We start from the raw sequence: 56890 nt of genomic DNA, 5'->3' as shown, positions 1-56890 counted from the left end.
CATGATCGTCGCCGTACGCGACTTCAACTTCGGGGCGATGGAGAACAAGGGGCTGAACATCTTCAACTCCTCCCTGCTGCTGGCCGACCCGGCGACCGCCACGGATCTCGACTATGAGCGCATCGAAAGCGTCGTGGCCCACGAGTACTTCCACAATTGGACCGGCGACCGCATCACCTGCCGCGACTGGTTCCAGCTGTGCCTGAAGGAGGGCCTGACGGTCTTCCGCGACCAGAGCTTCTCCGCCGACATGCGCGGCGAGGCGGTCCAGCGCATCAAGGACGTGAAGACCTTGCGCGCCCGCCAGTTCTCCGAGGACCAGGGCCCGCTGGCGCACCCGGTGCGCCCCGGCAGCTACCTGAAGATCGACAACTTCTACACCGCGACCATCTACGAGAAGGGCGCCGAAGTGATCCGGATGCTCAAAACCCTGATCGGTGATGAGAAATTCCGGGAGGGCATGGACCTCTATTTCGACCGTTGGGACGGCCATGCCACCACGGTGGAGGAATTCATCCGCTGCTTCGCCGACGTCACTGGTGAGGACCTCACCGAGTTCTTCGCCTGGTACGAGCAGGCTGGCACGCCGGAGGTAAGTTTGAAGCACAGCTATGACGCCGACGCCCGCACCCTGAAGATCGACCTGACCCAGGCCACCGCGCCCACGCCCGGCCAACCCACCAAACGTCCCCTGCCGCTGCCGGTCCGCATCGGCCTGCTGGACGGCGAGGGCCGCACCCAGGCCTTCGTGCGCGACGGGACGGCCCTGGACGAGACGGTGGTGGTGCTCAACGGCGCCTCCACCAGCGTCACCTTCACTGGCGTTGATTCCCCGCCCGTGGTCTCGGCCCTGCGCGGCTTCTCGGCGCCCGTGACCCTGGAGACCGACGCCCAGCCCAAGGACCGCTACGTCCAACTCGCCGGCGACCCGGACCTGTTCAACCGCTGGGAGGCCGGTCAGGATCTGGCCCGCGCCCTGATCTCCAGCCGCGCGGCCGGCCGGCCCGACGAGGTGGGCGAGGAACGCTATGCCGAGGCCCTGGGCCGCGGCCTGGCCGACCAGGCCGCCGATCCGGCCTTCAAGGCGCTGCTGCTCGCCTTGCCGTCCGAGGCGGACCTGGCCATGGCCATGAAGCCCGCCGACCCCGCCGCCATTCATGAGGCGCGCGAGGCCCTGCGCACACGGCTGGCCCTACACCTGGAAGACGACCTGAAGCGCCTGCATATCGGCCTACAGGAACTGGGAGAGTTCTCACCGGACGCCGCGAGCGCCGGGCGTCGCGCCCTGCGCAACGCCGCCCTGGACCTGCTCGCCGCCAATCCCCGCGCCGAGATCACCACCCTGGCTGACGGACACTACCGGGCCGCGATCAACATGACTGACACCATGGGGGGCCTGAACGCCCTCATGCAGTTGGGCGGCGAAGCCTTCGACTCAGCCTTGGCGGACTTCTACGAACGCTGGAAGAACGAGCCCCTGGTCATCGACAAGTGGTTCTCTCTGCAGGGCCGCGACCCTTCTGAGGAGGCTCTTGGTCGGGTCATGGGGCTCACCGCCCACCCCGCCTTCGACCAGAAGAACCCCAATCGCCTGCGGGCCCTGGTCTCCGGCTTCGCCACCGGCAATCCGGCCCGCTTCCACGACCCCAGCGGCGCCGGCTACCGCTTCCTGGCCGACATCATCCTGGCGGTGGATGGGTTCAACCCCATGACCGCCGCGCGGTTCGTGGAGCCGCTGGGCGGCTGGCGTCGCTATGCCCCCGAATTGGGGGCATTGATGAAGGCGGAGCTCCAGCGTATCGCCGCGACCGAAGGTCTATCCAAGAACGTCTATGAGCTGGCGACCAAGGCCCTCGCGGAGTAGGCCCGGTATCGGCGATTGCCGCCGACCCGAATCTTGTTGAAAATCAGCCCTGTGGACGATGCTGGCGCAGACCGGCGCCCACCCGCCTGACCTAGGGAAACTGCCGTAGATGTCCATCTCGCTCAGCCGCATCAATTTCCTGGTCGTTGACGACAACATCCACGCCATCGACTTGGTCAAGACGATGCTGCGGGGGTTCGGCGTGGACTCCGTCGTGGAAGCCAAGACCATCGCCGAGGCGAGGGCCAAGATCAAAGCCAGCACCCTGCCGGGCGCGGCGATGATCGACATCATCATTCTCGACTACATGATGGGCGAGGAAGAAGGCGTCACTCTGGCCCGGTGGCTGCGTAAGGAAGACACCAGCCCGACGCCCTATGTTCCGATCATCATGCTCACCGGCCATGCCGATCGCCAGCGGGTCTACGCCGCCCGCGACTCCGGGGTGAACGAGTTCTGCGTGAAGCCCTTCACACCCGCCGATTTGATGAAGCGGATCATGGCGGTGATCGATCATCCGCGCGCCTATGTGCGGTCGAGCTCGGGCTATTTCGGTCCCGACCGGCGGCGGGTGGACGACCCGAAGTACAAGGGTCCCGAGCGCCGCAAGGATCGCAGGCGTAAATAGCGACGCTCGACAGCGATGTGACCCTATGACTCTCGTGACGCGGGGGGAGCGCTCGCCTAGACTCGCATATTGGGTGACTCGGGTTTAGGAGCGACGGGCGTTGGCCAGACGCGGGGGTGAGGACGCCGAGGCCATTCGGCCTCAGGGGCGCGACAACGCGCCCGGCGTCCGAGCGCTGCCGACCCAGACCTTCGCCCGCATCGCCATCCTCTCCACCCTGCTGCTGCTGGCCGTCTACACGGCCTTTGCGGTGGCCCGCATCCAGCGGGAACCGCAGATCACCACCGCCGCCAACGCCGCCTTGCCCAGCCGGGCCGAGGCCGTGGCCGCTCACCTTGACGCCGAGGCGGCGGCTCTACGCGGCGGGCTGCTGGCGGCGCGCGAGGCGCTCCAGCGGGACGGCGACCAACCCATGGCCGCCGCCGAGAGCGGCCTGCGCGCCTCCGCCGGCGCCGCCGTGGCCATCGCGGTGATCTCCGAGGATGAGATCGTGGCGGTCGCCGGCCCGCCGGGTGGCCTGAACTGGCAGGAAATGGCCAAGGGCGCGGAGGGCTCCAGGCGTGAAGTCTGGCAGGGCGTCACCAGCCAAAGCGCCCCCGCCCTGGCCGCCGCCACCTCGGCCGCCACCACCAAGGGCCAGCGCTGGATCGTGGCGGCTGGAGATCCGACACATCTGGGCGCCTGGCTTTCCAAGACCAGGCCCGAGGCCGTCTCCACCCCGGAGGGGCGGATCCTCGTCGCCAGCCCGGCCAACGGCGTGGGCGCGGCCGACACCGTCAACGCCGCCTTCGCCACCACGCCGGAAGAGCTGAAGCTGGACGGCGGCCTGAGCCGGGCCCAGGGGCCGGACGGCGCCTCGCTGGACCTCGCCGCTCGCCCCGCCCTCGGCGGAAGCCTCTATGTGCTAGCCGCCGCGAGCTCGGCGCCCATGGAGATCCAGACCTCCACCGAGCAACTGGCCTGGCTGCTGACCCCGCTGGCCGCGGCCTTCCTGCTGGGCCTCCTGCTGCTCAACCAGAGCAACCGGGTGGAGAGCGCCCAGAAGGCCTTCGTCGATTCCGAGCAACGGTTCCGGCTGGCGGTGGAGGCGGCGCGCTGCGGCATCTGGGAGTGGGACCTCTCCAACGACAGGATGTTCATGTCTGACGTCACCGGCGCCATTTTCGGCTGGGGCGGCGGCGGCATCGTGGATGGCCAGGCGGTGCTGGAACGCGTGTCGGCCGACCATCGCGACCGCCTGCGCCAGGCGCTGTCCACCGCCGCGGTCTATGGCGGCTTCGACGTCTCGTTCCGCGTGCCGTCGATGCAGGGAGGTAGGCCCACCTGGATCGACGCCCGTGGCCAGGCCTTTGGCGACAAGGACCGCGATGGTTATTCTCGGATCATCGGTGTCGCCCTGGACGTCACCGAGGAGCGCATGGCCCAGGCCCGCGCCCAGGCCGCCGAGAACCGCCTGCGCGACGCCATCGAGAGCGTATCGGAGGCCTTCGTCCTCTGGGACCGCAACGGCCGCCTGCTGATGTGCAACAAGAACTACCGGACCTTCTTCTCGCTGGAGCCGCGGCTGCTGAAGCCCGGCGCGTCGCGCGAGCAGGTGAACCGCTTCGCCCAGCTGGCCATCAGGCAGGAGATGGACGCGTCCGACGGCCGCAAGGGCGTGCGCGAGGCCGAGCTCAATGACGGCCGCTGGATCCAGATCTCCGAGCGCCGCACCGCCGAGGGCGGCCTGGTGATGAGCGCCGCTGACATCACCGCCATCAAGACCCAGGAAGAGGCGCGGCGCCTAAACGAAGAGGCGCTGCAGAAGGCCGTCGTCGGTCTGGAACGCAGCCAGGAACAGCTCTCCGAACTGGCCCGCAAGTACGAGATGGAGAAGGTCCGGGCCGAGGGGGCCAACAAGGCCAAGTCCGAGTTCCTGGCCAATATGAGCCACGAGCTGCGCACCCCGCTGAACGCCATCAACGGCTTCTCCGAGATCATGGTCCAGGAGATGTTCGGGCCGCTCGGCGACCAGCGCTACAAGGGCTATTCGCAAGACATCCTGTCCTCGGGCCAGCACCTGCTAGCCCTGATCAACGACATCCTCGACATGTCGAAGATCGAGGCGGGCAAGATGAGCCTGAAGTTCGAGCCTATCGCCCTTGAGGAAGTGGCGGAGGACGCTGTGAGGCTGGTGCGCAACCGCGCCGAGGCGACGGGCCTGGCCCTGGCCATCGACTTCCCGCAGCACCTGCCGGAGATCGAGGCCGACTACCGGGCCGTCAAGCAGATCCTGCTGAACCTTCTCTCCAACGCCATCAAGTTCACCCCGCGCGGCGGCCGGGTGACCATCCGCGCCGAGGGCCGCCACGACCCCCTGGGTGAGCGCATCCGCATCAGCGTGCAGGACACGGGCATCGGCATCGCCGAGGACGACCTGGCCCGCCTGGCGCGGCCCTTTGAGCAGGTGGAGAACCAGCACTCCAAGACCACCCAGGGCACAGGCCTGGGCCTGGCGCTGACGAAATCCCTGGTGGAGATGCACGGCGGATCGCTGGATATGCAGAGCGCCCCCGGCGAGGGCACCATGGTCAGCTTTTCCCTGCCCATCCGCCAGACGGGCGCAGCCCTGGCCGGGGTCGCCGCCGCCTAGAGGCTAGGGCTGCCGGCGTTCGCGCGGGCCGCGGCCGCCCGGTCCGCTGCGCGCCAGGCCCTTGGCCAGCTCCGCGCGTTCGGCTGGCGGCAGGGTGGCGGCGAAGGCGACGATGCGATCTTCCACACCGCCGCGCGCGGTCATCTCGAGCGCCCGCGCCTCGGCCAGGCGTCTGGAGATCGCAGGGCCGTCCACAGGCTGGGCGCCGAGATCGGTCCAGGCTTCCCGCCGCGCTTGACGCGCTTCACGCATCTGGCCGCCCACTCCACCGGCCTCGGCCCGCAGCAGCTGGCGATAGGCTCGCTGACGCTCGGGAGACAGGGCGTCAGCGGCCCTCCACAGCGGCTGGCGCGGTCGCTCGGGACCCTGCGCCACTTCCCGCACCCGGTGGCCGACGACGACACCGCCCACCACCGCGCCGATGACGAAGAGGTTGAGGGCGACCGACGCCACCAGGGCCACGGTGAGGGTGCGTTGGCTGGGCATCAGACGCCTTCGCTTGTCTCAGGGAGATCGTCATAGCCGATCATGGCCGCGCTCAGCGCCTCGGGCGCGTCGGTGGCGGAGGAGAGGTTCACCGACAGCGCCACCCCAAACACCAGGCCCGCCACGCAGGCGCCCGCCAGCCCCGCGCCCACACCGGCGCCCAGGAGCCAGGTCCGCGGGCTCCAGCGCGCCCGCACGGTCGGCGCTGCCGCGATCACGGCCTCGCGCATCCCATACGGGACGCTGAGCGGCGCCCAGGTGTCCAGAACCGCGTCGAGGCGATCTGCGCCGGCGAGAGCCTGGCGGGCGAAATCGGGCGCGGCCGCCATAAGCGCCGCGGCCGCGTCACGCTCGGCGGCCGGCCAGCGCGCCGTCGACCCGCCATGGGCCTCCGCCAGTTCCAGGAACCGCTCCCGCGTCATGCCTGCTCCCTCAAGGCGTCATCATATCCGAAAGCGCTGACCGCAGGGCCCGCCGCCCCCGAGACAGCAGGCTTTCCAAGGCCTCGACGCTGACCCCCATGACCGCGGCGGCCTCGATATTTGTCATCTCCTGATAGTGGCAGAGCGCGACCGCCTCCCGCTGCCGGTCGGGCAGGACCGCCATAGCCGCAGCCACCCGTCGGCCAACATCGGAGGCCTCCAGCCCCCGGTCGGGCGCCGGCCCCTCGTCGAGCTGCTCGGGTGGCGTCTCGGTGGGGATTTCCCGGCGGCGACGCAGCTTGTCGTAGCAGAGGTTGAGGGTCACCCGGTGCAGCCAGGTGTCGAAACGCGCGGCGCCCGGCGCCCAGGTCGGCGCCTGACGCCACGCACGGATCATCGCCTCTTGCGCCACGTCTTCGGCCTCCGACGCTTCGCCGAGCATCCGCCCGGCCAAGGCGAGCAGGCGCGGCAGCTTGCGGGCGGCGAGCGCCCGCACCGCGGCGGGATCTCCCCGCGCCACGCGCGCCAGCAGCTCTTCGTCCGGATCTAAGTCCAAACCCGACCTCGCCCCGGGCGGTGGTGATGGGCGGGCTATCCAGCACGGCCCCGGTTCTGGCGCATGGTGGCCAGTTCGTCCTTGCTTAGCCAGCCATCACGATTGGCGTCGACCTGATCGAAGCGGCGCTTCGAGCCGGCGTCCAGTTCGGCGCGCGACAGGGCGCCGTCCTTGTTGGCGTCGCCCTTGCTCCACATCTCGGCGATGCGGGTGGTCGCCTTCGCCCCGCCAAAGCGTGCGGCCAGGGCCTCCATCGACTTGCTTTCCGCCTTGGTGATCCTGCCGTCCTTGTCGCCGTCCAGCCGACCCAGCATGGAGTCGGCCTGGACCTTCTTGAACTCGGCCAAGGTGACCTTGCCGTCGTTGTCCAGGTCGAGGTCAGGCCCCCGGCCCATCTGGGCGTGGGCTGAGCTGGCCATGGCCAGGAAGGCGGCGGTGATCAGGAGGCGTTTCATAGGGTCCTTTCGACGAGCTTGCGGACCGTCACAAGTTCAACGGTCCGTCAGCCCATATCCGTCGCTCAAGTTTGCACAATGATGTCGTACGCATGCCGCGCGGCGGCGCGGGCGCGGGCGAGCTTGGCGCGCAGGCCCTTGAAGTCCTTCACGCCTCCGGCCCGGGCCAGCAGGGCCTTGAAAGCCTTGGGTTCCTCGCCGGGGTCCTCGCCGTCGGGCAGGGCCACCTTCAGGAGCTGGGTCAGGTTCTGCTGCAGCCGCCAGGCCTCCTGCAGGTCGGCGAGGGGCCCCTTCGGCGTCAGGCCGGCCGCCAGGACCAGGCCAAGGGCCTCGGCGGTGTTGGGCGCAAGCGGGCCCCCGGCCGGGGCGTGCACCAGCTGCAGGAACTGGGCGGCGAACTCGATGTCCACCAGCCCGCCGGGCGAGAGTTTCAGGTCCCAGTCGCCCTTCGGCGGCCGCTCCTGTTCCAGCAACTGGCGCATCTCGCGGACCTCTGCGGCGGTCTTGCCGGCCTCACGGGGGCGACGCAACGCCGTGTCGATGGCCTGGGTCGCGGCCTGGGCGAACTCAGCCGAACTGGCCCAGACCACCCGGGCGCGGGTCAGGGCCAGCAGCTCCCAGGTCTCGGCCTCGCGGTCGTAATAGTCCTCAAAGGCGGCGAAGCTCACCGCCACCGGCCCCTTGGTGCCCGAGGGTCGCAACTGCATGTCCACCTCGTAGAGCTCCCCCTCCCCGGTGGGCGTTGAGAGGGCCGCGATCAGGCGCTGGGTGAAGCGGCCGTAGAAGACGTCGGCGCTCCACTCCTTCACCGACGAGGCGGCGGCGGGTTCGTCGGCGCGGTAGACGGTCATCAGATCCAGGTCCGAGCCGGCGCTCATCTCCCGCGACCCGCACTTGCCCAGGGCCACGACGGCGACCTGGCCGGGGAAGGTCCCGCCCAGGCGCTCGGCCTCAGCCAGGGACACCGGCGCCAGGGTGTCGATGCAGAGGTCTGCGAGGTCGGCGAAGGCGCGGCCGGCGATCTCGGCGGTGGCCGAGCCGCTCATCACCTGGACGCCGATCCGGAAGGCCTGCTCGCGATGCACCCGGCGCACGGCGTCCATGGCGCCTTCGAAGCCGTCGGACTGGGACACGGCCGCGGCCATGACCCGGCGGTCTTCCTCAATGGCGATGTCGGAGAAGAAGTCGCCGTCCAGCATGGCGTCCAGCGCCGCGGGCCTGCGAGCCAGGGTGTTGGCCAGGCGCGGGGCGTAGGCCATCACCTGGACGATCAACTCAAACAGCTGCGGCTGGGCCAGGAACAGCGACTGCAGCTGCACGCCGGAGGACAGCTTGCCGAAGAAGTCGCTGAAGCGGTGGAAGGCGATATCCGGCGCGCCGGTGGCGTTGGCCGCTTCCAGCAGGCGCGGGGCCAGGCGGGTGAAGAGCTCCCGGCCCCGCTCGGTGCGGGTCGCCGAGATGTGGCCGTGGTGCCAGCCGCGGATGGTCTGGGACACCTTGGCCGGCTGCGAGAACCCCATGCGGGCAAGGGTCGCCAGGGTCTCCGGATCGTCGTCGACCCCGGTGAAGATCAGGCTGCCGAAGCGGGATGAGAGCTGCTCCTCGTCGGGGAAGAGCTCGCCGTAGCGGCGGTTGACGGCCTTCAGGGTCTTCTCGATGTCGGCGTCGAAGGCCTTGAGCTTGGCGAAGCCGGCCAGGGCCGCGACCCGGGCGCGCTCGGTGTCGGAGTCGGGGAGCTTGTGGGTCTGCTCGTCGGCCAGCATCTGGATACGGTGCTCGATGGCCCGTAGCACCCCATAGGCCTCCGTCATCTCCTGCGCGGCCTTGGGGGCGACATGGCCGGCGGCCAGGAGGGCGGCCAGGGCGGCCAGGGTGCGGGGCGAGCGCAGGTCGGGGTGGCGCCCGCCCAGGATCAGCTGTTGGGTCTGGACGTAGAACTCGATCTCGCGGATGCCGCCGCGCCCCAGCTTGAGGTCCATCCCCTTGGCCTGCAGGCGGTCGTCGACCTTGTGGACATGGATCTGGCGCTTGATGGAGTGGATGTCGGCGATGGCCGCGAAGTCGAGGTTCTTGCGCCAGATGAAGGGGGTCAGCTCGGTGAGGAAGGCCTCGCCCAAGGGGATGTCGCCGGCGCAGGCGCGGGCCTTGATGAAGGCCGCCCGCTCCCAGTTCTGGCCGACGCTTTCGTAGTAGTCCATGGCCGCGGCGACGGGCACGGCCAGCGGCGTCGAAGAGGGGTCCGGACGCAGGCGCAGGTCGGTGCGGAAGACGTAGCCGTCGCCGGTCTTGTCCTGCATCAGCTCGGCCAGCTTGTTGGTCAGGCGGACCGCGAAGCCTTGGGATTCAACGCCTTCGACAAGGGGGAGGGCCTCGGGCTCGTAGAAGACCGAGATGTCTATGTCGCTGGAATAGTTGAGTTCGTAGGCGCCGTGCTTGCCCATGGCGATGCAGAAGTAGCCGGGGACCGGGCCGGCGGCGCCCTCCCCCACGGCGATCTGGCGGCCGGCCTCGACCTCGCTCTGGGCCGCCACGGTGAGCGCGGTGGTCAGGGCCGCGTCGGCGAAGCGGGCGAGCGCGCCGGTGACCGCGTCCAGGTCCCAGACCCCGCCCAGATCGGCCAGGGCGATGAGCAGGTGGGCCTCGGCCTTGAGCTTGCGCAGGCCCACCTTGGCGGCCTCGTAGCTGACGCCGGCGAGGGCGGCGGTGCGGGCGAGGAGGTCGTCGAAGCGGGCGTCGGGATCGGCCTCCAGCAGGTCGCGCAGGCGGGGCAGGTCGCGGCGGGCCAGGCTGGTGAGGTAGGGGGACGCGCCGAAGACCGGGGCCAGGGCCGGCCAAGCCCGCTCCAGGAGTTCGGTCCAGCCGCCCTCCTCGGCCGCGGCGCGGACGACGCTGTGGGCGCGCTCGGCGGCCTTGGGGTCGGCGACGGGGCCGCAGGGGGTCAGGCGCTCGATGAGGCGAGTCATCCGCACATTGTCGGCGGCCAGGGATGGAAGACAAGGCTGTTTAAAACCGGTCAGCCAGCCACCAAGTCTTGGGACGCAAGGGATTGCGGCGGCCACGGCCCGCCCACCAAGGCCGACAAGTGACCGTCGAGGTCCCGCCAAGTGTTGATCTTCAAGCGTGCGCCACCCCTGCCCCGTCGCGCGGGGTGAGCTATACCGGGGTCAGAGCCGCAAGGAAGATCCCAAGTGACCCCCGTCCCCATCGTCTGCTTCACCGACGTCCTGTGCGTCTGGGCCTATATCGCCGAGCTGCGGCTCGACGCCCTGAGGCGGGCCTTCGGCGACCGGGTGCAGATCAAGTACCGGTTCTGCCCGGTGTTCGGCGACACAAGCCGCAAGATCCCCGCCGCCTGGGGCGACAAGGGCGGCTATGAGGGCTTCAACGCCCACCTGCGCCAGTCGGCCGCCGCCTTCCCCGAGATCGAGCTGAACCCGGCCGTCTGGCTGACCGTGCGGCCAGCCTCCTCCTGGGGCGCCCACCTGTTCCTCAAGGCCGTGCAGCTGGCAGAGGCGGCTGGCGGCGGCCCGCCGGGCGCGGGGGAGACCGCGGTGCGCGGCCTACGCCACGCCTTCTTCGCCGAGGCCCGCGACATCGCCACCTGGGAGGTCCAGCGCGAGGTGGGCGCCCGGGCCGGCGCCGACCTCGCCCGCGTCGAGGCCCTGATCGCCGACGGCCGGGCCTTCGCCGCCCTGGCCGCCGACCATCAGGACGCCGAGACCCTGCGCCTGCAGGGCAGCCCCAGCTTCGTGCTCAACGAGGGCCGCCAGAAACTCTACGGCAATGTCGGCTTCCGCATCCTGGAGGCCAACGTCCAGGAACTGCTGCACGAGCCCCAGTCCGACCAGGCCAGCTGGTGCTAGGGGCGTAACCCGCGGCTTACAGGGTGGCGACGGGCAGTCCAGCGCGCCGCCATTCCGGAAGCCCGCCCTCCAGACGCTTGGCCAGGCGCCCTCGTTCCCGCAGCAGGGCGACGGCTTCAAACGCCAGGACGCACCAGGGGCCGCGGCAGTAGGCGACCACTTCAAGTCCCGTCGGCACTTCGTCCAGCCGGGCCTTGAGCTCGGTCAGCGGGATACTCAACGCGCCGGGGATGTGACCGTCGGCGAACTCATCGGGCGGGCGGACATCGAGGATCGTCGCCAAGCCGTCGGTCACCATCTGCTCCAGAGCGGCGAACCCCACTGCGTCGAGGGAGTCGCGAGCCTGGAAGTAGTCGCCGACCACCACCTTGACCGCGTCGGTATGACGCTCGCCCACCCTCCGAAGGGCGGCGACAAGGTCGAGGACGTCATCCTCGGTGATCCGGTAGACGACCTGCTTGCCCCGGCGCTCACCGACCACCAGTCCGACGCGGCGCAGGGCCTGCAGATGCTGCGAGGCGTTGGCCACGGTGAGCCCCGCCTTCCCCGCCAGCGCCTCCACGCTCCTCTCGCCTTGGGCGAGGTGCTCTAGCAGATCGAGGCGATGGGCGTTGCCGAGCGCGCGCGCGACGTCGGCGAAGGCGGCGAAGAGGTCGAGTTTTGCCGACAGGCTGAAGCTCCAATCAGGCTTGACCATCAATCAAGAGAGTTCTTGAATGATTGCGCGCGCCGTCACCGCGTCAAGACCCATCCAAGGCGGCCGTGGCCGGGAGTCCAGAATGTCCGACGCAGCGCAAACGCACTGGGAGCATGTCTATACCACCCGCCCGACCACCCAGGTGAGTTGGTATCAGGATGAACCTGGGCGCTCGCTCGCCATGTTCGCGGCCGCCGGCGTCGCGCCGACCGCGTCAGTGATCGACGTGGGCGGCGGGGCCTCGCTCCTGGTCGACCGTCTGTTGGACCAGGGCTACGGGCGGATCAGCGTCCTCGACGTCTCGAGCCAAGCTCTGGCGGCGGCCAAGGCGCGTCTCGGCGGGCGCGGCGACACTGTCGCCTGGCTGGTCGAGGACATCACCACCTGGTCGCCACCTCCGCACGCCTTCGAGCTTTGGCACGACCGCGCCGTCTTCCATTTCCTGGTCGAGGACATCCATCGCCAAGCCTACCTGCGCGCGCTGAATCAGGGCCTACGGGACGGCGGTTATCTCATCCTCGCAACGTTCGCCCTGAGCGGCCCGGAGCGCTGTAGCGGCCTTCCCGTGCAACGCTACTCGCCGGAGACCCTTCAGGCGGCGCTGGGCGACGGTTTCCGGCTTCTCGACACGAGCTTCGAGACGCACATCACGCCGAGCGGCGTGGCTCAGGACTTCGTCCGGTGCCTGTTCCGCAAGACGGCCGATTGACGGTTAGAGTGCAGACAGCACCTTTCGGACGACGACCAGGGCTGGTTCGCGACCGTGATCAGCGACTTCGGTTTCGAGGCCCGCCGCCCTGAGCGCCGACAGCACCTCGTCCAACGATCGGAAGCTGTACACCTCGGCCGGAAACCGGCTGACCGCGGCGGTGTCGGCACTGGTGCGCAGGATCAGCGCCAGCTTGGCGCCGGGCTTTAGCACACGGGCGATCTCGCGCAGCCCCAGGTCCAGGTCCTTCCAGAAGTAGATGACATGGACGCAGAGCGCCCTGTCGAAACTGGCGCTCTCGAACGGCAGGGCGTCGACGCCGGCCACGATGACATCCACGCGCTTGCGCCGGATCAGGCTTCGGTTTCGCGCCACCGCGATGTCGACCATCAGAACCGAGGGATCGGCGCCCACCACGCGTCCACTCGGCGTCCGGGCCGCCAGGGCCGCGAGGCTGCGCCCGTGGCCGCAGCCGATGTCGAGCACGTGGTCACCGTCGCGGATGTCCAGAGCCTCGATGGCGCGCTGGTTATCGGCCCAGGTCTCGCGCGCCATGATGAAGGCGACAAGGCGACCCAAGAGGCCACGCGCATTTCGGGCCTGTTCGGCGATGGCGGGAGGACGGCGCATGACGTTCACGCTCCCGCCGCCTGGGCCGCGGCCACGGTGGCGCCGGCGCCGGCGATCGCCAGCAGGAGCAGCACGGCCACTCTTGCGACCGAAGGCGCGGACCTGGCGGCCGACCGGCTGCGCTCAGCGATCTCGGCGAGCCTCGCCTGATAGTCGGGATGCTCAGTGCCCATCAGCCTGTCCCACCAGGTGAAGTAGAGGCCATAGTTGCTGCGGCCATGCTGGTGGTGCAGGTCGTGGTGGGTGGTGGTGCTGAGCCAGCCGAACAGGCGGGAGGGCCGCCCGGAGACCGGCGACAGCTCGACGCCAGCGTGGCCCATCACGTTGCGCACGATCTGCCAGGTCACGAAGGCGAAGAGCGCCCCCTCGTGCATCGGCACGATGGCCGCCCACAGGGGGACGAAGGCGACGGTCAGAATGGCTTCAGGCGCGTCGAACGCATAGGCGGTCCATGGCGTCGGCGCCTTGGACTTGTGGTGCGTCCAGTGGAAGGCGCGGAACAGGCGCGGGTGATGCATCGCCCGGTGCGTCCAGTAGAAGTAGGCGTCGTGGGCGACGACCATCGCCGCGAGGCTGAGCGCCAGATAGAGCGGTCCCCGCTCGGTGAAGCCATGGTGGATCGTGAGCCATCCGGCCTTGGCCGCGAGGTGCATGCCGAAACCCGTCAGGGAGAAGATCACCGCCGTCCCGAGGGAGGCGAAGATCTCTCGGCGATAGTCCATCGGCGCAGCGGTCCGAGCCTGGATCTTGCGGGCGTGGAAGCGCGCGCGCCAGAAGGTCGAGATGACGAGGCTGACCAGCCCCGCTGTGACGATGTAGCGCCCGGCCTCGATGGCGAGAATAGCTGGGAAGACGGCGGTGAACTCGCGCCACAGGGTTTGGAGCCAGGGCATGTTGCGTCTCGCAGGCTGATGGCCGCACCGTTGCGGCGGCCTCGCCAAGCTCCTCGAAGCCTGCGTGCTTGGCTCGCCGGGTTCCAAACGCGGCTAGCCGAATGCGGCGGCACCTCGCCGATTCCGGAATTTCAATGTCAATTCAGGTTGTTGCGCCCGATGTGTTAGCGCCGCCCTTGGCGCCCGAGCCGAGCGCCGTTGCGCGAAATTCCGACGGGGTGAGGCCTGTTTCGGCCTTGAAGGCTCTGTTGAAGGGCCCGAGCGACTGGAAGCCGGCGTCGAGCGCGATCGTGGAGATCGGCACCTCCCGCTGTGCAGGATCAGAGAGCGCTTGCCGAGCGTCGCCCAGGCGCCATTGGTTGATGAAGGCGTTGAAGTTGCGGTGGCCAAGCTGCCGGTTGACCAGGCGCCGAAGCCTGTATTCCGGCACGCCGAGCTTGAGGGCCAGCGCAGAGATCGACAGGGACTCATCGCGATAGAGACGGTCCACGCGCATCAACGGGTCGAGCCTTTCGGCGAGCTTCGCGTCCTCGGCGGAGAGGGGCGCCGCCACCGCCGGGAGCGGCGGCGGGCGTAGCGCGGCGGCGGTCGCGAAGAGGTCGGGCTCAGCCTGAAGCAGCGCGCCCAGGCCGGCGAGGCCCAGCACGAACAGCATCGCCGCCGCGATGGGCGAGAGGTCGTCAGCGGGCCGCCAGAGGATCTCGGAAACCTGCACGCCGATCACCGCCACCGCATAGATCGCGGCGGCCGCCAAGATGGGCCCACGGAGCCGCCGCCGGGACTCCACGAGATCGTTGCGCCAGCCGCTCCAGATGACCACCAGCACATGGGCCATGAGCGCGGCGCCCACCAGGTTGTGGGCCAGCCACAGCCCCTTGGGCCAAACTCCGTTCGCCGCCAAGACGGCGATCACCAGCAGCAGCGCGGCCGGGGCCAGGCGGGCAGCTTGAAGGTGTGGCCGGTCCCCGAACAGCTCCGTGGCGAAGGCCCAGAACAGACCCGCGCCCATCGCCGAAAGAGCCCAGATCACGGGCCAACTCACCCCTAGCGCCGATTCAAGGCCACCCTGCTGGGTCAGGGTGTGGGCCGCCGCCGCCAGGCAGAACAGGAATCCGGTGACCCGCGCCGGCGCGAGCGGACCGCGCGCGATCACGACCGCAAGCCCCAGGAAGGCGCCCACAGCGCCGCCGCGCATCAGCAGCTCAAGGATGGATTCGTCTGACCACACGGCTCCGATTACCACGTTCGCCGAAGCCGCGGACTAAGGTGCATTGCGGAACTCCGGTGGCCTTCGGCGACAGGGCACGGGTGGGTCAACGCCGACCGCTGACTATGAATCTGGAACTGCTGAACTACGTGCGATCACCTGCTTCAGGGCTTCGTCGATGCGGGTCTGCCAGCCGGCGCCGCCAGCGCGGAAGTGTTCGATCACCTCGGGGCTGAGGCGAAGAGAAATCGGCGTCTTGGCCGGCGTTTTCTGCGGCCCACGGCGGCGTGTCAGGGCGTCGAAGACCTTTTCGGGTAGGACATCCTTCGCCGGCCTGGCTCGGGCGAAAACCTCGTCCGTCCATTCAGGATTGTCTTCGTCGAAGCCGGCCTCATGCGGGGCCATGGCGTCTCATCTCCTTGGCGTGGGCAGCGCAAGCATTTTGTATACACAATTAGAGTGGGGCCGCCCCCAAAACCGCTCATCCCAGCGAAGGCCGGGACCCAGGTGCAACCCTCTCCCGCGTCATGCGGACCTTGGGTTCGGCTTGGGATCACCTCAGACCGCCCAGGATGAATCTGGGTCCCGGCCTTCGCCGGGATGAGCGGTGGGTGGGGTGCGATAGCCGAGAGACCTACCCCGCCCGCGGCAGGATCAGCGCGACCCGCAGGCCGGGCCCGATCTCGCCGACCTTGCCGGGGCCTTCGGCGAGTTCCAGGCGGCCGCCGTGGGCTTCGGCGACGGCGCCGACCAGGGAGAGGCCGAGGCCCGCGCCGGGTTGGCTGCGGCTGTTTTCGAGGCGCACGAAGCGTTCGACCACGCGGGGACGGTCCTCCTCCGGCACGCCGGGGCCTGTGTCGGTGATGGAGAACTCGATCTCGCCCGAGGAGCGGCGGCGCACCCGCAGCATGATGGCGCCGCCGGAGGGGGTGTACTTCACCGCGTTGTCCAGCAGGTTGGCCAGGGCCTGGGCGAGGAACTCCTGATTGCCGCGCGCCTGCAGCCCCTCGGCCATCTCGGCCTGGAAGTCGAGGCCGGCGTCCTCGCAGAGGGGCTCATAGAGCTCGGCGATGTCGGCGGCGAGCTGGGCGGGATCGAAGAGGATCTGATCGGGCGCCGAGCCCGCGGCCTGCAGACGGGCGATGGCCAGGACCGCGCCGAAGGTCTTCAGCACCCCGTCAGTGTCTTCCAGGGCCTGGCCGAGCGCCTGTTCGGGGTCCCCCTTGCCGGCCTCGACGTCCAGATAGGCCACCTCCAGCCGGGCGCGCAGACGGGTGAGCGGCGAGCGCAGATCATGCGCGATGGCGTCGCCGGCGTGGCGATGGCCGGCCATGGAGCGCTCCAGCCGGTCGAGCATCTCGTTGAGGCCCTCGGCCAGTTCGTCGAACTCGTCGCGGGTGCCGCGCACGCGCGCGCGTGCGCCCAGGTCGCCGTTGCGCACGGCGGTGACCACATCGGTGAGGCCGGCCATGGAGCGGCTGACATTGCGGCTGACCAGCACCCCGCCCATCAGGCCCAGGACCACCACCAGGGTGCCCGCGCCGCGCAGGGCGTTGACGATCTTGCCCACATAGGCCTGGTCCTCGCTGACGTCGGCGCCGACGAACAGGATCTCCCCGCCCCGCAGATGTTCCTGGAAGCCGCGGGCCGGATGCTTGATGGGCCGGCCCTGGGCGTCGAAGTCGGTGACCGAGAAGCTGGCGCGGGCCGGGACGGCGTTGATGTCCTCCAGGGGCGACTCGGCGATGGAGCCGGAGATGCGGGTGCCGTCCGGTTTCATCAGCAGGTAGAGGAAGGGCCGCTCGCTGGCCGCCCGCTCGATCAGGGACTGGTTCACCGCATCGACGCCGGCCCGCTCATAGGCCGCGACCAGGGAATTCATCTCGCGGGTGATGTCCTGGTCGGTGCGCCGCGTCGCCTCGCCGGCGGTGGCGACATAGATATAGGCCAGGAAGGCGCTGGCTGCGGCCCCGAACAGGGCCAGGAACAGCAGGGTCAGCCGGAAGGGCGTCGTGCGGAACAGCCGCGGGAGGCGCATGCCGGGGGACATCAGTGGGCTCCAGCGGCGTGCGGCGCGTGCACGCCAAACCCCGCTCGTCCCGGCGAAGGCCGGGATCCAGGTGAAACCCACTCCACGCTCAGACCAAGCCGAGACGCGGTGAAGTGATCACCTCCTACCACCCTGAATGAATCTGGGTCCCGGCCTTCGCCGGGATGAGCGGAGTGGGGAGGCATCGCTCGGTCGCCTAAGGCTCCAGCCGGTAGCCCGCCCCGCGGACGGTCTGCAGCATGGCGCGGTCGAAGCCCTTGTCGATCTTGGAGCGCAGGCGCGAGACGTGGACGTCGATGACGTTGGTCTGGGGGTCGAAATGGTATTCCCAGACCTTCTCCAGCAGCATGGTGCGGGTCACCGACTGGCCGGCGTGGCGCATCATGAATTCCAGCAGCTGGAACTCGCGCGGCTGGAGGTCGATCTCCTTGCCCTGGCGGTGCACAGAGCGGCCGATGAGGTCCATCTCCAGCTCGCCGACCCGCAGGAGGGTCTGGACCGAGCCGGTCTCGCGGCGGCGCGACAGGGCCTGGACCCGGGCGCTGAGCTCGGCGAAGGCGTAGGGCTTGACCAGATAGTCGTCGCCGCCGGCCTGGAGGCCCGTGACGCGGTCGTTGATCTCGCCGAGCGCCGAGAGGAAGAGGACCGGGGTCTGGTCACCCTCGCGGCGGATGGTCTCCACCAGGGTGATGCCGTCCATCTTGGGCATCATGCGGTCGACGATCATCACGTCGAACTCGCCGTCGCGGGCGGCCTTGAGGCCCTCCTCCCCGTCGGCGGCGCGGACACAGGCGTGGCCGCCCTCGGTGAGGCCGCGATCCATAGCCTCGGCCGCCTCAAGGTCGTCCTCGACGATCAGAATCCGCATCACAACCCCCCAAAGCCTACCTGGTTCAAATGATGCCATTTGAACCAGCCAGTGGCTTTCATATTCGTCTGTCGCGTGACGGTCGCCAGAACCGGTGTCCACTTCTGGCTGTCACGCTCCTGTCAGTTCCCGGCCAGTTTAGCCGGAAACCTTGATCGGCAGGAAGGTGGTCCGGCCGGCGCGGTAGACGCCGATCAGGATGCTGGGACGACCGCTGCGCTTGGCGGCCTCGACCACCGCCGAGAAGTCCGAGGCCGACGCCACAGGACGGCCGCCGGCCTGGGTGATGACGTCGTTCTTGCGTAGGCCCCGCTGGGCGGCGTCGGAGGACTGGTCGACGCTGTCCACCACCACGCCCCGCAGGGGCGTGTCGATGTTCAGGCGGGTGCGGGCCGCGGCGTCCAGGGGAGTGAGCTTCAGGCCCAGGACGGCCGGAAGCTGGACGGCCGGACCGGAGGGGCCGCCGGAGCTGCGGGGGCTGCCGGAATTGTCGTTGGCGGCCAGTTCCTTTTCCGTGGGACGCACGCCCGAGCGGATGTCCACCGTGCGGCGCTTGCCGTCGCGGAGCACTTCGAGGCTCAGGGTGTCGCCGGCGCGGGCCTTGGCCACCTCGCGGGTCAGTTCCGAGGAGGTCTTCACCGTGACGCCGTTGACGGCCACCACGACGTCGCCCGGGGTCAGGCCGGCCTTGGCCGAGGGACCGCCGGGGACCAGGTCGGCGACGATGGCGCCCTTCTGGCCGGGCATGCCTTGGGCGTCGGCCATCTCGGCGGTGTAGTTCTGGATCGAGGCGCCGATATAGCCCCTGGTGATCTTGCCGCCCGAGATCAAGGCCTTGGTGGTGGAGTCGGCCACGTTGGCGGGGATGGCGAAGCCGATGCCCACCGAGCCGCCGGAGGGGGAGAAGATCGCGGTGTTGACCCCGATCACCCGGCCATAGACGTCGAAGGTCGGACCGCCGGAATTGCCCCGGTTGATGGGGGCGTCGATCTGGATGTAGTCGACGAAGGTCTCGCCGATGTCACGGCCATAGGCCGAGATGATGCCCGCCGTGGCGGTGCCGCCCAGGCCGAAGGGGTTGCCGACGGTGATGACCCAGTCGCCGACCCGGGGCTTGGCCGCGTTCTCGAAGTTCACGAAGGGGAAATTGCCGCCCTTGACCTTGAGGACCGCCAGATCGGTGCCCTCGTCGCGGCCGACCACGACGGCTTCCAGTTCGCGCTCGTCCTTGAGCACGACCTTGATCTCCTCGGCGTTCTCCACGACGTGGTTGTTGGTGACGATGTAGCCGTCCGCCGAGATGAAGAAGCCCGAGCCCGAGGATTGCTGGGTGGGCAGGCGGGGCTGGCCGCGTTCGGTGGCGCCGCCCTGGTCGCCGTCTTCACCCTCGGGAGCGCCGCGGGGAACGATGTCGAAGGGCAGGCCGGGGATCTGGCGGCGCAGGGCCGAGGCGTCGACCTTGGAGGTGACGTTGATGGAGACCACCGCCGGGGAGACTTTCTCGAAGATGTCGGCGAAGGACAGCGGCGCGCCGGGGGGCGGGGCGAAGATCGGGGCCGTGGAGGTCTTGAGCAGCATGGTGCGGTCCAGCGTGCTCTCGGGCTGGCCTACGCGGGCCCCGGCGACGGCGGCGGTGGCGATGCTGACGCCGGCGATGGCGCCCCAGAGATAGCCGTTCTTCTTCGAGGTCATAACGCCTTCAATTTTCCTGTGGGCCCGGACGGGACACCAACAACTTAGGTTCGATGCCTGAGGGTGCAACCGTTCGGCAAGTTACGTTTAGGTCACGCTGTCAGCAGCAAGGCGACCGATATTGGGCGCAATCGTGTCACGTCTGTTCCTTGTCAGCGAGAGCGGCGAGGCGGGCGGCCTCGGCTTCGGACAATTCGGCGTACGGACGCGGCGTGCGAAGGTTCCGCAGCAGCAGCAGAACGCCCAAGATCACCACGACGAAGGGCGCGCCCCAGAGGACGGCGTTGCCCCAGGAGAAGGCCGGCTTGAGCAGGACGAACTCACCGTAGCGGTCGGTGAGATAGGTGCGGACCTGATCATCGGACTTGCCCGACCGGATCTGGTCGCGGACCAGGAGGCGCAGGTCGGCGGCCAGTTCGGCCGAGGAGTCGTCGATGGACTCGTTCTGGCAGACCAGGCAGCGGACCTCGGCGAAGATGGCCCGGGCGCGGGCCTCCTGGCCGGGATCGGGCAGGCGCTCGGAGGGGTCGGAGGCGGCGGCCACGCAGAAGACGGCGGCGAGCAGGACCAGCAGCTTTTTCATTCGGCGACCGCCCGGCGTCCCACGGCCAGCCGCAGGCGGCGGTCTGACAGGGAGATGAGGCCGCCCAGCGCCATGATGGCGGGGCCCAGGAAGATCAGCAGGGCCCAGGGGTTCCAGTAGGCGCGCACCAGCCAGACCTCGCCGGGGCGGCGCTCGCCCAGCACGACATAGAGGTGGCTCGCGCCCTGGCTGCAGATGGCCACCTCCGAGGTGGTCTGGCCGCCGGTGGGGTAGAAGCGCCGCTCGGGCCTGGGGGTGCAGACCAGGGCGCCGTCGCGGCGCGCGGTGATGGTGGCCCGCTCAGCGTCGTAGTTGGGGCCATCGACGCCCTGGATGCGGTCCAGGGTCAGTTCATAGCCGCCGACATTGAGGGTCTGGCCGATGGCCAGAGTCTCGGCGGCCTCGGCCTTCCAGGCGGTCTCGAAACAGGCGCCCAGGACGAAGACGCCGAGGCCGAGGTGGGCGAAGGTCATGCCCCAGGCGCCGCGCGGCAGGCCGGTGAGCCTGCGCCAGGTCTCGGCGCCGGAGCCTCGAAAGGCCCGGGTGCGCTCGGCCAGCTCCACCAGGGCGCCGACGATCAGCCAGGCGCCCATGGCAAGACCGGCGCTGGCCATGGCCTTGCGCGGGCTGACCACGGCGAAGGCCAGCAGGCCGCAGGCGACGGCGATGAGGGCCGCGACCCAGAGGCGCTGGGCCACGCCCAGCGCGTCGCCGCGCTTCCAGGCCAGCAGGGGGCCGGCGGGCAGCAGGATCAGCAGGGCGGCCATCAGGGGGGTGAAGGTGAGGTTGAAGAAGGGCGGGCCCACCGAGATCGCCTCCCCCGTCGCGGCCTCGCGGATCAGGGGATAGAGGGTGCCCAGCAGGACGGTGACCGTGGCCGCCGCCAGCAGGATGTTGTTGAGGACGAGCGCGCTCTCGCGGCTGACGGGGGCGAAGACGCCACCGGGGCTCAGCGCCGGGGCGCGCCAGGCGAAGAGGGTGAAGCCCGCGCCGGCGGTGACCCCCAGGATCATCAGCAGCAGAACGCCGCGGGTGGGGTCGACGGCGAAGGCGTGGACGCTGGTGAGCACGCCTGAGCGCACCAGGAAGGCGCCCAGCATGGAGAAGGTGAAGGCCGCCAGGGCCAGGAAGACCGACCAGCCGGCCAGGGCGCCGCGTTTTTCGGTGACGATGGCCGAGTGCAGCAGGGCCGTGGCGATCAGCCAGGGCATGAAGCTGGCGTTCTCCACCGGATCCCAGAACCACCAGCCGCCCCAGCCGAGCTCGTAATAGGCCCAGAAGGCGCCGAGCGTGATGCCGACGGTGAGCAGGCTCCAGGCCATCAGGGTCCAGGGCCGGACCCAGCGGGCCCAGGCGGCGTCGGCGCGGCCCTCCACCAGGGCGGCGACCGCCAGCGAGAAGACCACCGACATGCCGACATAGCCCGCATAGAGGGCGGGCGGGTGGAAGGCCAGGGCCGGGTCCTGCAGGAGCGGGTTCAGGGAGCGGCCTTCGATGGGGATCTGGGCCAGGCGCTGGAAGGGGTTGGAGGCGAAGACCGTATAGGCCAGGAACACCGTGCCGATGGCGCCCTGGGTGGCCACGGTGACCGCCTTGAGGCCCGGCGGCAGGCCGCGCCGGAAGCCCGCGACCGCGGCGCCGAAGCCGGTCAGGGCCAGGCACCAGAGCAGCATGGAGCCCTCGTGGCTGCCCCAGGTTCCGGCCACCTTGTAGAGCATGGGCTTTTCGGTGTGGGAGTTGGCCGCGACATTGGCCACCGAGAAGTCGGAGGTGACGAAGGCGTGCATGAGGGCTGCGAAGGCCACGGCGACGCAGGCGAAGGCCGCCAGCGCCGCCCCGGCGCCGGCGCCGGCCAGGACGCTGGCGCGCCGCCAGCGGCCGGCCACGGACAGGACGGCCTGGGCCAGGGACAGCACCAGGGCGAGGATCAGGGCGTAGGCGCCGGTCTCGGCGATCATGTGACGGGGCGCTTGGCGGGCGTGTCGTAGCCGGGCTTTTCGCCGTCGCCGCGCCACTCGCCCTGTTCCTTCAACGCCTTGGAGACCTCGCGCGGCATGTAGCGCTCGTCGTGCTTGGCCAGGACCTGCTTGGCCTGGAAGACGCCGTCCTCGCGGTAGGCGCCGGTGGCGACGATGCCCTGCCCCTCGCGGAACAGGTCGGGCAGGTCGCCCTGGAAGACGATGCGGTCGGCGGCGAGGGAGTCGCGGACGGTGAACTCCACCCGGCCGTCAGGGTGCTTGACCACGCTGCCCGCCTCCACCAGCCCGCCCAGCTGGACGGTGCGGCCGGCCGGCGGCTTGGCGGCGTCGGCCTGGCTGGGGGTGTAGAAGAAGGAGATGGAGTCCGAGAGGCCCCACAGGGTCAGGCCGACGGCGAGCGCCAGGACCGGCGCGATGGCCGCCAGCAGGGTCAGGCGGCGGCGCGCCTTGGGGGATTTGGGCAGCCAGCCGCTCATGTCATGGGTTCCGTCTTGGCGGCCGCGTCGAGGGCCTGGAGCAGGTCGGGATCGGCGGCGAACCGCTTGCGGGCGGTGGCGAGCGCCGTGTCGCGATTTTCGGTGTCGCCCAGCACGGCGTAGGACCTCACCAGCCGCACCCAGCCCTCGCCGTCGCTGGGGTTGGCCTCCAGCTTGGCGGCGAGGCCGGCGACCATGCCGCGGATGGCGTCCATCTGCGGCATGGCGGGGGCGGAGGGCGCCGGAGCGTTTTCAGCCTGGGAGATGGCCGAGGCCAGGGCGCCGCGGCGGGGATCGGTCATTGGCAGATCGGCCTGCAGGACGCGCCAGGCGGCGACGCCGCCGGCCTTGTCGCCGGCCTCGATGCGGGCGCGGGCCAGGTGGAAGCGCGCGGTGACGGCCTTGGGGTCGAGGGTCAGGGCCCGCTGGAAGGCGCGCTGGGCCTGGGGGGTGACCTCGCCGCCGCCCTGGGCCACCAGGGCCTCCCCCAGCAGGCTCCAGAGGTCGGGGCGCTTGGGATCCAGGGTGATGGCGCGGCGCAGGGCGCGGGCGGCGGCCGAAGGGTTGTCGGAGGCGGCGTGGGCCATGGCCAGGTAGTGGAAGCCCTCGGCGTCCTTGGGCCGCTCCATCGTCACGGCCTGGAGGACGGCGGCCATCTCCGGCGGCGAGAGCGCGGCCGGATCGGTGGCGCGCCAGGCGGCGAGGCGGGACTCGAAGGTCTGATCGGCGAAGCCGGGGGAGCCGACCCAGAAATAGAGGACGAGCGCGATCAGCGGCGCGACGGCGGCCACGGCCAGGACCGGCTTGCGCAGGCCGGTGTCGGCGGTCCAGGGCCGGGCGGCGGCGTCAGCGGCGTGGAGCAGGCGCCGGGCGGCCTCGGCATGGGCGCCCTTGCGCTCGCCCTCGGCGATCAGGCCCCGGTCGGCGAGGTCGTCGATCTCGCCGAGCTGGCGGCGATAAAGGTCCAGCGTCGGATCCTGGGACCCGGCGTTGCGCGCGGCTTGCGCGGCGGCGTGCAGGACAAGGCCGGCGGCGGCGGCGGAGATGAGGCCGGCTGCGACCCAGAAGGCGATCATGAGGGGCGTTTAGCGGAAACCGCAAGGGAGCGCGAGGGTCCGCATGGCGGAAAGCGGGCGTATCTCAGGCCTGGCGAGGGTGGGAGGCGGACCCTCTGCCGGTCAACGTCGCCACCCCCCACAGACGCCTTTGCCTAGGGGCTGGGTGTGGACGCCAGCGGCCGCCAGACCTGCTTGCCGCATCATCGCGCGACGCACCCCGAGACGCGCGCCGATCCACCGCCGACCCGGATCGAGCCCCTGTAGGTCTTGCCGTCCACAGGGTTCAGAATCGTCCCGTCCCGCCAAGCGCCGCCGCGCCAGACGAAGCCCTTGAGGATCTCGGCGCCGACCATCCCCTGCTTCACGCGGCTCTCATCCCAAACCCAGAGCAGCCGCCCGCACAGCTTCGACCCGTCTTCCGCGCAGGGACCAAGCCTGACGACCCCGCCGAGCCCTTCGGCCGCCCAATCCCGCGTGAACGCCGTCATCGTCTGGGCCTGGGACGGCGAAGGCGCGGTGATCAGCAGCGACAATCCGAGGATCGCCGCCAAAGCGGGCTTCATTGACGGTGCGCGACCGGCCGCCCTGGCGAACCGCGCAAGATACTCGGGATGCTCGGTGCCCATCCACCGATCCCACCAGGTGAAGTAAAGGCCGTAGTTCCAGCCTGCCTGCGCATGGTGCAGGTCATGGTGGGTGACGGTCGTCAGGAACGTCATCAACGGCCGTCCGTCCCGGCGCGCCGGAAACAGCTCGTAGCCGCAATGGCCGATGGTGTTGCGGAAGATCTGGTGGATCATGAACAGACCGATCACGCCCCACGGCGTCGGCGTGGCCAGCATCCACAGCGGGACGAAGGCGGCCTGCACAGCGGCTTCAGCCAGATCGAAACTGTAGGCCGTGAACGGTGACGGGTTGTTCGATCGGTGATGCCGACGATGAAAGGTGCGGAACAGGGCCGGCTGGTGCATCAGCCGGTGCGCCCAGTAGAACCAGGCGTCGTGCGCCACGATCATCAACCCGAGCGACGCCCAGAACCACACCGGTCCCAGGCGTTCCGCCACCCCCGGACCCCAGACCAGGCCGACCCGATCCAGCACGGCCAGCGAGAGGCCAACCGTGGAGAAGATCGCCACGGATCGGAGGGAGATGAGAAATTCGACGATCATCCGCCGCGCAGGCGGCCGTTCGGCCCTGAGCTTTCGCCCGGCCAGCGGCCGCGCGAGGACGATCCAGAGCAAAAACCAGGTCGCGATCGCGAAGACCGCGTAGCGGATCAGGTCACCGTTCAGTAGGCGCAGCCATTCGCTGGCCAGTTCTTCGATATGGGACATGGGATAGGCCTCCTTTGAGGACCCGTCCCTGAACTTGCCGCCGCGCCGCCGCTCGCCGTGGACGAAAATCGGCTAGAGATTTCATTTCAGGCGAAGCTTCGGACAAATCGGCGAGCCCTCGGCGTCGACGGACGCACCTGGCGGACCTTTAAGGGAACCATGGGCGAACTGGTGTTGATCGAGCTTCTGGTGCGCGGCGCCGCCATGGGCGGCTTCCTTGGCCTGGCGCTTTGCTTTGGGCGGGCAAACCCGGCGCGGTTGCGCCTGAGCGGGGTCCTATTCTGCCTCACCGCCGCCGGTCACGTCCTGAGCCAGTCGCCGTCCGCGCGGCTGGTGACCGGTGCGGCGTTCCCGGTCATCTGGCTGCTCTCGATCACGGGGGCCGGCTTTTTCTGGACCTTCGCCACCGACCTGTTTTCCGACGAGGCACGGCCGCTCTGGCGCCGGTTCGCGCCCGCCGCCGCAAACCTCCTGCTGGCGTTGGCGGGCCTCCTGGTCCGGCCAACCTTCGCGCAAGCCGCGTGGGTGATCTATTCCATCGTCGCCATCGGCATGATCGGCCACGCCCTACATGTCATCGCCCGCGGCTGGCGGGACGACCTGGTGGAAAGCCGGCGAAAGCTTCGCGGCCCTGTGCTGGCCAGCGCGGCGGGCTACGCCTTGCTGGTGGTGGTGCTCGAGGTCGCTCAGATGCTCTGGCGGCCGATGCCGGAACTCGCGCCCGTCGGCGCAATTGCGCTGCTGATCCTGAGCCTGTCGGGCATGGCGGTCTTCCTTCACCTCAACAGCGATCTCCTCCAGTCCGCGCCGCGCGTCTCCCCCCCGCCCGGGAACGCCATAGACCAGGCCCTCCTGTCACGCCTGAGCCGAGCGATGGACGAGGAGGAAATCTGGCGCACCGAGGCCCTGACGATGTTCGATCTCGCCACACAGGTCGGCGCGCCTGAGCATCGCCTGCGGCGCCTCATCAACACCGAGCTCGGCTACCGCAACTTCAGCGCCTATCTGAACGAGCGCCGCATCCTTGCCGCTAAGATCGCGCTCGCCGACCCCGACCGCGCCCTCAGCCCGGTTTCCAGCATCGCCTACGAGGTCGGTTTCGCCTCGCTCGGGCCGTTCAACCGCGCCTTCAAGGCCGCAAGCGGCGTCACGCCGTCAGACTGGCGCATACAGGCGCTAAGCTGACCGCGTTCTCCAGCGGGCTCACTCTGGTCGAGGTGGCGAAAGCGGGTGGAATGGAGGAACCTAGACCCGTAAACTTAGGCCGCCGCGCTGCCCTCGGCGGGCTTGATCGCCCCAAGGGCGGCGGTGGCGCGGCGGCGGATCACGTCGCCGGCGCGCGCGTCGCGGAGCAGGGTCGAGCAGTCGGCGGCGACGCCCAGGAAGGCGCGAGCCAACCCCGGATCGGGGAGCTCGCCCTCGCGCAACAGGGCCAGGACCTCCTCGACATAGTCGTCGATGGTTTCACCGACCTTCTCCACCACCTTGGTGCGGGTGGAGGCGAAGCCGCCATAGTTGGCGCTGGAGCGAACCGACTCCAGGAAGGTCAGCAGGGTGATCGCCCGGGTGACCGCCTTCTCGTCCGGCTCGCCGGTCAGGCGGGGCAGGCTCTTCATCATGCGCGCGACGCGCACACTGTGGGACGGCAGGGCTTGGCCGATAATCTTGTCGCACTCGCGCAGGCGGCCCTCGACCACGCTGGCCAGGCCTTTTTTCTGCTTCTGGACGCGGCCGCCCCAGCCGCCCTCCTTGCCGAGTTCGACCGAGTTCTCGATTTCGGCGATCTGCAGGGTGATCAGTTCGACGACCGCGCCGGCGTCACGGCCGGCCTGGGGCCCGCCGGCCAGGTCAAGCTGAGCCACCCTGGTGAGGTTTTTGTCGATCTCGTCCATGAGCTGCTCGGCGAAGGTCGAGAACTCCGAGGCGGCCAGGTAGTGTTCGGTGGGGCGGTCCATCACCGCCGAGACGATGCGCAGAATAGTCCAGGGCTCGGCGAGCTGGGCGGCCAGCATCCTGAAGAACCGGGGGCCGGCGTCGTGGGAGATGGCGACGGCGTCCTTGTAGGCCAGGCGGGCGGCGGCGGCGCGCTCGTCGGTGGTGCGGCTGATCCACTCAGGCAGCCGCAGGGTGGCCTCGCGGATGATGGGCGACAGGGCCAGGCAGGAGATCAGCAGCTCGGCGCCGTTCTCGCGGCTGGCGTCGGCCAGGTCGGCGGCGGCGGTGAAGTCGCGCTGCTGACGCTCGCGCAGGGCGTCGACGGCGGCGGCGGCCAGGATGTCGAAGGGTTCGGTGGAGGTCTCGTCGGCCCGATAGTCGGTGAGGGTCCGTTCAGCCTTCAGGACCTCGGTTGGGCAGGTCTCCTTCAGGCCGCGCCAGATGAGGGCCAGGACCCGGGGCGGGAAGCTGATCTGGCCCAGCTCGGCGGCGCGGGCCACGCAGAGGGGAGCGATGGGGGACAGGACGGCGTTGCGCAGGCGGCGGTCGGCGACCTCGCTCTCCACCAGGCGACGGACGCCGGCCAGGACCGAGTCGCCGGAGGCCGACGCCAACGCGTTCTGCAATCCGCCCACTATCTTGTCCGGAGCGGACTCGACGAGGTGGCGCACGATTTCGATCTTGCGGTCAGACAGACCGGACATGGGTACGCTCCAGACGCGATCCGGGGCACGCGTCACTGGAGAACATGGTTCGAGGCGAGTTAAGGCTTTCCAAAGACTGAGGAATCAAGACTCGGCCCGAGGCAGCTCCAGAACAACGGAAAGGCCGCCAAGCCTGGCTTGGTCCAGCTTCAGCGCGCCGCCATAGGCGCGGGCGAGCTCGTCAATGATGTTGAGGCCGAGGCCGGAGCCCGGCGCGCTTTCGTCCAGGCGGGCGCCGCGCTGCACGGCGGCCTCGCGCTCGGCGGGGGTCAGACCCGGCCCATCGTCCTCGACCGAGAGCCTCAGCCAATCGGGCGAAACCATGTCGGCGCGGACTCGGACCCGGGCCGCGCACCACTTGGCGGCGTTCTCCATGGCGTTGCCGGCCAGCTCCAGCAGATCCTGCCGCTCCCCCAGGAAATAGAGGTCGTCGGCGGCGTCCCAGTCGATGGTGACGCCCTTGTCCTGGAAGATGCGCTCCAGGGTCCGCGAGAGTTCGTCCAGCACATCGGCGACGGAGGTTCGCTCGCCCGAGCCCTGGGTGCGGGCGGCGGCGCGCGCGCGGCGCAGGTGGTGGTCGACCTGCTGGCGCATGGCCTCCGACTGGCGGGTCACCACCTCGGCCAAGGGGCCGGGCTGGGCCTGGGACTCGGCCAGCATCACCGACAGCGGGGTCTTGAGCGCATGGGCCAGGTTGCCGACGTGGGTCCGCTGGCGCTCCACGACCTCCTGGTTGTGGGCCATCAGGGCGTTGAGCTCATCGGCCAGGGGCTTCAGTTCGGTGGGATAGGCGCCCTCGATCCGCTCGCGCTTGCCACGCCGGACATAGGCCACCTCGTGGCGCAGGGCGAAGAGCGGGTTCAGGCCCACCCGGACCTGGATCACCACGGCGGCCACCATGCCGATCCCCAGCAGGAGGAAGGCCACCGACGTTGCGGTGACGAAGTTGCGGATATCCCGGTCGACCGGGCTGCGGTCCTCTGCGGCCATGAACACCACCGGCGCCTCGCCGCCGGGCAGCTCGGCCCGGGTGGCCATGGCGCGCAGGGGCTCGTTGAGGGGGCCCCGGGTGTCGTAGAAGATCGGCTTGCCGGGGTCGGCCGCCAGCCGCAGGGCCAGATCCGGCGGCGACTTCAGTTCGCTGTCCCAAAGGGAACGGGAGCGGACGCGGGCCCGCAGCACCCCGTTCACCGGCTCGCTGATCTGCCAGTACTTGCCGGAATAGGCGCGCAGGGCCCGCAGGTCGGTGAAGGCCGGCCCCACCGGGCGCTTGGTGGCCTGGTCGATTGTAGACCCGGCGGTGAGGTTGTCGATCAGCTCGGCGAGGCCCTGGTCAAACCGCCGGATCGCCGCCTGCTGGAACAGCATGGAGAGCACCAGGGCCGTCACAAGCAGCACCGCCAGCGACCAGCCGGCGGCCAGGATCACCAGCCGGCGGACCAGGGACGGACGGCGAAGGAACTCGAATTTCACGAGCCGGCCGCCTGGCCCTCCAGCTCTTCAGGCGGGGCGGTCAGGCGATAGCCGAGGCCGCGCACGGTATCGATGCGGTCGGCGCCGATCTTCTTGCGAACCCGGCCGATGAACACCTCGATGGTGTTGGAATCCCGGTCGAAGTCCTGGTCGTACAGGTGCTCCACCAGCTCGGTGCGACTGATCACCCGGCCCTGATGCATCATCAGATAGTGCAGCAGGCGGTACTCCAGGGAGGTGAGCCGCAGGGGCTCGCCATTGACCGTGGCGCGCGCCGCGCGGGGATCCAGGCGCAGGCCGCCCACCGACAGGCTGGGGGCGGCGTGGCCGGCGGAGCGCCGCAGCAGGGCCCGCAGGCGGGCCAGCAGCTCCTCGGTGTGGAAGGGCTTGGTGAGATAGTCGTCGGCGCCGGCGTCGAAGCCCGAGACCTTCTCGCTCCAGGCGCCGCGCGCCGTCAGGATCAACACGGGGACCGCCATGTTCCCCCGCCGCCAGCGCTCCAGCACCGACACCCCGTCCACCTTGGGCAGGCCAAGATCGAGGATAACGGCGTCATAGGGCTCGGTCTCGCCCAGGAACTGAGCTTCCTCGCCGTCGCCCGCGTGATCGACGGCGTAGCCGGCGTCGCCCAGGGCGGCCTTCAGTTGCCGCGAGAGGTCCGGATCATCTTCGACCAGTAGGATACGCATGGAGTCCCTCCAGAGCGTGACAGCCGAAAGTGGAAGCCCGTTCCGGCGCCCGTCACGCTCAAACTATAGAGTCTAGCCGCCTTCGCGCGACAGAATCTGACCGCTCTCGGCGTCGACGATAAAGATCATCACACGCCCGTCGGGGGTCTGCCATTGAACGAAATAGGCCGGGCGGCCGGCATAGTCGCCCATGGTGGTGTTGAGCTGACGGCCCGGGGTGCGCGCGGCGATACGGCTGATGACCTGGGACAAGGGCACCTGACGACCGCCGCGGACGGCGGCGCGCGCCTGATCCTGGTCCCCACGGGCGCCATAGGAAGGCCGCCCGTAGTCCGGATAGCCCTGCGCCTGGGACACCACCGGGGTGAGCGCCAAGAGAAGGACGGCTATGGCGAGTGAGCGCTTCATGCCCAGAGGTTTAGAGCTCCGCGACTGAACCCAGCCTGAATGAGAGGGGTTATGCAGGCGGTGCGGCGCTCTGTCACGCCGAAGCCGCGTGGAAGGCGAACGCAAGGGGCGGAGCCACCGCCGACCTGGCCGGTTCCACCGCGATGGCTCCCTTGGGGGGCCAGCCTCACGGCTGCCGATAGCCTAAGCCGGCGAGACCCCCTAGAAGCGGACGGCAGAAGCGCCCCATACCGGCAGGCCCACGGTACAGATGCCCACAGACGAGTCCCAAACCAGCCTCGAGCAGCTGCTAGACAGCCCTGACCTCGCCGCAGCCCTCGGAAACGAACGTTTCAAGCAGTTCCTTGACCAGGTGCCGATCGCGGTGGCCGTTTCGGAACTGAACCCCGACGAACGGGTGATTTACGCAAATCTGGAGTTCGAGCGGCTGTCGGGCCAGCTGAACACCACCGTCCTCGGCCATGGATGGCAGAGCCTGCCCGGAGAGGCGGCGGCGCCTCAGTCCCCGCGGTCGATGGGCGAGGCGATCGCCAAGGGGCGCGACTATCTCGGGTCCTTCAACATGCCGCATGGCGATGTCGGGATGATGGTCGACGCCTGGTCCAACGTCATCGAGGACGACGAAGGCGCCCCCGCCTTCCGGCTGGTGGCGCTGCTCGCGGCCGCCAAGCGAGACCCTTCCATGCTCACCACTTTGGAGGAGCAGGTCAGGGAAAAGGACACCCAGCTGTTGGAGCTGCAGCATCGGGTGAAGAACAATCTGCAGATGATCACCGCCCTGATCCGGGTGGAGGCGCGCGGGGTCACCGACCTTTCCACCGGAGAGGGCTTTGACCGGCTGGCTGGGCGGGTGGAGGCCCTGGGTCTGCTGTATCGCGCATTGGGGGATTCAGCCGGTGAAGGCGTTGTCGACCTCGGCATCTATCTCAGTGAGATCGCATCGGCTGTGATGCGGGCCCATGCGGTCGAGGGAATCCATCTCGACCTGCAGGTGGACACCTGGCTGGTCTCCCTCGATGTCGCCATGCCCACCGGCCTGGTGGTCAACGAGCTGCTGACCAACACGCTCAAGCACGCGTTCCAGGGCCGGGACGGCGGAACCATCACCCTGCACAGCACCAGCGAGACCGGCGGAGGCTGCCGCGTCCTGGTGGCTGATGACGGGGTGGGCCTGCCTGACGGCTATGTCTGGCCCAAGCAGGGCAAGCTCTCGGCCCTGATCGTCCGCTCCCTGCTGCAGAACGCCAGGGCGCACATGGAGGTCACCTCGTCCCCCGGCGAGGGCATGCAGGTGGAGATCACCTTCGACTGGGCCGACGCGGCCTGAAGCGCGCTTCAGCGCTTGCGGGGCGTATAGGGCCGTTCGGCGCGCCACTTTTCGGCGAAGGTTTCGAGCTCCGCATCGATGGATTCCGGCAGCATCAGGACGATGCGGGCCACCAGGTCGCCGCGCTTGCCCTTGGCGTCCGACAGGCCGCGGCCCTTGAGGCGCAGAGATGAGCCGCCGCCCTTTGGAACCGAGACATTGACCGGGCCGTCGGGGGTCGGCGCCTGGACCTTGCCGCCGAGGACGGCGTCGGGGATCGAGACCGGCAGGTCCATGACCAGGTTGTCGCCCTCGCGCCGGAAGATCGGGTGGGGCCGAAGAGTCAGCTCGATGAAGGCGTCGCCCGGCCCCGCCCGTCCCGGCGAGCCCTGCCCCTTGAGGCGCAGGGCCTGGCCCTCCTCGGCCCCCTTGGGGATGGAGACATCGATGGTGCGGCCGTCGGAGAAGGCGATGCGCTTCTTGGCGCCGTGGATGGTGTCTTCCAGGTCAATCTCGAGCTTGGCGCGCACGTCGGCGCCGCGCTGGGAGAAGCCGCCGAAGCCGCCGCCCTGCCCGCCCTGGCCGCCGCCGCGGGCGCTGCGGCCGAGGATTTCGCCGAGGATGTCGTTGAGATCGACGTCGGGTCCCTCGGCCTGGCCGCGAGGACTCCAGCCGCCGCCCGGCTGGCCCCAGGGACCGCCGCCGCCGCCGCCGCCGCCGCGCGAGGTCTCGCGGCCGTCGGCGTCGATCTCACCGGCGTCAAACTTCTTGCGCTTGTCGGGGTCGCCGACGATGTCGAAGGCGGCGCTGACCCGCTTGAACTTCTCTTCAGAGGCCTTGTCCCCCGGATTGGTGTCGGGGTGATGCTTCTTGGCCAGCTTGCGGAACGCCTTGCGGACCTCGTCGGCGCTCGCGCCGCGGGTCACGCCAAGTTCCTGATAGGGATCGCCAGCCAAGTGAGAAAAACCTTCGTGTTCGCAGGGACAACGCGTGGCCTTCAATTAGGCTGTTTGGACCCGGACGCAAGAGCGGATGTGATAAAAATGCCACATACGCGGGCCGACGCCGAACCGTTAGCCTCCACCTATCCGGATCGGGGTGCCATGAGCATCGTCAAACTCTTCCTCTGGCCGCGGGGCCGCATCGGCCGGATCAGCTTCTGGCGCGGCCTGCTGGTGGTGTTGCTGGCGGCATTCGCGGCGAACCTCGCCAACAACATGGCCGGGATGTTCCATCCGCTGCAGATGCGCTTCTACCTGGCCCTGTCTTGCCTGTTCGTCTGGCTCTGTCTGGCGGCCAAGCGGCTGGAGGACGCCGGGCGCTCAAGGTTCCTGGCGGCGATTCCCGCGGCGCTGCTGATCGCGGGCCTGGCCAGCGTCGCTTTCCTGGTGGGGGCGCTGGATGGACGCGGACCGGCGCCGACCACGATGATCGGGTTCTTCGGGCCGCTGGCGGGGATGGCCGTGTTCCTGGGCGCGACCCTGTGGATCGGGCTGGCCAAGACGAAGGCCTAGTCGTCGCCGCGCTCTTCCATGAGGTCGTAGGCGACGTAGGCCATGGCGTCCTCGGGGTCTTCGAGCTCGTCCTCGCTGATGGTTTCGCCGCGGACCGAGACGCCGGCGCGGTGGACGCTCTCCGGGTCGCCGGAGATCAGCGGGTGCCAGTCGGCCAGACCCCGGCCCTCATTGACCCGCCGGTAGGCGCACGACAGCGGCATCCACTGGAGTTGGTCGACGTTTTGCGGGGTCAGTTTTATGCAGTCGGGGACATGTTTCTTTCGTCCAACATAGTTACTGCAGGTGCAGGTTCCGGCGTCGAGCAAACGGCAATGCACGCGGGTGGGGATGATATCGCCGGAATCCTCATCCTCGAAGCGAACGAGGCAGCAAAGCCCGCAACCGTCGCATAGGCTCTCCCACTCCGGCCCCGTCATCTGGCGGAGTGATTTCGTTTCCCAGTAAGGTCTCGTCGCCATGCTATGGGCGTCCTAAACCAAAAGCGTCCCTGCCGCCCCTTGTTAGTTTGACCCGTGCCCGACTGGAATCTCGACCCTTACAAGTTCCCGGACTCCAGGCCCGGCCCGCAGTCACAGGGCGCGCCGGCGCACGAGCCCGCGCCTGAACCCGCGGCCGACGAACACTTCCGCGCCGACCTGCCGAAGTCGAAAAAGGCCAAGGTGAAGACGGAAAAGCCGCTCAAGGCCAAGCGCGGCCGCGGCTCCGGCGGGGGGGGTTCCGGGTTCGGCGGCGGCGCGCCGCGCAAGGCCAGGAACCTGAAATGGCTGTGGACCACCCTGGTGGTGGGGGCCGCGGTCACGGCCCTGCTGCTACTGGGCGGCGCAGTCTATGTGCAGCAGGTCTATCTGAAGGACATTCCCGCCCTGCCCGAGCGCGAGGCGCTGTATGCGATCAACCGGGCTCCGGCGATCAAGTTCTTCGACAAGACCGGGGTGCTGATCGCCGCGCGCGGGCCCAAGTACGGCGACCGGGTGTCGCTGAGCCAGTTGCCCGACTATGTGCCGCGCGCCTTCCTGGCCGCCGAGGACCGCCGCTTCTACCATCACGGCGCCGTCGACCCCTGGGCCATTCTGCGCGCCGCGCGGGCCAACTATGCCGCGGGCCGGGTCGTCGAGGGCGGCTCGACCCTGTCTCAGCAGCTGGCCAAGGGCCTCTTCCTGACGCCCGACCAGACCATGACGCGGAAGATCCAGGAGGCCGTCATGGCCCAGCGCCTGGAGAAGATGCTGACCAAGGACGAGGTGCTGGAGCTGTACCTCAACCGCATCTATTTCGGGGCCAACACCTTCGGTATCGACGGCGCCTCGCGCACCTATTTCGGCAAGCCCGCCAGCCAGCTGAACCTGTCGGAAGCCGCCCTGCTGGCCAGCCTGCCCAAGGCGCCCTCGCGCATGGCGCTGAACCGCAACATGTCCGGCGCCCTGGAGCGCCAGCGCCTGGTGCTGGAACGCATGGTGGGCGAGGGCTGGATCACCGCCGAAGACGCCGCGACCGCCGCCGCACGGCCGCCGCTGATCAGCCCCACCGCCTTGGCCAATGACGGGGACATGGGCTACGCGCTGGACTACGCCACCAACGAGGTTCTGAAGCTGGTGGGCCCCAACTCGCCCGACCTGATGGTGCGGCTGACCATCGACCCCAAGCTGCAGGCCACCGGCGCCAAGATCCTGCGCAAGGCCGTCGCCGGCGACGGCAAGGCGGCCGGGGCCTCCCAGGCCAGCATGGTGGCGATCTCCTCGGAGGGCGCCATCCGCACCATGGTCGGCGGCCTCGACTACAACGCCAGCGTCTTCAACCGCGCGGTCCAGGCCAGACGGCAGCCGGGCTCGTCGTTTAAGCCCTTTGTCTACGCCGCAGCCCTCGAAAAGGGCGTGATGCCCACCGATGTGCGCATCGACGGTCCGGTGAAGTTCGGCGACTGGAAGCCCGAGAACTACGGCGGCGGCTATCGCGGCGCGGTGACGATCGACACGGCGCTGGCCCGCTCCATCAACACGGTGGCGGTGAAGCTGGCCCAGGAGGTCGGCGGTCCGGGCGTGGCCGAACTGGCGCGGCGCTTCGGCATCACCACCATCCCGGCCAACCCGAACCTATCGGTGGCGCTTGGCTCCTATGAAGTGCCGTTGATCGAGATGGTCTCGGGCTTCCAGGTGTTCCAGACCGGGGGCGCCCGGATCACGCCGTACATGGTCGACGAGATCAAGACGATCAGCGGCCAGCCGGTCTTCCTGCACCAGACCTCTTCGCCCGTGCCCGCCTACGACATCGCCCGCGCCAGCATGATGGTGAAGATGATGAAGAAGGTGATCACCGGCGGCACCGGCACGCGGGCCAATTTCGGTCGGCCGGCGGCGGGCAAGACCGGCACCAGCCAGAACTGGCGCGACGCCTGGTTCGTGGGCTTCACGCCCGACTATGTGGCCGGGGTCTGGGTGGGCAACGACGACGACAAGCCGATGAACAAGATCACCGGCGGGGTCATGTCGGCCTCCATCTGGCGGGAATTCATGATGGTGGCGCACGAGAAGCTGCCGGTCCGGGACTTCGACTGGCTGCTGCCCGATCCCGAGCCCGAACTGGAAGCCGATCCGCGCAATGACTTCTATGAGGGCCTGGCCGAGGAATTCTCCGCGGCCGCCCGCGACGCCCAGGCGGCGATCCCGCCTGAGGCCATCGAACCCAAGCCGCAGATCGAGCCGCCGCCGATCGAGGAGATTCCATTCTAGTCTTCCGCTCGTCCCGGCGAAGGCCGGGATTCAGGTGAAGCCCGCTTGGTCCTCGTATCGCCCAGCCGAACCGAGGATCATCTCGAGCCGCTCCAGATGAATCTGGGTCCCGGCCTTCGCCGGGATGAGCGGTTTGGGGGAAGATTGCGGATGTCGCGGCTCAATGCTGCTCTAGCGCTTGCTTCGCGCCCGCGCCTCGCTATGTCGAACGCCGAATGAAGCCGCCCATCCTCGCCCTGAAGGCCGTCCGCCTCGCCGACGGACCGAAAATGCTGTTCGACGGCGTCGACCTGTCGGTGGAGCCGCGGTCGCGCGCCTGCCTGGTGGGGCGCAATGGGGCGGGCAAGACCACCCTGCTGAAGATGCTGGCCGGGCAGATCACCCCCGACGACGGCGAGCGCGCCGTGCAGCCGGCCACCCGCATCGCCTATGTGCCGCAGGAGCCGGAGATTGTCGGCGCCACCCTGCTGGACCATTGCACCGCCGGCGGCGCGGCCGAGCACAGGGCCCAGGCGGCCTTGACCGAGTTCGGCATCGATCCGGAGAAATCCACCTCGGGCCTTTCGGGCGGCGAGATCCGCCGCGTGGCCCTGGCCCGCGCCTTCGCCGAGGACCCGGACCTGCTGCTGCTGGACGAGCCCACCAACCACCTGGACATCCTGGCCATCGAGACCCTGGAGCAGGAGTTGTCCTCCAGCCGCGCGGCCATGGTCATCGTCAGCCACGACCGCGCCTTCCTGGAGCGCACCACCCAGCGCTGCTTCTGGCTGGAGCACCGCAAGGTGCGCCGCCTGGACAAGGGGTTCGCCGCCTTCGACGCCTGGGTTGAGCAGGTCCTGGCCGCCGAGGCCGAGGAAGGCCGAAAGATCGACAAGAAGCTGGAGCAGGAAGAGCACTGGCTGCAGCGCGGGGTCACCGGCCGTCGGGCCCGCAACGAGGGCCGCCGTCGCGCCCTGATGGACCTGCGGCAGGTGAAGGTCGAACGCCTGCGCGAGGTTCGCGGCGAGATGAACATGGGCATCGCCTCCTCCGGCATCTCGGGCCAGCGGGTGATCGAGGCCCGCGGCATCGCCAAGGGGTTCGGCGAACGCACCCTGCTGAAGAGCTTCTCCACCCGCATCCTGCGCGGCGACCGGGTGGCCATCGTCGGTCCCAACGGGGCGGGCAAGACCACCCTGGTGAAGATGCTGCTCGGCGAGATCGCGCCGGACGAAGGCTCGGTGAAGCTGGGGGCCAATCTCGAGACCGCCTATATCGACCAGGCCCGGGCCGACCTGAAGCCCGACATGATGCTGCGCGACGTGCTGACCCCGCTGGGGGGCGACCAGGTGATGGTGCGTGGCCTGCCCAAGCACGTGAACGCCTACGCCAAGGACTTCCTGTTCACCGACGCCCAGATCCGCCAACCGGTGCGCAGCCTGTCCGGCGGCGAGCGCAACCGGCTGCTGCTGGCCCGCGCCCTGGCCACCCCGGCCAACCTGCTGATCCTTGACGAACCCACCAACGACCTGGACATGGACACGCTGGATCTGCTCGAGGATCTGCTGGCCGACTTCGAGGGCACCCTGATCCTGGTGAGCCACGACCGCGACTTCATCGACCGGCTGGCGACGTCCACCATCGCCCTGAACGGCCGCGGCGACGTGGTGGAGACCCCCGGCGGCTGGCAGGACTTCCTGCGCCAGAACCCCGGCTATTTCGGCGCGATCGCCAGCCCGGTCGCCGCGCCGCCTACCGCGAAGGCCGCCCCCAAGCCGCCGGAACCGAAGAAGACCACCAAGCTGTCCTTCAAGGACCAGCACCGGCTCAAGGAGGCCGAAGGCCTAATGGCCAGCCTGCCGGCCAGGATCGCCAAGCTGGAGGCCGACATGGCCGATCCGGCCCTCTACGCCCGCGACCCCACCGGCTTCGACAAGCTGACCAAGGCTCACGCCGCCGCCCAGGCCGAACTGGTTAAGGCCGAGGAAGACTGGATGACCCTGGAAGAGATGCGCGAAGCGCTGGAAGCCGGGCGCTAGCGCCTGATTCGTCGCGCCACAGGTTAGCTGTGGATAAGTTATTGTGCTGATTTATAAGGCCAAACGCCCATAAGCCCCCAAGTCATCCACAGGTTATCCCCGGAGATCGGGCGCTCCGCCCACATCGGGGCGAGTCGCGGCGCTTGCTTCATAGAGGGTTCGGGACGAAGGTCAAGGGGTCGAGAGGGACTGCGGCGCAGACGGACACGGAAACGGGTTCGACGAAGCGGGCAGAAGGTTCTCGGAGGATGGGAAGCGGCGCAAGCCGGGACCTTCATCTCCGCGGGACACCGGTCGGCGACGGAAACCTGCGGGTAACCCCGCGTTCGAAGTCGCAAGCCGACCTTTGGGCACAGATCCCCCAACGGATCTGGATGAGAGGGCGACGCAACGGGAAACCGCTGCGCCGCCCTCTTGCTATGGGCGCCACCCATTTTGGTGCGGCATTCTGTCCCGACTTGGCACAGCTTAAACATTTCGCCATCCCGATGCGGCATAATCCTCCGGCTTCGTAGGGATCCTCGATGCTGGCCAAGCCTTCGCGCGACCTGATTCTGACCCTCAGCCTGACCGTTACTTTCGTGGCGGCCACGTTGTTCAGTCTCGCCCTGACCAGGGGCGAGGCCGGGGTCGCCGCTATCTGGCTGTCGAACGGAATCCTGGCGGCCATGTTCCTGCTGCTGCCGTGGCGCCTGAGCCTCCCGGCAGGCGCCGTCTGTTTCCTGATGAACTGGCTGGCGGGCCTATGGCTCGGCAATCCCCTGGGCGTCGGCCTGGTCTTCCCCGTGCTGAACTTCGCCGAAGCCTTCGCCACCGCGTGGCTGGCGCGCAAGGCCTGCGGCGAGACAATGCGCCTGACCAGCCTCAAACGGGTCGCCCAGCTGTTGCTGTTCGCCATCGTCCCCGCCACGGCGGCCAGCTCGGTGTTGGCGGCCGATGTCCTGACCCTCTTCGACCGCAGCTTCAATGTGGTGCTCAGCACCTGGTTCTACGCCCACGGCCTGGGCATGGCGATCGCTCTGCCGGCGGTCCTGCTGATCGCGCGCTCGGACACGGTGCGCGACTTCCATCGCGAGTGGCCCGAGCAGTTCGGCCTCTCCTGCCTGATGGCCGCGGTGTGCGTGCTGGCCTTCGTGCCGGTGCGGTTTCCGACCCCGGTGATCATCTTCCCGATGATGGCCCTGATCGCCTTCCGCCTGGGCCCGCGCGGCGCGGCGGTGGCGGCGATGATGCTGGCGTCGATCTCCTCCAGCCTGGTGCTGGGCTCGCAGGAGACCCACACCGGAGCAACCTGGACCCTGCTGGAGAAGACCCGAGGCATCCAGTTCCTGATCGGGATCAACTTCTTCACGAGCCTGGCCACAGCGCTCGCCATCGCCGACCAGAAGCGCCTGAAGCGCCTTTGGGCCAGCCGCACGCGGGTGGCGCGCGCCGCCCAGGCCCGCGCGGTCGCCGCCAGCAAGGCCAAGGCGGAGTTCCTGGCCACCATGAGCCACGAGATCCGCACGCCGATGAACAGCATCATCGGATTCACCGAGGTGCTGATGAAGCGCAGCGACCTGCCGGAGGGCGCGGGCCGCCAGCTGACCCTGATCGATCGGGCCGGCTCCTCCCTGCTCACCGTGGTCAACGACATCCTCGACTTCTCGAAGATGGAGGCCGGCGAGGTGGACCTGTCGCCCCGCCCCGTCGAGTCCCGCGCCGTGGCGCAGGACACCCTGGCCATCGTCGCCGAGGTGGCCCGCCGCAAGGGGCTGGACCTGCAGTTCAACACCAGCGGTGAGGTCGAGCGCGCGGTGATGATCGACGACCTGCGGGTGCGCCAAATCCTGCTTAACCTGCTGTCCAACGCCATCAAGTTCACCGAGCGCGGCCGGGTGCGCCTGGACCTAGAGGTCACCATCGAAGGCGGAATCTCCACCCTGCGCTTCGTGGTCACCGACACCGGGATCGGCATCCCCACCGAGCAAGCGACAAAGCTGTTCAAGCGCTTCAGCCAGGCCGACTCCACGGTCAGCCGCAGCCACGGCGGCACCGGCCTGGGCCTGGCCATCTGCAAGGGGCTGACGGAACTGATGGGCGGTCGCATCGGCCTGGACAGCGCCGCGGGCTATGGCTCGGTCTTCTGGTTCGAGATCGACGCGCCGCGGGCCGAAGCCGAGGACCCGTCCGGTCCAGGCATGCGCAAGATCGGCGACCTGGGGGCCAGGGTGCTGCTGGTGGACGACCATCCGGTGAACCGCGAACTGGGCGCCACAGTCCTGACCCTGCTGGGCTGTGAGGTGGTGCTGGCCGAGAATGGCGAGGAGGCCGTGGCTGCCGCCCGCGACGGAACCTGCGACCTGATCCTGATGGACGTCCACATGCCGCGCATGGACGGGTTGGAAGCCACCCGCCTGATCCGGGCCCTGGGAGGCCGCTGCGCCGCCGTGCCGATCATCGCCATGAGCGCCGATGTCATGCCCGAGATGGAGGAGCGCTGCCTGAAGGCCGGCATGGTGGACGCTGTCGGCAAGCCGATCCAGATCGAGGCCCTGCATGCGGTCCTGGCCAAGTGGCTGGCGCACGCCCGGGAGGCGGCGGCCTAAGCGGATCTGGAGTCCATCTCGACCTTAAGTTCGCTCCCCATCTTGGAAGCGGGGCCGTCACGCCCTAGGTTTGCGCTGATCCAAGTTGGGGAAAGATCATGCACGCCCTTCGCAGCCTAGCGCTTGCCGCCCTCGCGGTTCTCGCCGTCGCCTGCTCGCCGGCCAAGAAGGCCGAGACCGCGCCGGTCGCCGGCCAGCCCACGGTGATCAAGTTCGCCACCGACTGGCGCGCCCAGGCTGAGCACGGCGGGTTCTATCAGGCGCTGGCCACCGGGGAGTACGCCAAGCGCGGCCTTGACGTGCAGATCGTCCAGGGCGGGCCGGGCGTAAACGTGCCGCAACTGCTGGCGTCGGGCGCGGTCCAGGCCGGCATGGGCTCCAACAGCTTCATTGCGCTCAACATGGCCCAGGAGGGCGTGCCGGTCAGGGCCGTCGCGGCCATGATGCAGAAGGACCCGCAGGTCCTGATCGCTCACCCAGATCAGGGTATCGAGAGCATTAGCGACCTTAAGAGCCACCCGATCCTGCTATCGGACGCCTCGGTCACCGCCTTCTGGGTTTGGCTGAAGTCCAAGTACGGGTTCAGCGACGACCAGATCCGCAAGTACACCTTCAACTCCGCCCCCTTCCTGGCCGACAAGCGCGTGGCCCAGCAGGGCTACGTCACGAGCGAGCCCTACACCCTGGAGAAGGAGGCCAAGCTGAAGGCCAAGGTCTTCCTCCTGGCCGACGACGGCTATCCCAGCTACGCCACCATGATCCTGGTTCCGCAGAGCCTGATCGATCAGAACCCAGCGGCGGTTAAGGCCTTCGTGGAGGCTTCGGCCAAGGGTTGGAACGACTATCTCAACGGCGACGCAGCGCCCGCCGACGCCCTCATCCGCAAGGACAATCCGGAGATGGGGCAAGACGTCTTGGACCAGGCGCGGGCGAAGATGAAGTCCTACGGCATCGTCGACGGCGGCGAGGCCAAGACCGGCGGCATCGGCACGATGAGCGACGCCCGCTGGGCTGAGTTCTTCAGAATGGCCACTGAACAGGGCGTCTATCCTAAGACCCTCGACTACAAGAAGGCCTACACCCTGCAGTTCGTGACCCCGGCCGCGAAGTAGCGTGCCACCGCCGGTCGTCGCCCTTGAGGCCGTGGAAGTCGACTACGCCAAGCGCGGCCGCGCGCTGGGCCCCTTCAACCTGAGCATCGGGGCGGGAGAGATCGTGGCCCTGGTGGGGCCGTCCGGCTGCGGCAAATCCACAGCCCTGCGCCTGCTGGCCGGCCTGGAACAGCCGACGCGAGGAATGGTCACGCGCACCGCCGGGCGCGGCGAGACCTCGGTGGTGTTCCAGGCGCCGACCCTTGCGCCCTGGATGACGGCGCAGGCCAATGTCGCCCTGCCCCTGGAACTGGCGGGCGTGCCGAAAAAGACCGCCTGGGCGCGGGCCACCGAGGCCCTGGCCCGGGTCGGCCTGGCCGGCGCCGAGGAAGCCCGCCCCGCCCAGCTCTCCGGCGGCATGGCCATGCGCGCGTCCCTGGCGCGCGCCCTGGTGACCGAGCCGCGCCTTTTGCTGCTGGACGAACCCTTCGCCGCTCTGGACGAGATCACCCGGCGGTCCCTGGCCGATGACGTGCTGAAGCTGTGGCGCGAGACCGGGCCCGCCATCGTCTTCGTCACCCACAATGTCGAGGAAGCCGCCTATATGGCCGCCCGCGTGGCCGTGATGACCCGAGGGCCTGGCCGCGTCGCCGGCGAGGTGAGCGTGCCTGGCCACCTGCCGCGCCTGATCGGCTTCCGCGCCACCGCGGAGTTCCGGCAGGCCGCGGAGGCCGTGTCCGACCTGCTGGTCAAGGGCTCGGAGGCGCTGGCGTGAACCGCGTACTGGACTTCCTGGCGCCCTTCGCCCTCATCGGCCTGCTGCTGGCCGGGTGGGAGATCGCCTGCCGGGTCACCGGCGTGCCGGCCTATTTCCTGCCCGCGCCCTCCGACGTCGCCGTGGCCCTGGCCACCGACACCGCCAGCCTGATGCAGGCGGCCTGGAACACCCTGTCGGTGGCGCTTATCTCGCTGATGATCGCCAGTATCCTGGCCCAGGCGATCGCCTTGCTGGTGGGCCTGAGCCCGCTCATCGACCGCGCGGTGCGGCCATTGGCCTCGGTTCTGCAGGTGACGCCGGTGGTGGCCATCGCCCCCCTGGTGCTGATCTGGGCGGGCATCGACCACCCCGAACGCGCCATCGTCGCCCTGGCTGTCCTGGTGGCCTTCTTCCCGATCTTCTCCGGCGCGGTCACGGGGCTGAAGGCCGCCGATCCCGATCTGGAGCGGCTGTTTGATCTCTATGGCGCGAGCCGGCTGCAGCGGGTCCTGCGCCTGCGGCTCCCGTCCGCCGTCCCATTTCTGCTGGAAGGTCATAAGGTTGGCGCGGGCCTGGCGGTGATCGGGGCGGTGGTGGCCGAGTTCGGCGCGGGGTCGGGCGGGGTGCGCGGCCTGGCCTGGCGCATTCTCGACGCCGGCAACAAGCTTCAGACCGCGCGCATGATCGCCGCCCTAGTGGTGCTGGGTCTGATGGGGGTGGTGCTGCACGCCCTGCTGGAGCGGGCCGAGCGTACGGGCCTAGCCTGGTGGCGTGGCCGTTAAAGACGCCCGTTAGCTCAGGGTTAAGCGACCACCGCTAGCGTCGTGGCATGATGAACCTCGGCCACGCTATCGCCGCCGTTGTCCGTGCGATCACGCCCGGCTCCCAGGAGGATGACCGGGACCGACCCTATGAGCGTCCGGCCTATGAACAGCGCGCGCCCGCGCCTAGCGGACCGATGCTGGGATGGTCCAACAAGCGCGCCTATCCGACCACCGGCGGCCAGCCCGGGATGCTGCAGCGCCCCGAGCCCATGGCCCTGGCCGGACAGTTCACGCGCGGCCGCCAGGAGGCGCCGCAGGATCGCGACCTGCCCCCGCCCCCCGGCGAGAGCAGCCGGGTGACCTATCAGCCGCCGGCCTACACCCCCTTCGTGCCCCAGGCCCCCTATCAGGCGCCGCGCCAGAGCGCGCCGGCGCCCGCCGTCGATCCCCAGACATCTTCCTCGCCGCCGATCTATGCGCCGCCGCCCTCCAGCCTCTATGGCGGCCCGCCGCCCCTGCCGGAGCAGGCCGCGATCGCCGCCGGCCAGAAGGTGGTGGACGCCTCGGCGACGGCCCGCCACGCTGGCGGCTCGTCAAAACTCTATTCGATGCACCGGGCCTATGGCCTGGAGCCCGACGTGATCCCCGCCGTCGAAGGCGGCGACCGCTATGTCTTCATCGGCCCCCCCGATGCGCCAGCCCCCAAGAACACCGACAGCGGCGACGACGACAGTTCCGACAAGGCCGACGACGGTCGCCCGTTCTGAGACCCTGATGACGCGCACGAAGCTTCACGACCTGATCGAACTGGCTCAGGAGCCTTCAAGCTCCCGGCGGCGGGAATTGCTACGCGGCGTCACCGACCTGTTCTTCACCACCGACGAGCCCCGCGCGCCCGGCGAAATGTCGCTGTTCGACGACGTCCTGACCCAGCTCGCCGGCGAAATGGAGGAAGCCGTCCGGGTTGAGCTGGCCCAGCGCATGTCGGGCGTCGAGCTGGCCCCGGCCGGCCTGATCCGCAGCCTGGCCCGCGACGCCTCCATTGAGGTGGCTCGTCCCCTGCTGGAGGGCTCAACCGCGCTGACCGAGGACGACCTGCTGTCGGTGGCTCGAACGCGCGGCCAGGACCACCTGCGCGCCATCAGCCAGCGGCAGGTGGTTTCCGAGGCTGTCTCCGAGGCCATCGTGGAACGCGGCGACGACGAGACCCTGGGAGCCCTGCTGGCAAACCAGGGCGCCGAGATGTCGCGCGAGACCCACGAGATAGTGGTGGACCGCGCCGCCGAGAATCCGGCCCTGCACGCCGCTGTCGTCGCCCGCAAGTCGATGCCGGCCGACCTGCTGAACGAGATGTACTTCGTGGTGGAGGCTCGCCTGCGCGACCAGATCCTGGAGCGCAACCGCGAGATCGACCCCGACGAGCTGGACGCGGCCCTGGCCGCCGGCCGCAAGACGCTGGCCGCCCGCGACGGAGCCCTGCCCGCAGACTATGTGGAGGCCGAGAAGGCCGTGCGCATCCTGCGCCTGCGCGGGGCCATCACCCCGCCGGTGCTGGCTGGCTTCCTGCGCAACCGTGAGACAACCAAGTTCCTGGTGGCTCTGTGCGAACTGGCCGAGATCGACTTCCACACCGCGCGACGGATCCTGGAGCGCCGCGAACTGGACGCCCTGTCCATCGTCTGCAAGGCGGCGGGGTTCGACCGGTCACTATACCTGACCTTCGCCGTCCTGATCCTGGACCGCGACTCCAACGCCATGGGCCGGGCGCGCGAATATGGCGAGCTCTACGAGAACCTGCCCCGCGAAGCCGCCCAACGGACCATCCGCTTCTGGCGCATGCGCCGCCAGACCGGCGACGTCGCCGCCGCCTGAGCCTCGCCCTAGTAGGCCGGGCGCGGGCTGATGTGGCTGAGGCGGTCCAGGGCATCCGACGCGATGACGCTCAGCGAGCGCAGGCCTTGCTCGGCGAAGACGTCGAGGGCGGCGTTGAGGGCGTGGGCGGCGGCGGCGCGTTCGCCTCGGTCGCGGCCGGTGATGTCCAGGCGCGCCTCATAGAGCCTGGCCAGGTTCACCTGCAGCAGAGCCCAGGCGGTGGGGTCGCGGCCCGGCGACATGGTGGTGAGCTCTATGCGGAAGGCGGTCTCGGCGGCGTCCAGCACATTGAGATCGCCGGTCAGCTCGGCCGAACGCGCCAGGCACAGCGCGCGGTTGGAGGCGCCGAAGGCGCTCAGGGCGAGGGCCGGAATCTCCTTCAGCACCATGGCGGCCCGATCGTAGCAGGTGACGGCCTGTTCGTAGGCTCGCTCGCTGGCGCCAGCCTCGCCTAGGGTCTGGAGGCTTTCAGCGAGCGCGGTCTGGACGCGGGCCCAGTCCATCGGGCTGTGCTCCCGGCTGAGCTCCCCCAGCACGTCGGCTAGGGCGTTGACCGCCTCGGCGACCCCCTCGATCTGACCGGCGGCGTCGCCCAGCAGGGCGAGCGCCTGGCCGCGCAAGGCCGCGGCGCGGGCCCAGCTCAAGGGTTCGTAGGCGGCGTCCAGGCCGTCGACGGCGGTCTCGGCGTCCTCCAGGGCCTGTTGCAGCAGGTCGCGGTCCTTCAGGCGCGCCCCCCAGCCCAGCAGCAGGTCGGCGCGGACCAGGCGGGCCTCGACGGCCAGCAGGCGGGCGGCCCGGCAGCGCTTGGTGAGGACCTGGAGGCCCTGGATCGGAATGGTGAAGCGGGCGGCCACGACGCGGGCGGCCTGGGCGTCGCCGGCGGCCATCCGGGAACGGCCCTCCAGGGCGGCGATGCCGACATCGGCCAGCGGCAGGGCCAGACCGCCGCGGGCGGCGGCGCGGGCTTCACGGAAGGCGAGATCGGCGGCGGCGTTGAGGCCGTCATCACCGAACAGCTCGGCGCCCAGCATGGCGCAGAAGGCCTGTTCGCAGCGGGCGCGCGCCCAGCCGTCGGGACGGCGATTACGGTCGAAGAGATCGGCGGCGGCTTCAGCGGTAGCGGCGGCCTTGCGCAGGGCGACCGCGTCGCCGGAGCGGCGGGCGACTTCGCGCCAGACGATGGCGGCCTCCAGCCGGCGCTGGGCGCGGTCGGCGGCGCCGACGCGGCCGGCGGCGACATCGGCGGCCTTGGCCTCGGTCTTCAACAGCTCCAGGTCCAGCAATTCCAGCAGCGAGGAGTCGCCGCCGGTCAGGCCGTCCCGCGGGGTGTTCAGGCCCTCGGCGCCGAACAGACGCTTAAGTTCACGACCGAACTCGAACATGACGCGGCTCCGATCACCCTAGCGTCTCAACACGGGACGCCTGTCTTGGGTTCAGACCGGAAGGAGCAAAGCCGGGTCCGAGATCGTAAACAAGTGGTTAATCAGTGCGTTATGGTTAACGGAGTACGAATTTTCGCGTTTTGGGCGAATTGCGGGCCTAGGCGAAGATCGACGTCTCGCCGGCCTCGTCCAGCACACGCCACTCGCCGGCCGCCAGGTCCGCGGGCAATTCCAGGCCGCCGATGCGGTCGCGGTGCAGGGCGTTCACGTGGTTGCCCACGGCGGCGAACATGCGGCGGACCTGATGGTAGCGGCCCTCGGTGATGGTGAGCGCGGCCTGCATGGGCGAGATCACCTCAAGCTCGGCGGGCGCCAGGGGCGTCTCCTCGCTGTCGAGCATCAGGTCGCCTGCGGCGAAGATCGCCCCCTCCTCCCCGCTCAGCGGCCGGTCGAGGGTGGCCAGGTAGCGCTTGGCCACGTGGGCGCGGGGCGAGATGACCCGGTGCAGCAGATCCCCGTCGTCGGTGATCAGCAGCAGGCCCGAGGTGTCCTTGTCCAGGCGCCCGATGGTGGAGAGCCCGGGCATGCGGGCGCGCCAGCGGGTGGGCAGCAGCTCATAGACGCTGCGGCCGGCCTCGCGGTGGGAACAGACCACGCCGAGCGGCTTGTGCATGATGAGCGTCAGCGGCGCGGGGGGATCGACCGCGACGCCGGAGATGGTCATGCGGGCCGGCAGTTCGCGGACGATAGGGACCTTGGCGCCCGCGTCCTTCAGGGTGATGCCGTCCAGCACCACGCCGCCGGCCCGCACCAGGGCGTTGACCTCGCGCCGGGAGCCGTAGCCGAGATTGGCCAGCAGGCGATCCAGCCTGGCCATCGGGGCCTTGCTCACTTCCGGGCCTCGTAGATCTTGTAGCCGCCCGCCTCGGCCCGCAGCTCCACCTTGGAGAAGGCCGCCGCCAGGGGCCGTTCATAGGGCAGGTGGCGGTTGGCGGTGAGCCAGCAGGCGCCGCCCTTGCGCAGGGCCTTGGCCGCGGTCTCGATGAAGGCGACGCCCAGGGCCCGATCCTCCGCCCCGCCATCATGGAAGGGCGGGTTCATCACCACGAAGTCCAGATCGCTCAGGCCCGCCTGGCGGACATCGCCCCAGACGACAGTCGCGCGGGGGTCGGTGACGTTCTTGATGGCGGCCTCGACGGCGCGACGATCAACGTCCACCAGGACGAGGCTTTTCACGTCCGGGCTGGCCAGGACCGTGAGGGCTAGGATGCCGATACCGGCCCCGAAGTCCGCGCCCTTGCCCTTCAGGGGCGGCAGACTGGCCAGCAGCAGGGCGCTGCCCGGATCGACCCGGTCCCAGCTGAAGACGCCTGGCTGGCTCCAGAGTTGGCCCATCTGCTGGGGCGCGCCCTTGGCCAGGACAGTGTCGAGCCCAGCGATGGTCTGCGCCCGCGCGACCGTGCAGATGCGGTTGTGCTTGCGGGACTCCTCGAAGACCTCGCAGCCGAAGGCCTCCAGGCTCTTCTTCAGGCGCGACCCGCCCTTGTCCTTCGGGGCGAAGGCGGTGAGCCGGCCGCCGGGCTTCAGCACGCGCAGGGCCTGGGCCAGGGCGTAGTCGCGCTCGGCGGTGCCGGGCGGGGCGGCGACCACCGCTTCGTCCAGGCTGGCCTCGGCCAAGCTCTCCAGGGCCGTGGAGCCGGGCAGGATGGGGGAAACCTGGACGGCGCCGGTCGGCACGTCGACCAGGTTGTGGGGCGGGGTCCCGTAGACGATCGCGCCGGCCACGGCCCTAGCCCCGCTCCCGGGTGCGGTGGAAGGCCACCGTCGGATAGCGCTCGACCACATAGCCCAGCTCCCAGGCCGACTTGGCCAGGAACACCGGTTGTTCGTCGATGTCGGTGGCCATGGCGGTCTTGTGCTTGGCGGTGAAGTCCTCGATCTCGACCTTGGTCCCGGTGACCCACCGGGCCTCGGCGAAGGGGCTGGCCTCGAACTGAACGTCGAGCTGGTATTCGTTGGCCAGCCGATCTGCCATCACCTCGAACTGAAGTTGCCCCACGGCGCCGACGATGAAGTCCGCGCCGAACTGGGGCCGGAACAGCTGGGTGACCCCCTCCTCCGCCAGGCCTTCCAGGGCCTTCTTCAGGTGCTTGGCCTTCAAGGGGTCCTTCACGCGGACCCGCTGCAGGATTTCCGGTGCGAAGTTGGGCAGGCCGGCGAAGCGGATGGTCCCGGTCTCCGACAGGCTGTCGCCCACCCTAAGGACGCCATGGTTGGGAATGCCGATGACGTCGCCGGCGAAGGCCTCCTCGGCCAGTTCGCGGTCCGAGGCGAAGAACATGATCGGCGCGTTGACCGACAGCTGGCGGCCGGTGTTCTGCACCTTCAGCTTCATCCCGCGGGCGAACTTGCCCGAGCACAGGCGCAGGAAGGCGATGCGGTCGCGGTGGTTGGGGTCCATATTCGCCTGGACCTTGAAGACGAAGCCGGTGACCTCCGGGTCGCCCGGGACGATATGGGTGGCGTCGCCGCCTTTGGACGCAGCCACCGCCTTGGGCGGCGGGGCGTAGGCGCCCAGGCCAGCCAGCAGCTGGTCGATGCCGAAATGGCGCAGGGCCGAACCGAAGAACACCGGGGTCATGTGGCCCTCTAGGAAGGCCTGGGGGTCGAAGGGCTTCGAGGCCTCTCCCACCAGCATGGCGGTCTCTTCCAGTTCAGCGCGTTCCTCGGGATCGAGATAGCTGGACACCGCATTGCCGGCGAAGCCGATGGCGGCGGGGTGGCCCTCGTCCTTGTTGTCGGCGGTCTTCTTGGCGAAGGGCAGGAACTGCTGGTTGCGCAGGTCCAGCATCCCCTTGAACCGCCCGCCCGAACCGGCCGGCCAGTAGAGCGGCGCCGGATCGAGGGCGAGCTTGGAGGCGATCTCGTCCAGCAGCTCGATGGGATCCTGGGCCTCGCGGTCCATCTTGTTGATGAAGGTGACGATGGGGATGTCGCGCAGGCGGCAGACCTCGAACAGCTTCAGGGTCTGGGGCTCGATGCCCTTGGCGGCGTCCAGCACCATGACCGCGGCGTCGGCGGCCGTCAGGGTCCGGTAGGTGTCTTCCGAGAAGTCCTCGTGGCCCGGGGTGTCCAGCAGGTTGAACATCAGGCCGTCGTGGTCGAAGGTCATGACGCTGGCCGAGACGGAGATGCCGCGCTCGCGCTCGATCTTCATCCAGTCAGACCGGGTCCGGCGGTTCTCGCCGCGCGCCCGCACTGCGCCGGCCGCGCGGATGGCGCCGCCCGCCAGCAGCAGGTTCTCGGTCAGGGTCGTCTTGCCGGCGTCCGGGTGGGAGATGATGGCGAAGGTGCGCCGGCGCGCGGCCTCGGCGGCGGGAGAATTGCTCATGGGCGGGGACTAGCGCAGCAAGCGCCGCGAAGCTAGCCGATCGCGGCGATCACCTCGGCCGGCGCGGCCTCCGGCTGCAGCTGTTCCATGGTGCACTGGGCGGGCGCCTTGTCGGGCCGCCAGCGCAGCAGGCGGGTCCCGTGGCGGAACCGGGCGCCGGTGATCTGGTCATAGCGGACTTCCACCACCAACTCGGGTCTCAGCGGCGACCACTCGGCGGTCCGGTCTGTGGTCCAGCGGCTGGGTCCGCCCGGGGCCTTGCCGGTGAAACCGGGCGGACCGGCCAGGGCCTCGAGCTTCCGGGTCAGGTCGGGCCGCTCGGCGTCGCTGATCATCGAGGTGAAGCCGACGTGGTGCAGCAGGCCGGCGGCGTCATAGAGGCCCAACAGCAATGACGCGACGAATTCGGAGTCCCTCTCATAGCGGAAGCCGCCGACCACGCAGTCGGCGCTGCGCAGCTGTTTGACCTTTAGCATGGCGCGCTCGCCGGGTTGGTAGGCCTCGTCCAGACGCTTGGCGACGACGCCGTCGAGGGCGCCGCCGGATTGGGCCAGCCAGTCCTCCGCGGCCTTGCGGTCCTCCGTCCCCGGAGAGAGACGGATGGCGTCAGCGCCCTTGAAGCTGGCGGCGATGGTCTTGAGCGCCATGCGCCGCGCGCTGAGCGGCTGGCCGACCAGGGACTTGCCGTCCTCGCCCGCCAGGCAGTCGAAGACGATGAACTGGGCGGGCGTCTCTCGGCTGAGCTTCTCCACCCGGCTGGCGGCGGGGTGCAGGCGGGCCTGCAGGGCGTCGAAGGAGAGCTTGCTGTCCACGGAAATGGTGAGTTCGCCATCCAGCACGAAGCGCGCGATCGGCAACGCCGCCAAGGCCGCCGCCATTTCGGGAAAATACCGGGTCAGGGGCTTGCCGGACTTGGACTGCAGTTGCACGTCGCTCCCGTCCTTGAATGCCAGGCAGCGGAAGCCGTCCCACTTAGGCTCGAACCGCCAGCCCGGCTCGTCAGGCAAAGCGGCCACCAGCTTGGCCTCCATGGGCGGCAGGTCGAGAGGGACTTTGAGGGTCACGGGAGGCTCCGGTCGAAGACTCCGCAACAGCCCGGCCGCCGAGTCGTTCCGGCTAGGCCGCCAGCCGCTTCCAGACCTGCCGGTCGGTCCAGATCCTGTCCATCTGGCCCTCGTTCTGGCGCTTGGCCAGGCGGGCCATGATCTCGAAGTCGAGATTGACGTAGCGCATCGTCACCTCCTCGGGGTTGCACCCGAAATGGGGCGCGACGAACAGGGCGGCGTTGATCGCCGGGGCCTTGGCCATGATCAGCAGGCCCAGGCGCTTGGCCCGCTCAGGCCTGCGATGATGCAGCAGGGGGCTCTCGGCGTAGAGTTCCTGCCCGAGCCGGCTGACCGCGTTGAAGGGCAGGTCACGAAACCGGCGGTTCGTGATCTTGGGCGTCATCTTCAGGCCGTCGAGGTTCAGAACCACGTCGTTCATCAGGAAAAGCATCGGCGGCTACGCGGAGAGCTGGGCTGGGAGGAGCACAGCCCAAGGTCGCATGGCTGACTTTAGGGCTGGTGCACAAAGGCGGTGAATCGCCGCTTCACCCTGCCCTCAGGCGTCCTCGACCGGCTCGGTCAGGAAGTGGCGGCCTTGCTTATCCTCGATATCCACCACCCAGAGATCGGGGTCGATACGCAGTGACTTCTGGATATAGCGGTCGAGATCGGCCTCGTTGTCGAACAGGGAGGGCCGCATCCAGATCCGCTCGCCATCGCCACGGGTGGCCTCGGAGTAGAGCCTAGTGGTCTTGTCTTCCAGGTTCAGCACCTTGACCAGCACGCTGCCGGCCCGTGCGTCACCCTTGCGCGCCACGATGCCAAACCCACCGGCCAGTTCGGCGCGGCGGATCAGGGCGGCCACCCAGATGTCCGTGGACAGCATCATGTCGCAGCAAGGTCTCTCGTAACGGACCGGAAAGGGCGAGCGTCTAGGGTGGGCTCAACGTCCCGACCATAAGGGACAATGAGAGAGCATGACGAGCCCAACGCACAACAAAGTGCGGCGCCCGGCGTGTTGGTGGATGGGGACTGCCCTGGCCGTGGCGATCTGCGCCGCGCCCGGACTGGCGAGCGCAAGCAGCGTCGACCTCTTCTACGAACGCACCGTGATGACCGCGGCCGACGCCCGATGCGGCCTGTTCTCAGGGCCCGTGGGCTCGGCCCTGGCGGCCGCCCAGGCCCAGGCCCGCGGCACGGCCCTGCGCGCCGGGACCGACCGTGCGACCCTCAACGCCGTCGAACGCCGAGCCTCGCAGAAGGCCGCGGCGGTGGCGTGCGACTCCGCCGACATCGATTCCGCCGCCAGCCGCGTGCGCACCGCCTTCGAGGGGTACGCTAAGCTCATCAAGATGGATTATCCCGGCGATGTCTCGGCGTGGCGCGCCGACCGCAGTTCTTCGTCCGCCGGCGCCCGCTGGCGCCTCATCCAGGACGGCGCCTTCGACGGCGGCCGCATGGCCTTCGGCCTGGCCGGACGGGCCGGCGCCAACCGGCTGATGGCGGTCGCCACCTTCACCGACGGCGCCGAGCCCTACGCCGCGCGTCTGGTCCTGCGCGATGTAACGCTGACGCTGGGCCCCTATCTTGACGCCCGGGGCGAGCCCCTCGACCGTCTGCCCCTGACCCGGCGGCTGCCGCCGGCCGCCGCCCAGACCGCATACGCCGCCGAGGCGCGCAGCCGGGCCGGTCTTGATCTGTTGCCAAAGGACGTGAAGAGCGGCTGGGCTTTCCGTTTTCCGGCGGAGGCCGCACGCACCTTGTCGGGCCTCGACCCACGCGAGGCGGTGATGGTGGAGTTCCTGTTCGCGGGGGACGCCACGCGCCGGGCCTATGTCGAGGTCGGAGATTTCGCGGCTGGCAGGGCGTTCTTGCAGACCGCAAGCCGGTAACAACAAACCCCGCTCATCCCGGCGAAGGCCGGGACCCCGGGTCGTAGGTCACGGCCTGCGCCAGGAATTCTGAATACGGCGGATGTATCTGGGTCCCGGCCTTCGCCGGGATGAGCGGGATAAGGTTAGCTCGCAGTCTCTTCGGGATGGGGCTCAGGCTCAACCGCCGCCATCTCCATCACCGGCAGGCGCACCGTCACCGTGGCGCCCTCCCCCAGTTGGCTTTCGATGGCCATATCGCCGCCGTGTAACTCGGCGAAGGCGCGGACCAGGGAAAGGCCCAGTCCCGTCCCCGCCGCGCGTTGATCGGCCCCGCCCGCCTGTTCGAAGGGCTTACCGAGGCGCTGCAGGTCGGTGGCGCTGATCCCCACGCCGCTGTCGGCGACGATGAGCTCCAGCATGGGGCCCTCCGCATGGGCGGTCACGGTCACGGTCCCGCCCTTGGGGGTGAACTTGAGCGCATTGGAGATCAGGTTGAGGGCGATCTGCTTCATGGCCCTGCGGTCGGCGATGACCTCCAGGGGCTCCTTGGGCATCAGGCCCCGCAGGCTGACACCCGCGCGATCGGCCTGGCCTCGCATCAGGCGCATGACGGCTGAGATGGCGTCTCGGGCGTCGAATTCCTCGCGATAGAGCTCAAACCGCTCGGCCTCGATCTTCGACATGTCGAGGACGTCGTTGATGAGCTCCAGTAGGTGTTCGCCGGACTCGTGGATCAGGGCCGAATACTCGCCGTACTTCTCGGGCATCGGCCCGAACAGCGACTGCCGCATGATGTCGGAGAACCCCATGATCGCGTTCAGCGGCGTGCGCAGCTCATGGCTCATATTGGCCAGGAAGCGAGACTTGCCGGCATTGGCGGTCTCGGCGTCGATGCGGGCCTGATCGAGGGCCTGCTCGCGGGCTCGCTGGGCGCCGGCGTCGCGGATCGAACCGGTGAGCCGCTGCGGGTTCACCCGGCGCAGCGACAGTTCGTGCCAGAGGGCCGGCGCGCCGGCGGGTGCGAAGCCGACTTCGGAACGTCCCTCGAGGACGGCCTCGCGTAGGGCGGCCTCCAGACGGGGACGGTCGGCGGGGGTGGCCAGCTGCGCCAGGGGGCGGCCCGCCAGGACCTGGCCCTTCAGGCCGCGCGGAGCATTCCCCCAGGCGGTGACAAGCTTGCCGCTGGGCTGGACGACCAGCAACAGGTGTGGCTGGTCGCCCAGCGCCTCCCGCAGGCGGACCTCCATGAGGGCGCGGCGGCGTGTATCCAGGATCACCCGCCGCTGCAGGACGATAAGCGCCAGGCCAAGGCCCGCCGAGGTGGTGATGATCGCCACCGCCCCCAGGCCTGAGGCGAGGTCATGGGCCGGCGCGGGCGGCAGGCTGAGGGTCAGGCCGGCCAGCAGGGAGACGCAGATCGCCGCGACACTGATCGCGGCCCCCATGGCCAGGCGATCAATCCGACCCATGGCGGCGGCGGCGGCCATGGGCGCCAGATGCCATACGGCCAGGGGACCGGCGACTCCGCCGGTCAGCAGGGCGGCCAGGACGGCCCCCGCGCCCCAGTTGAACAGGATCAGGCTGTGCGCCGCCACATGCCGTGACCGGGCGAGCACGAGGCCGGTCAGGGCGGGCGCCGCACCCAGCGCCAGGGCGCTCATGGCCGAGACGGTCTGGAGGATCGGGGCGAACAGCATGACGCCCACGCCGAGGCCCAGCACGGCGAGCCAGGTCGCGTGCCACCATATGAGCTCCTGCGGCGGTTGTCCGCCGGAGGTCCCCATGGGTCGGGTGGACACGTTCTCGACCACGTCTAGTCTCGGGACCTCCGCCCATCTGTGCGCACACGGCGCCAGTGCGGAACATTACGCTTGCAGGTGAGTCCCTGCGAGGCTCCTCGCGTCCTGGGGGATGAAGTCCAAGCCCATGATCTTTCAGGAAGAAACGAATTCGTAAGCGGCGGCGCCCCACATTGGGGACCAACAGTCAAAGGCGCGAACGTCTGCATGGCCCACCCGGCGGCCCTTCCAAACAATGACGACCACTCGCCGCTCGCGCCTGCGCCGCGGTCGAACGCCCGAGCGCGCCGACAAGCCGCTCTCGATGAACAGCAGCGCTCCTTCCTTCGCATGGTGAGCCACGAGCTGCGCACGCCCCTGAACTCCATCCTCGGCTTCTCGGAGATCATCTCACAGGAGCTCTACGGCCCGCTCGGCGCGCCGCAGTACAAGGAATATGCCGGCATCATCCGGGCTAGCGGCCAGCGTCTGCTGAACCTGGTGAACCAGATTCTGGAAATCGCGCGCCTTGAAGGCCGGGCCATGGACCTGGACCTGCGGGTCGAGGCCCTGGACCACGCCATGGATGACGCCCTGGACGGCCTGCGCGAGGAGATCGCCAACCGCAACACGGTGGTGGTCGTGCGCGAGGAGGGGTCCCTGCCGTCGGTGAAGGCTGACCCGCGCGGCCTGCGCACCGTACTCACTAACCTGATCCACAACGCCGTAGTGTTCTCGCCGGAGGGCTCGGCTATCGAGATCACCGCCACGCGAGACGGCGACGAGATCGACATCCGCGTTCTCGACCAGGGTCCCGGCATCGACCCGGCCGATATCGCCCGCCTGCTGCGCCCCTTCGAGCAGGGCGACAGCGCCTTGACTCGCCGCAGCGAGGGGGCCGGCCTGGGACTGCCCATCGTCAACCTGCTGTGCCAGGCCATGGGCGGTCGCCTGAAGCTGACACCCGGTCCGCAGGGCGGCCTGTTGGCCAATGTTCGCCTGCCTGCGGGCTGAGCCGGCGGTTGCGCGCAGGCGTAGGGCCGCTTAAGTCGCCGACAGCATGCGCACCATAGAAGACGACCTCACCGAACTGGTCTCGGAGTTTGACCTCCTGGAAGACTGGGAGGAACGCTACCGCTACGTGATCGACCTGGGGAAAGACCTTGCGCCGCTGACCGACAGCGAACGCAGCGAAGCCAACAAGGTGCGCGGCTGCGCCAGCCAGGTTTGGCTGGTGACCGAGCCGCACGCGGACGGCACTGTGAGCTTCCGGGGTGACTCCGACGCCCATATCGTGCGCGGCCTGATCGCGGTCGTCCTGCGGCTCTATTCGGACAAGACAGCCGCCGCGATTCGCGATTTCGACGCCAAGTTGGCCTTCGACCAGCTTGGCCTGAGCGGACACCTGTCGGCGCAGCGATCGAACGGGTTAGCCTCGATGGTGGGTCGTATCCGGCGGGACGCCGAGGTGCTGGCGGCCTAAGCGGCGCGGATGCCGCTGCTAGAGCTCGTCTGCCCCTGGATGCCGACGACCGCGTCGTAGCCGAGGATCATGTCGACGTCCTTGCCGTTGCTGGCCAGAGGCAGGCGCAGCCACAGGATCGACATGTGCGGCGCGCCGCGCCAGGCCATGCTGTGGACGCCGACGCCGGGACGGCGGCCATCGACCACCTTGTCCAGCTCGATGCGCCAATAGTCGGCGGCGGCTGTGTTGTAGATATCCGACAAACCCTTGCCGGTGATCTCCCGGCCATAGAGGCCGTACAGACCAGTACCGGCCAGACGCAGGCGATAGTCACGCGGCTGGTTGACCACGTCGATCAGACTGACGGTCGGGAGCATGCGCTTGATGCCAAGCGGGCTCAGATCCCCGCGCGCCGGGAGGGATGCCCCCCGTCGGAGTGACGCCCAGTAGGCGAACATCTCCTGGTGAGCGCGGGCCGCCGAGGCCGATGCGCTCAACTGCGCGTTCATCTTCAGATTCCTTAACAAGCCGTTGGAATCACGACGATTCACTATCGCTTAAGGAACGAATCGCGGGCAAGCAAAAACGACGCCGCCAGCCAAGATTTCGGTGAAGAGTCAACCAGCAAGCGAAACGCCCGCCAGCCGACTCGGCTGACGGGCGTCGATGATTTCAGGCCGTCGCGACGGCAAGCGCTTGATCCGAATCGGCTATTTTCCGCCGCGCGGCGGTTTGCGGCCGCCCTGGCCCAGGCCCATCGACTTGGCCAACTCCGAACGCGCCTTGGCGTAGTTGGGCGCCACCATCGGGTAGTCCTTGGGCAAATTCCACTTGGCCCGGTACTCTTCGGGGCTCATGTCGTACTTGGTGCGCAAATGGCGCTTGAGCGACTTGAACTTGCGACCATCCTCAAGACACACAAGGTGATCGGGCGCGATGGAGCGCTTGACCGGAACCGCGGGCTCCTTGGGCGCGACAGGCTCGACCTCGGCGGGACCACCGATCGCAGCCAGGGCGCCATGAA

The 56890-nt window shown here is 69.2% G+C and carries 53 protein-coding genes (1 of these 53 cut by a window edge); 19 read left to right on the top strand and 34 right to left on the bottom strand.

The features are described 5' to 3' along the window. From pepN to RMO97_RS20105, 3 genes are all read left to right on the top strand, one after another. Positions 1-1864, top strand: the 3' portion of a protein-coding gene (gene pepN / locus RMO97_RS20115) for an aminopeptidase N (protein WP_310542783.1). It extends 755 nt beyond the left edge of the window; the window shows 1864 of its 2619 coding nt (coding positions 756-2619); the start codon falls outside the window, past its left edge; the stop codon is at positions 1862-1864. A 109-nt stretch (positions 1865-1973) separates the two neighbouring features. Further along, positions 1974-2492 carry a response regulator gene (locus RMO97_RS20110; protein ID WP_310542782.1) on the top strand — a complete coding sequence of 173 codons (519 nt, stop codon included), beginning with the start codon at positions 1974-1976 and terminating at the stop codon, positions 2490-2492. Positions 2493-2592: 100 nt separating this feature from the next. Continuing rightward, entirely contained in the window at positions 2593-5124 is a 2532-nt protein-coding gene (locus tag RMO97_RS20105) for an ATP-binding protein (protein WP_310542781.1), read from the top strand. Positions 5125-5127: 3 nt separating this feature from the next. Here the strand turns inward: RMO97_RS20105 and RMO97_RS20100 are convergent, their stop codons facing one another. The 5 genes from RMO97_RS20100 to RMO97_RS20080 all read right to left on the bottom strand — a co-directional run bounded on the left by RMO97_RS20100 (position 5128) and on the right by RMO97_RS20080 (position 10006). Further along, positions 5128-5610, bottom strand: a complete 483-nt coding sequence (locus RMO97_RS20100; RefSeq protein ID WP_310542780.1) for a periplasmic heavy metal sensor — start codon at positions 5608-5610, stop codon at positions 5128-5130. Then, a complete protein-coding gene (locus RMO97_RS20095; protein ID WP_310542779.1) occupies positions 5610-6032 on the bottom strand; it encodes a hypothetical protein in 423 nt (140 codons plus the stop codon). Before RMO97_RS20095 ends, RMO97_RS20100 begins: the two co-directional genes overlap by 1 nt. A gap of 10 nt (positions 6033-6042) precedes the next feature. After that, complete coding sequence (locus tag RMO97_RS20090; protein ID WP_310542778.1) at positions 6043-6588, bottom strand: RNA polymerase sigma factor; 546 nt, start codon at positions 6586-6588, stop codon at positions 6043-6045. 35 nt (positions 6589-6623) lie between these two features. Beyond that, on the bottom strand, positions 6624-7043 hold the full coding sequence (locus tag RMO97_RS20085; protein ID WP_310542777.1) for an EF-hand domain-containing protein: 420 nt from the start codon (positions 7041-7043) through the stop codon (positions 6624-6626). A 65-nt stretch (positions 7044-7108) separates the two neighbouring features. Beyond that, positions 7109-10006 (bottom strand): bifunctional [glutamine synthetase] adenylyltransferase/[glutamine synthetase]-adenylyl-L-tyrosine phosphorylase, encoded by a 2898-nt coding sequence (locus RMO97_RS20080; RefSeq protein ID WP_310542776.1) that lies wholly within the window; start codon positions 10004-10006, stop codon positions 7109-7111. Positions 10007-10231: 225 nt separating this feature from the next. Between RMO97_RS20080 and RMO97_RS20075 the strand changes: the two genes are divergently transcribed. Further along, complete coding sequence (locus RMO97_RS20075; RefSeq protein WP_310542775.1) at positions 10232-10906, top strand: DsbA family protein; 675 nt, start codon at positions 10232-10234, stop codon at positions 10904-10906. Positions 10907-10922: 16 nt separating this feature from the next. Here the strand turns inward: RMO97_RS20075 and RMO97_RS20070 are convergent, their stop codons facing one another. Next, positions 10923-11603: a metalloregulator ArsR/SmtB family transcription factor gene (locus tag RMO97_RS20070; RefSeq protein WP_310542774.1), complete on the bottom strand. Its 681-nt coding sequence runs from the start codon at positions 11601-11603 to the stop codon at positions 10923-10925. An 82-nt stretch (positions 11604-11685) separates the two neighbouring features. Between RMO97_RS20070 and RMO97_RS20065 the strand changes: the two genes are divergently transcribed. Next, on the top strand, positions 11686-12312 hold the full coding sequence (locus RMO97_RS20065; RefSeq protein ID WP_310542773.1) for a class I SAM-dependent methyltransferase: 627 nt from the start codon (positions 11686-11688) through the stop codon (positions 12310-12312). 3 nt (positions 12313-12315) lie between these two features. Here RMO97_RS20065 and RMO97_RS20060 read toward each other — a convergent pair whose 3' ends face one another. The 12 genes from RMO97_RS20060 to RMO97_RS20000 all read right to left on the bottom strand — a co-directional run bounded on the left by RMO97_RS20060 (position 12316) and on the right by RMO97_RS20000 (position 25082). Next, positions 12316-12942: a class I SAM-dependent methyltransferase gene (locus RMO97_RS20060; protein WP_310542772.1), complete on the bottom strand. Its 627-nt coding sequence runs from the start codon at positions 12940-12942 to the stop codon at positions 12316-12318. A gap of 5 nt (positions 12943-12947) precedes the next feature. Then, entirely contained in the window at positions 12948-13835 is an 888-nt protein-coding gene (locus RMO97_RS20055; RefSeq protein ID WP_310542771.1) for a sterol desaturase family protein, read from the bottom strand. Between the two features lie 142 nt (positions 13836-13977). Then, entirely contained in the window at positions 13978-15063 is a 1086-nt protein-coding gene (locus tag RMO97_RS20050) for an AraC family transcriptional regulator (RefSeq protein WP_310542770.1), read from the bottom strand. A gap of 102 nt (positions 15064-15165) precedes the next feature. Then, positions 15166-15447: a BrnA antitoxin family protein gene (locus RMO97_RS20045; protein ID WP_310542769.1), complete on the bottom strand. Its 282-nt coding sequence runs from the start codon at positions 15445-15447 to the stop codon at positions 15166-15168. A 229-nt stretch (positions 15448-15676) separates the two neighbouring features. Next, positions 15677-17080, bottom strand: coding sequence for a HAMP domain-containing sensor histidine kinase (locus RMO97_RS20040; RefSeq protein WP_310542789.1), 1404 nt, complete (start codon positions 17078-17080; stop codon positions 15677-15679). A gap of 208 nt (positions 17081-17288) precedes the next feature. Further along, positions 17289-17960: a response regulator transcription factor gene (locus RMO97_RS20035; RefSeq protein ID WP_310542768.1), complete on the bottom strand. Its 672-nt coding sequence runs from the start codon at positions 17958-17960 to the stop codon at positions 17289-17291. 138 nt (positions 17961-18098) lie between these two features. Further along, positions 18099-19652, bottom strand: coding sequence for a Do family serine endopeptidase (locus RMO97_RS20030; RefSeq protein WP_310542767.1), 1554 nt, complete (start codon positions 19650-19652; stop codon positions 18099-18101). A gap of 136 nt (positions 19653-19788) precedes the next feature. Beyond that, positions 19789-20235: a cytochrome c-type biogenesis protein gene (locus tag RMO97_RS20025; RefSeq protein WP_310542766.1), complete on the bottom strand. Its 447-nt coding sequence runs from the start codon at positions 20233-20235 to the stop codon at positions 19789-19791. After that, entirely contained in the window at positions 20232-22193 is a 1962-nt protein-coding gene (locus tag RMO97_RS20020) for a heme lyase CcmF/NrfE family subunit (protein WP_310542765.1), read from the bottom strand. Before RMO97_RS20020 ends, RMO97_RS20025 begins: the two co-directional genes overlap by 4 nt. Next, complete coding sequence (gene ccmE / locus RMO97_RS20015; protein ID WP_310542764.1) at positions 22190-22690, bottom strand: cytochrome c maturation protein CcmE; 501 nt, start codon at positions 22688-22690, stop codon at positions 22190-22192. Before ccmE ends, RMO97_RS20020 begins: the two co-directional genes overlap by 4 nt. After that, entirely contained in the window at positions 22687-23766 is a 1080-nt protein-coding gene (ccmI, locus tag RMO97_RS20010) for a c-type cytochrome biogenesis protein CcmI (protein ID WP_310542763.1), read from the bottom strand. Before ccmI ends, ccmE begins: the two co-directional genes overlap by 4 nt. 182 nt (positions 23767-23948) lie before the next feature. Next, positions 23949-25082, bottom strand: a complete 1134-nt coding sequence (locus RMO97_RS20000; protein ID WP_409035346.1) for a sterol desaturase family protein — start codon at positions 25080-25082, stop codon at positions 23949-23951. A gap of 159 nt (positions 25083-25241) precedes the next feature. Between RMO97_RS20000 and RMO97_RS19995 the strand changes: the two genes are divergently transcribed. Further along, entirely contained in the window at positions 25242-26267 is a 1026-nt protein-coding gene (locus RMO97_RS19995; RefSeq protein WP_310542762.1) for an AraC family transcriptional regulator, read from the top strand. Positions 26268-26341: 74 nt separating this feature from the next. On the opposite strand, the gene RMO97_RS19990 is transcribed toward RMO97_RS19995, so the two are convergent. From RMO97_RS19990 to RMO97_RS19975, 4 genes are all read right to left on the bottom strand, one after another. Continuing rightward, positions 26342-27721, bottom strand: coding sequence for a hypothetical protein (locus RMO97_RS19990; RefSeq protein ID WP_310542761.1), 1380 nt, complete (start codon positions 27719-27721; stop codon positions 26342-26344). Between the two features lie 84 nt (positions 27722-27805). Next, positions 27806-29194, bottom strand: coding sequence for a sensor histidine kinase (locus tag RMO97_RS19985; protein WP_310542760.1), 1389 nt, complete (start codon positions 29192-29194; stop codon positions 27806-27808). Continuing rightward, positions 29191-29883 carry a response regulator transcription factor gene (locus RMO97_RS19980; RefSeq protein ID WP_310542759.1) on the bottom strand — a complete coding sequence of 231 codons (693 nt, stop codon included), beginning with the start codon at positions 29881-29883 and terminating at the stop codon, positions 29191-29193. The genes RMO97_RS19985 and RMO97_RS19980 overlap by 4 nt, the downstream gene beginning before the upstream one ends. Before the next feature lie 72 nt (positions 29884-29955). Then, positions 29956-30291 (bottom strand): PepSY domain-containing protein, encoded by a 336-nt coding sequence (locus tag RMO97_RS19975; protein ID WP_310542758.1) that lies wholly within the window; start codon positions 30289-30291, stop codon positions 29956-29958. A 250-nt stretch (positions 30292-30541) separates the two neighbouring features. Here RMO97_RS19975 and RMO97_RS19970 point away from each other — a divergent pair, with 250 nt between their 5' ends. Continuing rightward, positions 30542-31618, top strand: coding sequence for a histidine kinase dimerization/phosphoacceptor domain -containing protein (locus tag RMO97_RS19970; protein ID WP_310542757.1), 1077 nt, complete (start codon positions 30542-30544; stop codon positions 31616-31618). Between the two features lie 8 nt (positions 31619-31626). Here the strand turns inward: RMO97_RS19970 and RMO97_RS19965 are convergent, their stop codons facing one another. Then, entirely contained in the window at positions 31627-32553 is a 927-nt protein-coding gene (locus RMO97_RS19965) for a DnaJ C-terminal domain-containing protein (protein ID WP_310542756.1), read from the bottom strand. Between the two features lie 147 nt (positions 32554-32700). Between RMO97_RS19965 and RMO97_RS19960 the strand changes: the two genes are divergently transcribed. After that, the gene (locus RMO97_RS19960) at positions 32701-33111 is read left to right on the top strand and encodes a DUF805 domain-containing protein (RefSeq protein WP_310542755.1); all 411 of its coding nucleotides are present in this window, start codon (positions 32701-32703) and stop codon (positions 33109-33111) included. Here the strand turns inward: RMO97_RS19960 and RMO97_RS19955 are convergent. Then, entirely contained in the window at positions 33108-33572 is a 465-nt protein-coding gene (locus RMO97_RS19955) for a YcgN family cysteine cluster protein (protein WP_310542754.1), read from the bottom strand. The genes RMO97_RS19960 and RMO97_RS19955 overlap by 4 nt on opposite strands. Before the next feature lie 54 nt (positions 33573-33626). On the opposite strand from RMO97_RS19955, the gene RMO97_RS19950 reads away from it, so the two are divergent. From RMO97_RS19950 to RMO97_RS19915, 8 genes are all read left to right on the top strand, one after another. Beyond that, on the top strand, positions 33627-35840 hold the full coding sequence (locus RMO97_RS19950; RefSeq protein ID WP_310542753.1) for a PBP1A family penicillin-binding protein: 2214 nt from the start codon (positions 33627-33629) through the stop codon (positions 35838-35840). Positions 35841-36055: 215 nt separating this feature from the next. Then, positions 36056-37858: an ABC-F family ATP-binding cassette domain-containing protein gene (locus RMO97_RS19945; RefSeq protein WP_310542752.1), complete on the top strand. Its 1803-nt coding sequence runs from the start codon at positions 36056-36058 to the stop codon at positions 37856-37858. Between the two features lie 524 nt (positions 37859-38382). Continuing rightward, positions 38383-40446, top strand: a complete 2064-nt coding sequence (locus tag RMO97_RS19940; RefSeq protein WP_310542751.1) for an ATP-binding protein — start codon at positions 38383-38385, stop codon at positions 40444-40446. A 98-nt stretch (positions 40447-40544) separates the two neighbouring features. Continuing rightward, positions 40545-41558: an ABC transporter substrate-binding protein gene (locus tag RMO97_RS19935; RefSeq protein ID WP_310542750.1), complete on the top strand. Its 1014-nt coding sequence runs from the start codon at positions 40545-40547 to the stop codon at positions 41556-41558. A gap of 1 nt (position 41559) precedes the next feature. After that, positions 41560-42312 carry an ABC transporter ATP-binding protein gene (locus tag RMO97_RS19930; RefSeq protein WP_310542749.1) on the top strand — a complete coding sequence of 251 codons (753 nt, stop codon included), beginning with the start codon at positions 41560-41562 and terminating at the stop codon, positions 42310-42312. Next, entirely contained in the window at positions 42309-43076 is a 768-nt protein-coding gene (locus tag RMO97_RS19925) for an ABC transporter permease (protein WP_310542748.1), read from the top strand. Before RMO97_RS19930 ends, RMO97_RS19925 begins: the two co-directional genes overlap by 4 nt. A 47-nt stretch (positions 43077-43123) precedes the next feature. After that, on the top strand, positions 43124-43825 hold the full coding sequence (locus RMO97_RS19920) for a hypothetical protein (RefSeq protein ID WP_310542747.1): 702 nt from the start codon (positions 43124-43126) through the stop codon (positions 43823-43825). Positions 43826-43832: 7 nt separating this feature from the next. Continuing rightward, a complete protein-coding gene (locus RMO97_RS19915) occupies positions 43833-44930 on the top strand; it encodes a DUF2336 domain-containing protein (RefSeq protein ID WP_310542746.1) in 1098 nt (365 codons plus the stop codon). Positions 44931-44938: 8 nt separating this feature from the next. On the opposite strand, the gene RMO97_RS19910 is transcribed toward RMO97_RS19915, so the two are convergent. The 7 genes from RMO97_RS19910 to RMO97_RS19880 form a co-directional block, all read right to left on the bottom strand. Then, the gene (locus RMO97_RS19910; protein WP_310542745.1) at positions 44939-46312 is read right to left on the bottom strand and encodes a hypothetical protein; all 1374 of its coding nucleotides are present in this window, start codon (positions 46310-46312) and stop codon (positions 44939-44941) included. 157 nt (positions 46313-46469) lie between these two features. Then, positions 46470-47204: a 16S rRNA pseudouridine(516) synthase gene (locus RMO97_RS19905; RefSeq protein ID WP_310542744.1), complete on the bottom strand. Its 735-nt coding sequence runs from the start codon at positions 47202-47204 to the stop codon at positions 46470-46472. Beyond that, a complete protein-coding gene (locus RMO97_RS19900) occupies positions 47201-48097 on the bottom strand; it encodes a class I SAM-dependent methyltransferase (RefSeq protein WP_310542743.1) in 897 nt (298 codons plus the stop codon). The genes RMO97_RS19905 and RMO97_RS19900 overlap by 4 nt, the downstream gene beginning before the upstream one ends. Positions 48098-48101: 4 nt before the next feature. Further along, positions 48102-49703, bottom strand: a complete 1602-nt coding sequence (locus tag RMO97_RS19895) for a peptide chain release factor 3 (protein WP_310542742.1) — start codon at positions 49701-49703, stop codon at positions 48102-48104. A gap of 32 nt (positions 49704-49735) precedes the next feature. Further along, positions 49736-50767 carry an ATP-dependent DNA ligase gene (locus RMO97_RS19890; protein ID WP_310542741.1) on the bottom strand — a complete coding sequence of 344 codons (1032 nt, stop codon included), beginning with the start codon at positions 50765-50767 and terminating at the stop codon, positions 49736-49738. 52 nt (positions 50768-50819) lie between these two features. Further along, positions 50820-51200, bottom strand: coding sequence for a hypothetical protein (locus RMO97_RS19885; RefSeq protein ID WP_310542740.1), 381 nt, complete (start codon positions 51198-51200; stop codon positions 50820-50822). Positions 51201-51305: 105 nt separating this feature from the next. Continuing rightward, positions 51306-51638 (bottom strand): DUF1491 family protein, encoded by a 333-nt coding sequence (locus RMO97_RS19880; RefSeq protein ID WP_310542739.1) that lies wholly within the window; start codon positions 51636-51638, stop codon positions 51306-51308. A 136-nt stretch (positions 51639-51774) separates the two neighbouring features. On the opposite strand from RMO97_RS19880, the gene RMO97_RS19875 reads away from it, so the two are divergent. Beyond that, positions 51775-52641: a hypothetical protein gene (locus RMO97_RS19875; protein WP_310542738.1), complete on the top strand. Its 867-nt coding sequence runs from the start codon at positions 51775-51777 to the stop codon at positions 52639-52641. 125 nt (positions 52642-52766) lie between these two features. On the opposite strand, the gene RMO97_RS19870 is transcribed toward RMO97_RS19875, so the two are convergent. Further along, positions 52767-54434 carry a HAMP domain-containing sensor histidine kinase gene (locus tag RMO97_RS19870; protein ID WP_310542737.1) on the bottom strand — a complete coding sequence of 556 codons (1668 nt, stop codon included), beginning with the start codon at positions 54432-54434 and terminating at the stop codon, positions 52767-52769. A gap of 195 nt (positions 54435-54629) precedes the next feature. Between RMO97_RS19870 and RMO97_RS19865 the strand changes: the two genes are divergently transcribed. Together RMO97_RS19865 and RMO97_RS19860 are read left to right on the top strand one after the other, a co-directional pair. After that, a complete protein-coding gene (locus RMO97_RS19865; RefSeq protein ID WP_310542736.1) occupies positions 54630-55415 on the top strand; it encodes a HAMP domain-containing sensor histidine kinase in 786 nt (261 codons plus the stop codon). Between the two features lie 46 nt (positions 55416-55461). Continuing rightward, positions 55462-55884: a SufE family protein gene (locus RMO97_RS19860; RefSeq protein ID WP_310542735.1), complete on the top strand. Its 423-nt coding sequence runs from the start codon at positions 55462-55464 to the stop codon at positions 55882-55884. On the opposite strand, the gene RMO97_RS19855 is transcribed toward RMO97_RS19860, so the two are convergent. Further along, a complete protein-coding gene (locus RMO97_RS19855) occupies positions 55881-56381 on the bottom strand; it encodes a PAS domain-containing protein (RefSeq protein WP_310542787.1) in 501 nt (166 codons plus the stop codon). The two genes, RMO97_RS19860 and RMO97_RS19855, sit on opposite strands and share 4 nt — an antisense overlap. Positions 56382-56576: 195 nt before the next feature. Beyond that, on the bottom strand, positions 56577-56890 hold a 314-nt coding region (locus RMO97_RS19850; protein ID WP_310542734.1), incomplete at its 5' end, for a MucR family transcriptional regulator.

The organism is Phenylobacterium sp., assembly GCF_031425575.1.
Lineage (GTDB): Bacteria > Pseudomonadota > Alphaproteobacteria > Caulobacterales > Caulobacteraceae > Phenylobacterium.
This window is presented reverse-complemented; position numbering and strand designations above follow the sequence as displayed.

What these genes read in the sequence shown, in the direction of transcription:
- RMO97_RS20110 (WP_310542782.1), top strand. Translation starts at nt 1,974, where the DNA reads ATGTCCATCTCGCTCAGCCGCATCAATTTCCTGGTCGTTGACGACAAC.
- RMO97_RS20100 (WP_310542780.1), bottom strand. Translation starts at nt 5,610, where the DNA reads ATGCCCAGCCAACGCACCCTCACCGTGGCCCTGGTGGCGTCGGTCGCC.
- RMO97_RS20095 (WP_310542779.1), bottom strand. Translation starts at nt 6,032, where the DNA reads ATGACGCGGGAGCGGTTCCTGGAACTGGCGGAGGCCCATGGCGGGTCG.
- RMO97_RS20085 (WP_310542777.1), bottom strand. Translation starts at nt 7,043, where the DNA reads ATGAAACGCCTCCTGATCACCGCCGCCTTCCTGGCCATGGCCAGCTCA.
- RMO97_RS20080 (WP_310542776.1), bottom strand. Translation starts at nt 10,006, where the DNA reads ATGACTCGCCTCATCGAGCGCCTGACCCCCTGCGGCCCCGTCGCCGAC.
- RMO97_RS20070 (WP_310542774.1), bottom strand. Translation starts at nt 11,603, where the DNA reads ATGGTCAAGCCTGATTGGAGCTTCAGCCTGTCGGCAAAACTCGACCTC.
- RMO97_RS20065 (WP_310542773.1), top strand. Translation starts at nt 11,686, where the DNA reads ATGTCCGACGCAGCGCAAACGCACTGGGAGCATGTCTATACCACCCGC.
- RMO97_RS20060 (WP_310542772.1), bottom strand. Translation starts at nt 12,942, where the DNA reads ATGCGCCGTCCTCCCGCCATCGCCGAACAGGCCCGAAATGCGCGTGGC.
- RMO97_RS20055 (WP_310542771.1), bottom strand. Translation starts at nt 13,835, where the DNA reads ATGCCCTGGCTCCAAACCCTGTGGCGCGAGTTCACCGCCGTCTTCCCA.
- RMO97_RS20045 (WP_310542769.1), bottom strand. Translation starts at nt 15,447, where the DNA reads ATGGCCCCGCATGAGGCCGGCTTCGACGAAGACAATCCTGAATGGACG.
- RMO97_RS20040 (WP_310542789.1), bottom strand. Translation starts at nt 17,080, where the DNA reads ATGCGCCTCCCGCGGCTGTTCCGCACGACGCCCTTCCGGCTGACCCTG.
- RMO97_RS20035 (WP_310542768.1), bottom strand. Translation starts at nt 17,960, where the DNA reads ATGCGGATTCTGATCGTCGAGGACGACCTTGAGGCGGCCGAGGCTATG.
- RMO97_RS20030 (WP_310542767.1), bottom strand. Translation starts at nt 19,652, where the DNA reads ATGACCTCGAAGAAGAACGGCTATCTCTGGGGCGCCATCGCCGGCGTC.
- RMO97_RS20025 (WP_310542766.1), bottom strand. Translation starts at nt 20,235, where the DNA reads ATGAAAAAGCTGCTGGTCCTGCTCGCCGCCGTCTTCTGCGTGGCCGCC.
- RMO97_RS20020 (WP_310542765.1), bottom strand. Translation starts at nt 22,193, where the DNA reads ATGATCGCCGAGACCGGCGCCTACGCCCTGATCCTCGCCCTGGTGCTG.
- ccmE (WP_310542764.1), bottom strand. Translation starts at nt 22,690, where the DNA reads ATGAGCGGCTGGCTGCCCAAATCCCCCAAGGCGCGCCGCCGCCTGACC.
- ccmI (WP_310542763.1), bottom strand. Translation starts at nt 23,766, where the DNA reads ATGATCGCCTTCTGGGTCGCAGCCGGCCTCATCTCCGCCGCCGCCGCC.
- RMO97_RS20000 (WP_409035346.1), bottom strand. Translation starts at nt 25,082, where the DNA reads ATGTCCCATATCGAAGAACTGGCCAGCGAATGGCTGCGCCTACTGAAC.
- RMO97_RS19995 (WP_310542762.1), top strand. Translation starts at nt 25,242, where the DNA reads ATGGGCGAACTGGTGTTGATCGAGCTTCTGGTGCGCGGCGCCGCCATG.
- RMO97_RS19990 (WP_310542761.1), bottom strand. Translation starts at nt 27,721, where the DNA reads ATGTCCGGTCTGTCTGACCGCAAGATCGAAATCGTGCGCCACCTCGTC.
- RMO97_RS19980 (WP_310542759.1), bottom strand. Translation starts at nt 29,883, where the DNA reads ATGCGTATCCTACTGGTCGAAGATGATCCGGACCTCTCGCGGCAACTG.
- RMO97_RS19975 (WP_310542758.1), bottom strand. Translation starts at nt 30,291, where the DNA reads ATGAAGCGCTCACTCGCCATAGCCGTCCTTCTCTTGGCGCTCACCCCG.
- RMO97_RS19970 (WP_310542757.1), top strand. Translation starts at nt 30,542, where the DNA reads ATGCCCACAGACGAGTCCCAAACCAGCCTCGAGCAGCTGCTAGACAGC.
- RMO97_RS19960 (WP_310542755.1), top strand. Translation starts at nt 32,701, where the DNA reads ATGAGCATCGTCAAACTCTTCCTCTGGCCGCGGGGCCGCATCGGCCGG.
- RMO97_RS19955 (WP_310542754.1), bottom strand. Translation starts at nt 33,572, where the DNA reads ATGGCGACGAGACCTTACTGGGAAACGAAATCACTCCGCCAGATGACG.
- RMO97_RS19945 (WP_310542752.1), top strand. Translation starts at nt 36,056, where the DNA reads ATGAAGCCGCCCATCCTCGCCCTGAAGGCCGTCCGCCTCGCCGACGGA.
- RMO97_RS19940 (WP_310542751.1), top strand. Translation starts at nt 38,383, where the DNA reads ATGCTGGCCAAGCCTTCGCGCGACCTGATTCTGACCCTCAGCCTGACC.
- RMO97_RS19935 (WP_310542750.1), top strand. Translation starts at nt 40,545, where the DNA reads ATGCACGCCCTTCGCAGCCTAGCGCTTGCCGCCCTCGCGGTTCTCGCC.
- RMO97_RS19920 (WP_310542747.1), top strand. Translation starts at nt 43,124, where the DNA reads ATGATGAACCTCGGCCACGCTATCGCCGCCGTTGTCCGTGCGATCACG.
- RMO97_RS19915 (WP_310542746.1), top strand. Translation starts at nt 43,833, where the DNA reads ATGACGCGCACGAAGCTTCACGACCTGATCGAACTGGCTCAGGAGCCT.
- RMO97_RS19910 (WP_310542745.1), bottom strand. Translation starts at nt 46,312, where the DNA reads ATGTTCGAGTTCGGTCGTGAACTTAAGCGTCTGTTCGGCGCCGAGGGC.
- RMO97_RS19895 (WP_310542742.1), bottom strand. Translation starts at nt 49,703, where the DNA reads ATGAGCAATTCTCCCGCCGCCGAGGCCGCGCGCCGGCGCACCTTCGCC.
- RMO97_RS19885 (WP_310542740.1), bottom strand. Translation starts at nt 51,200, where the DNA reads ATGCTTTTCCTGATGAACGACGTGGTTCTGAACCTCGACGGCCTGAAG.
- RMO97_RS19880 (WP_310542739.1), bottom strand. Translation starts at nt 51,638, where the DNA reads ATGATGCTGTCCACGGACATCTGGGTGGCCGCCCTGATCCGCCGCGCC.
- RMO97_RS19875 (WP_310542738.1), top strand. Translation starts at nt 51,775, where the DNA reads ATGGGGACTGCCCTGGCCGTGGCGATCTGCGCCGCGCCCGGACTGGCG.
- RMO97_RS19865 (WP_310542736.1), top strand. Translation starts at nt 54,630, where the DNA reads ATGGCCCACCCGGCGGCCCTTCCAAACAATGACGACCACTCGCCGCTC.
- RMO97_RS19860 (WP_310542735.1), top strand. Translation starts at nt 55,462, where the DNA reads ATGCGCACCATAGAAGACGACCTCACCGAACTGGTCTCGGAGTTTGAC.